Annotated in this window: 45 protein-coding genes and 1 tRNA gene (2 of these 46 running past the window's edge); 18 read left to right on the plus strand and 28 right to left on the minus strand. The window is 27.6% G+C overall.

The genetic code is table 11. From position 1 onward, the window contains the following. From J0H68_01415 to J0H68_01435, 5 genes are all read right to left on the minus strand, one after another. On the minus strand, positions 1 to 1,655 hold the 5' portion of the coding sequence (locus J0H68_01415) for an ankyrin repeat domain-containing protein (GenBank protein MBN8827347.1). The gene continues 892 nt to the left of window position 1, outside the view; the window shows 1,655 of its 2,547 coding nt (coding positions 1–1,655); the start codon lies at positions 1,653 to 1,655; the stop codon falls past the left edge of the window. A 3-nt stretch (positions 1,656 to 1,658) separates the two neighbouring features. Beyond that, a complete protein-coding gene (locus tag J0H68_01420) occupies positions 1,659 to 4,076 on the minus strand; it encodes an ankyrin repeat domain-containing protein (protein ID MBN8827348.1) in 2,418 nt (805 codons plus the stop codon). After that, the gene (locus tag J0H68_01425) at positions 4,073 to 6,499 is read right to left on the minus strand and encodes an ankyrin repeat domain-containing protein (GenBank protein MBN8827349.1); all 2,427 of its coding nucleotides are present in this window, start codon (positions 6,497 to 6,499) and stop codon (positions 4,073 to 4,075) included. Before J0H68_01425 ends, J0H68_01420 begins: the two co-directional genes overlap by 4 nt. A gap of 158 nt (positions 6,500 to 6,657) precedes the next feature. Next, on the minus strand, positions 6,658 to 7,464 hold the full coding sequence (locus tag J0H68_01430) for a DsbA family protein (protein MBN8827350.1): 807 nt from the start codon (positions 7,462 to 7,464) through the stop codon (positions 6,658 to 6,660). Between the two features lie 47 nt (positions 7,465 to 7,511). Then, positions 7,512 to 8,039 carry a DNA-3-methyladenine glycosylase gene (locus J0H68_01435; GenBank protein MBN8827351.1) on the minus strand — a complete coding sequence of 176 codons (528 nt, stop codon included), beginning with the start codon at positions 8,037 to 8,039 and terminating at the stop codon, positions 7,512 to 7,514. Between the two features lie 209 nt (positions 8,040 to 8,248). On the opposite strand from J0H68_01435, the gene J0H68_01440 reads away from it, so the two are divergent. Then, the gene (locus J0H68_01440) at positions 8,249 to 8,698 is read left to right on the plus strand and encodes a hypothetical protein (GenBank protein ID MBN8827352.1); all 450 of its coding nucleotides are present in this window, start codon (positions 8,249 to 8,251) and stop codon (positions 8,696 to 8,698) included. Positions 8,699 to 8,807: 109 nt separating this feature from the next. On the opposite strand, the gene J0H68_01445 is transcribed toward J0H68_01440, so the two are convergent. The 4 genes from J0H68_01445 to J0H68_01460 all read right to left on the minus strand — a co-directional run bounded on the left by J0H68_01445 (position 8,808) and on the right by J0H68_01460 (position 13,348). Beyond that, complete coding sequence (locus tag J0H68_01445) at positions 8,808 to 10,685, minus strand: DUF3857 domain-containing protein (GenBank protein MBN8827353.1); 1,878 nt, start codon at positions 10,683 to 10,685, stop codon at positions 8,808 to 8,810. 106 nt (positions 10,686 to 10,791) lie between these two features. Beyond that, positions 10,792 to 11,757: an aminoglycoside phosphotransferase family protein gene (locus J0H68_01450; protein ID MBN8827354.1), complete on the minus strand. Its 966-nt coding sequence runs from the start codon at positions 11,755 to 11,757 to the stop codon at positions 10,792 to 10,794. A gap of 60 nt (positions 11,758 to 11,817) precedes the next feature. Beyond that, entirely contained in the window at positions 11,818 to 12,459 is a 642-nt protein-coding gene (locus J0H68_01455) for a GNAT family N-acetyltransferase (GenBank protein ID MBN8827355.1), read from the minus strand. 106 nt (positions 12,460 to 12,565) lie between these two features. After that, complete coding sequence (locus J0H68_01460) at positions 12,566 to 13,348, minus strand: GNAT family N-acetyltransferase (GenBank protein MBN8827356.1); 783 nt, start codon at positions 13,346 to 13,348, stop codon at positions 12,566 to 12,568. 160 nt (positions 13,349 to 13,508) lie between these two features. Between J0H68_01460 and J0H68_01465 the strand changes: the two genes are divergently transcribed. Next, positions 13,509 to 14,063 carry a GNAT family N-acetyltransferase gene (locus J0H68_01465; protein MBN8827357.1) on the plus strand — a complete coding sequence of 185 codons (555 nt, stop codon included), beginning with the start codon at positions 13,509 to 13,511 and terminating at the stop codon, positions 14,061 to 14,063. Here the strand turns inward: J0H68_01465 and J0H68_01470 are convergent. Both J0H68_01470 and J0H68_01475 read right to left on the minus strand, forming a co-directional pair. After that, on the minus strand, positions 14,060 to 15,415 hold the full coding sequence (locus J0H68_01470) for a hypothetical protein (protein MBN8827358.1): 1,356 nt from the start codon (positions 15,413 to 15,415) through the stop codon (positions 14,060 to 14,062). The two genes, J0H68_01465 and J0H68_01470, sit on opposite strands and share 4 nt — an antisense overlap. Positions 15,416 to 15,439: 24 nt before the next feature. Further along, on the minus strand, positions 15,440 to 16,828 hold the full coding sequence (locus tag J0H68_01475) for a HAMP domain-containing histidine kinase (protein ID MBN8827359.1): 1,389 nt from the start codon (positions 16,826 to 16,828) through the stop codon (positions 15,440 to 15,442). Between the two features lie 377 nt (positions 16,829 to 17,205). Between J0H68_01475 and J0H68_01480 the strand changes: the two genes are divergently transcribed. Then, complete coding sequence (locus J0H68_01480; GenBank protein ID MBN8827360.1) at positions 17,206 to 19,038, plus strand: ankyrin repeat domain-containing protein; 1,833 nt, start codon at positions 17,206 to 17,208, stop codon at positions 19,036 to 19,038. Positions 19,039 to 19,096: 58 nt separating this feature from the next. Here the strand turns inward: J0H68_01480 and J0H68_01485 are convergent, their stop codons facing one another. The 5 genes from J0H68_01485 to J0H68_01505 form a co-directional block, all read right to left on the minus strand. Next, the gene (locus J0H68_01485; protein ID MBN8827361.1) at positions 19,097 to 19,852 is read right to left on the minus strand and encodes a hypothetical protein; all 756 of its coding nucleotides are present in this window, start codon (positions 19,850 to 19,852) and stop codon (positions 19,097 to 19,099) included. Positions 19,853 to 19,926: 74 nt separating this feature from the next. Further along, complete coding sequence (locus tag J0H68_01490; protein MBN8827362.1) at positions 19,927 to 21,477, minus strand: hypothetical protein; 1,551 nt, start codon at positions 21,475 to 21,477, stop codon at positions 19,927 to 19,929. A gap of 39 nt (positions 21,478 to 21,516) precedes the next feature. Further along, positions 21,517 to 23,067: a hypothetical protein gene (locus tag J0H68_01495; protein MBN8827363.1), complete on the minus strand. Its 1,551-nt coding sequence runs from the start codon at positions 23,065 to 23,067 to the stop codon at positions 21,517 to 21,519. Positions 23,068 to 23,191: 124 nt separating this feature from the next. Continuing rightward, on the minus strand, positions 23,192 to 24,622 hold the full coding sequence (gene terL, locus J0H68_01500; GenBank protein ID MBN8827364.1) for a phage terminase large subunit: 1,431 nt from the start codon (positions 24,620 to 24,622) through the stop codon (positions 23,192 to 23,194). After that, complete coding sequence (locus tag J0H68_01505) at positions 24,567 to 24,923, minus strand: hypothetical protein (GenBank protein ID MBN8827365.1); 357 nt, start codon at positions 24,921 to 24,923, stop codon at positions 24,567 to 24,569. Before J0H68_01505 ends, terL begins: the two co-directional genes overlap by 56 nt. 171 nt (positions 24,924 to 25,094) lie before the next feature. Here J0H68_01505 and J0H68_01510 point away from each other — a divergent pair, with 171 nt between their 5' ends. Next, the gene (locus J0H68_01510) at positions 25,095 to 26,393 is read left to right on the plus strand and encodes a hypothetical protein (protein MBN8827366.1); all 1,299 of its coding nucleotides are present in this window, start codon (positions 25,095 to 25,097) and stop codon (positions 26,391 to 26,393) included. Between the two features lie 18 nt (positions 26,394 to 26,411). On the opposite strand, the gene J0H68_01515 is transcribed toward J0H68_01510, so the two are convergent. Further along, entirely contained in the window at positions 26,412 to 26,606 is a 195-nt protein-coding gene (locus J0H68_01515; GenBank protein MBN8827367.1) for a twin transmembrane helix small protein, read from the minus strand. A gap of 165 nt (positions 26,607 to 26,771) precedes the next feature. Here J0H68_01515 and J0H68_01520 point away from each other — a divergent pair, with 165 nt between their 5' ends. The 4 genes from J0H68_01520 (at position 26,772) to J0H68_01535 (ending at position 29,880) form a co-directional block, all read left to right on the plus strand. After that, positions 26,772 to 27,524, plus strand: coding sequence for a tetratricopeptide repeat protein (locus J0H68_01520; protein MBN8827368.1), 753 nt, complete (start codon positions 26,772 to 26,774; stop codon positions 27,522 to 27,524). Positions 27,525 to 27,649: 125 nt separating this feature from the next. Continuing rightward, entirely contained in the window at positions 27,650 to 28,306 is a 657-nt protein-coding gene (locus tag J0H68_01525; GenBank protein MBN8827369.1) for a hypothetical protein, read from the plus strand. 86 nt (positions 28,307 to 28,392) lie between these two features. After that, complete coding sequence (locus J0H68_01530) at positions 28,393 to 29,103, plus strand: hypothetical protein (GenBank protein ID MBN8827370.1); 711 nt, start codon at positions 28,393 to 28,395, stop codon at positions 29,101 to 29,103. A 27-nt stretch (positions 29,104 to 29,130) separates the two neighbouring features. Next, the gene (locus tag J0H68_01535; GenBank protein ID MBN8827371.1) at positions 29,131 to 29,880 is read left to right on the plus strand and encodes a hypothetical protein; all 750 of its coding nucleotides are present in this window, start codon (positions 29,131 to 29,133) and stop codon (positions 29,878 to 29,880) included. A 44-nt stretch (positions 29,881 to 29,924) separates the two neighbouring features. Here J0H68_01535 and J0H68_01540 read toward each other — a convergent pair whose 3' ends face one another. The 4 genes from J0H68_01540 to J0H68_01555 form a co-directional block, all read right to left on the minus strand. Then, complete coding sequence (locus J0H68_01540) at positions 29,925 to 31,634, minus strand: hypothetical protein (protein ID MBN8827372.1); 1,710 nt, start codon at positions 31,632 to 31,634, stop codon at positions 29,925 to 29,927. 11 nt (positions 31,635 to 31,645) lie between these two features. Beyond that, positions 31,646 to 33,217, minus strand: coding sequence for a tetratricopeptide repeat protein (locus J0H68_01545; protein ID MBN8827373.1), 1,572 nt, complete (start codon positions 33,215 to 33,217; stop codon positions 31,646 to 31,648). A gap of 141 nt (positions 33,218 to 33,358) precedes the next feature. Continuing rightward, positions 33,359 to 33,433 (minus strand) — tRNA-Gly (locus J0H68_01550). A gap of 107 nt (positions 33,434 to 33,540) precedes the next feature. Next, positions 33,541 to 34,965: an ankyrin repeat domain-containing protein gene (locus J0H68_01555; protein MBN8827374.1), complete on the minus strand. Its 1,425-nt coding sequence runs from the start codon at positions 34,963 to 34,965 to the stop codon at positions 33,541 to 33,543. Positions 34,966 to 35,146: 181 nt separating this feature from the next. Here J0H68_01555 and J0H68_01560 point away from each other — a divergent pair, with 181 nt between their 5' ends. Further along, positions 35,147 to 35,881 carry a class I SAM-dependent methyltransferase gene (locus J0H68_01560; protein MBN8827375.1) on the plus strand — a complete coding sequence of 245 codons (735 nt, stop codon included), beginning with the start codon at positions 35,147 to 35,149 and terminating at the stop codon, positions 35,879 to 35,881. A gap of 31 nt (positions 35,882 to 35,912) precedes the next feature. Here J0H68_01560 and J0H68_01565 read toward each other — a convergent pair whose 3' ends face one another. The 3 genes from J0H68_01565 to J0H68_01575 form a co-directional block, all read right to left on the minus strand. Beyond that, positions 35,913 to 36,596, minus strand: a complete 684-nt coding sequence (locus J0H68_01565) for a hypothetical protein (GenBank protein ID MBN8827376.1) — start codon at positions 36,594 to 36,596, stop codon at positions 35,913 to 35,915. 2 nt (positions 36,597 to 36,598) lie between these two features. Further along, positions 36,599 to 37,315, minus strand: coding sequence for a hypothetical protein (locus tag J0H68_01570; GenBank protein MBN8827377.1), 717 nt, complete (start codon positions 37,313 to 37,315; stop codon positions 36,599 to 36,601). Between the two features lie 497 nt (positions 37,316 to 37,812). Beyond that, positions 37,813 to 42,021, minus strand: a complete 4,209-nt coding sequence (locus J0H68_01575) for an ankyrin repeat domain-containing protein (protein MBN8827378.1) — start codon at positions 42,019 to 42,021, stop codon at positions 37,813 to 37,815. A gap of 228 nt (positions 42,022 to 42,249) precedes the next feature. On the opposite strand from J0H68_01575, the gene J0H68_01580 reads away from it, so the two are divergent. After that, positions 42,250 to 43,128: a 4-hydroxy-tetrahydrodipicolinate synthase gene (locus J0H68_01580; GenBank protein ID MBN8827379.1), complete on the plus strand. Its 879-nt coding sequence runs from the start codon at positions 42,250 to 42,252 to the stop codon at positions 43,126 to 43,128. Next, positions 43,118 to 43,633, plus strand: a complete 516-nt coding sequence (smpB, locus tag J0H68_01585) for an SsrA-binding protein SmpB (GenBank protein ID MBN8827380.1) — start codon at positions 43,118 to 43,120, stop codon at positions 43,631 to 43,633. The genes J0H68_01580 and smpB overlap by 11 nt, the downstream gene beginning before the upstream one ends. A 28-nt stretch (positions 43,634 to 43,661) precedes the next feature. Here smpB and J0H68_01590 read toward each other — a convergent pair whose 3' ends face one another. Further along, positions 43,662 to 44,819, minus strand: coding sequence for a hypothetical protein (locus J0H68_01590; GenBank protein ID MBN8827381.1), 1,158 nt, complete (start codon positions 44,817 to 44,819; stop codon positions 43,662 to 43,664). Positions 44,820 to 44,915: 96 nt separating this feature from the next. After that, complete coding sequence (locus J0H68_01595) at positions 44,916 to 46,559, minus strand: hypothetical protein (GenBank protein ID MBN8827382.1); 1,644 nt, start codon at positions 46,557 to 46,559, stop codon at positions 44,916 to 44,918. Between the two features lie 195 nt (positions 46,560 to 46,754). Here J0H68_01595 and J0H68_01600 point away from each other — a divergent pair, with 195 nt between their 5' ends. Together J0H68_01600 and J0H68_01605 are read left to right on the plus strand one after the other, a co-directional pair. Then, positions 46,755 to 48,476: a hypothetical protein gene (locus J0H68_01600; GenBank protein MBN8827383.1), complete on the plus strand. Its 1,722-nt coding sequence runs from the start codon at positions 46,755 to 46,757 to the stop codon at positions 48,474 to 48,476. A gap of 113 nt (positions 48,477 to 48,589) precedes the next feature. Continuing rightward, positions 48,590 to 50,482: a hypothetical protein gene (locus tag J0H68_01605; protein MBN8827384.1), complete on the plus strand. Its 1,893-nt coding sequence runs from the start codon at positions 48,590 to 48,592 to the stop codon at positions 50,480 to 50,482. Positions 50,483 to 50,525: 43 nt separating this feature from the next. Here the strand turns inward: J0H68_01605 and J0H68_01610 are convergent, their stop codons facing one another. Continuing rightward, positions 50,526 to 52,052 carry an AMP-binding protein gene (locus tag J0H68_01610; protein ID MBN8827385.1) on the minus strand — a complete coding sequence of 509 codons (1,527 nt, stop codon included), beginning with the start codon at positions 52,050 to 52,052 and terminating at the stop codon, positions 50,526 to 50,528. Positions 52,053 to 52,219: 167 nt separating this feature from the next. On the opposite strand from J0H68_01610, the gene J0H68_01615 reads away from it, so the two are divergent. Continuing rightward, entirely contained in the window at positions 52,220 to 53,368 is a 1,149-nt protein-coding gene (locus tag J0H68_01615; GenBank protein ID MBN8827386.1) for a hypothetical protein, read from the plus strand. 44 nt (positions 53,369 to 53,412) lie between these two features. On the opposite strand, the gene J0H68_01620 is transcribed toward J0H68_01615, so the two are convergent. Further along, positions 53,413 to 54,387, minus strand: a complete 975-nt coding sequence (locus J0H68_01620; GenBank protein MBN8827387.1) for a sodium-dependent bicarbonate transport family permease — start codon at positions 54,385 to 54,387, stop codon at positions 53,413 to 53,415. A gap of 294 nt (positions 54,388 to 54,681) precedes the next feature. On the opposite strand from J0H68_01620, the gene J0H68_01625 reads away from it, so the two are divergent. From J0H68_01625 to J0H68_01640, 4 genes are all read left to right on the plus strand, one after another. Further along, the gene (locus tag J0H68_01625) at positions 54,682 to 55,506 is read left to right on the plus strand and encodes a hypothetical protein (protein ID MBN8827388.1); all 825 of its coding nucleotides are present in this window, start codon (positions 54,682 to 54,684) and stop codon (positions 55,504 to 55,506) included. A 75-nt stretch (positions 55,507 to 55,581) separates the two neighbouring features. Continuing rightward, positions 55,582 to 56,403, plus strand: coding sequence for a hypothetical protein (locus J0H68_01630; protein ID MBN8827389.1), 822 nt, complete (start codon positions 55,582 to 55,584; stop codon positions 56,401 to 56,403). Positions 56,404 to 56,506: 103 nt separating this feature from the next. Beyond that, positions 56,507 to 57,364, plus strand: a complete 858-nt coding sequence (locus J0H68_01635; GenBank protein ID MBN8827390.1) for a hypothetical protein — start codon at positions 56,507 to 56,509, stop codon at positions 57,362 to 57,364. Between the two features lie 11 nt (positions 57,365 to 57,375). Continuing rightward, positions 57,376 to 57,671, plus strand: partial view of a hypothetical protein gene (locus tag J0H68_01640; protein MBN8827391.1) — the start only. The gene runs 568 nt beyond the window's last position; 296 of the gene's 864 nt are visible here — the first part of the coding sequence; the start codon lies at positions 57,376 to 57,378; its stop codon lies off the right edge, out of view.

The following is a 57,671-nucleotide window of genomic DNA, read 5'->3' on the forward strand; positions in this document are numbered from 1 at the left end:
TCGTTATCTTGCGCGTTTACATCAACACCAAGTTCAATAAGAATAGGTAATAGCGGTTTTAATTTTTCATCATAAAATTTGCGTAATCCATGTTGAAAAATTGCTTGGTACATTTTATGTATAAAAGTTCTTCCTTTACTATCTTTGATATTAAAATCAAAACCAAATTCTTTAAGTTTATTTAATAAGAATTTTTTAGAGTCCATTGGATCATAAGAAAAACAAATTTGATCTAAAAGGCTTCTTTCATCTATTTTAAACTCACTTCCGTCAATACTCATGATGCAGTTTTTAGAAAAAATATTCATGCTGGCACCATAATCTATTAATATACTGGTAATATTTAACGACTGGCTGAAGGTATTTGAGTCTAATGCCTGGTGAAGAGGAGTTATAGGCGTATAAGTGTAATTGTAGTTTTTATAATCATTGTAATAATAGTAAAAATTATTACCGTTAATATCTGCTCCATTTTCAATAAATAATGGAATTAATTCCTTAAGAACATCAGTAGAATTCGTAAACAAAAATTGTAATTGCGTGGCTGCATGAATTATATTTATATATTGCTTAATACCATCTTCAGCAGATCTTTCAGAAGATTTAAAATATGCTTTGCAATTAAATCCATTTGTAATCAATTCCTTAAGCGCTTCAATATTCATATTCATAGGATTTAAATAGGATAAAGGGTTACCAATAGCGTTAGGGTTTAAACCACTTTCTAATAAATTTTGTAAGGTTTCTAATCCAAATCCATTTTGGTTTTTAAGAATTTTAATAGCTTGATTTATAAGTTCTTGATAGGTTAACAAAACTTCTTTTACTTCGTTAGAAGCGACACTTATATTTCCTTTTGTAAATAATGTTTTTCTATCTTTAATTAGAACATGTAATTTTTTGACATGTTCTTCTGTTACTTGGGTATCATCTAGTGCTAGAATATCACGAAGCTGAATTTGGTTAGCAATCGTACCAAAAGGTGTTACTCCACTTACTCCTTCATAAAGTCTTAATGTTTGCAATTCTTCTTCAGTAAAAACTTCTTCATAATTATTTTCCACAGGAAGAGCAGAAGGTTCAACTGCTTGATTTACTTGGCCAAATATAGGAAATAATGGAGCTGCATTAACTGGGAGTCCTTGAAAAAAATTACCTGGAAAACCTTGAAAGAGATTACCTGGAAACCCTTGTAATAAATTAGGTGCATTTTGCTGTTCTTGTATTTCTACATTATCTGAAAAGTTATGAGGAAATGACAATTCTTGTTGAAGTTTTACGTTTTCATTTACAAAAGCCCATATAACAAGGTTAGTAAATGGATGCCTTTGATATTTTTTATGAAGTAAATCAATTACCTTAATATGCATTGGCAGCTTAAGAAGAGTTGTAATATCTCTAGTTTCAAAAGCTTTTTCGTATAATCTATAAAGAGCTATAATTTCAATAGGTGAACCTTTAAAATTACCTTCTTTAATCCTCTTCTTTAATCCCTCGATAAATTTCGTGTAAAGCTTTTGATTATATTTAGAGCTAGATATAAAAGCATTAACATCCTTTAAAGAAAAATCTTTAATTATCTCCCATATAATTTCCTCAGGAAGGTTGTCTAATAGGTTTGGGTTATTTAATTCAGGTAATTGCTCTTTACTCATTTTTTATCCTCTATAATTATAATTATTTTGTTCTTGTTCAATCTTTGCTCTTTTAGGCGATCTATCGTTATCGTTATCATCTTCATCATCGTATCTGTTTCTTTTTTCATTCCATTTTACAGGTTTAATAAATTGGATAGGAGGAGTAGCGCGTATAGTTAATTGTTGTAATTCAAGCTGTATACGTTTAAGCTCATTTTCAAGCACTACTGCTTTTTTATATAGCTCTACTGCATTTGAAACGAGTTTTAATAAATCTGAAAAATCATAAACATATTCTGGCGTAGCAAGATCTGTGAGACTTTGTTCTGAATTATTGGTAATAGATTTTATACTTTCGTTGATATCCACTAAAAATAAATGGTTTCCTGAGTTAGAATAAAGGTTATGTCTAAATCTACATAATTCACTGATAATCGAAATGTTAGGTTTATTGAACTGGTAATCAAACGGTGCTTTTGCACCTAATGCATAATGAAGAGGGGTATTACCAAAGTTATCTTTATAGTCAATAAATGCCCCTAAGCTTAGCAAACGTTGCACTTCCTTTAAGTCATTATTAATAACGGCAAAATGAAGAAGAGTTAAACCATGCTGATTTATTTTATAAATTTCTGAATTTTGTGATTTACTTGATGATTGAATATTATTCATTACAGAACTTGGTAATAAATAATTTCCCGAAATTTGGGTAATTCTTTGACTATGTGAATGAATTATTGATTCAGCCATTGCAGCTTGTAAACATACATCTAATATATTATTAAATTCTATAGTAACTTCTTTGTCAGCAATATCGAAAACAGTTTTACCTTCATTATTTTTAATGGAAGTGTCAATTCCATTTTGAAGTAATGTTTGAATTGCGAATAAAGATGGTTTTTCTTTTTTAATTAAATAATGAAGCGCAGTGTTACCTTCATTATCCTGGCTATTCACATCCCCACCTGATTTAATAAATAATTCTAAGGTTTCAAAGGAATAAATGTTATTAAAATCAGGGTCTAGGAAAGATTCAAAGAATTTATGTATAAAAGTTCTTCCTTTACTGTCTTTAATATTAAAATCAAATTTCCTTAAAGTTAAAGCTTGAAGTAAAGGTGTAATTTTTTTTTGGTCATCTATGCTAAGTATCATATCCAAAATAGTCATTTCGTAATTTTTAACTCTATAAAAATCTGCATAGAAAATACTATTTAAATTTGCGCCATTTTTAATTAAGGCATAAGCAAGATTAATTTTTTTGATGTTTATAGCATTTTGTAATGGAGTAATTGGATACTGTTCATCTTTTAAATAGAAGTTTGGAGTATCAATATCAATTCCATGTTCAACAAACATTTTAATTAAGCTTGTGTAGTCAGAATATAAATCAGTCTCAGCTTCAACTAGCATATGGAAAATGTTTTGATAATAATACGCATATTCATCAATAAAACATACAGAGTAAATTTTAGGATTAGAGGTCTTATCAAGCAAAAATTTTATAACTTCAAGCGAAGCGCCTTTTCTTAATAAATCTTCTAATGGATTAGAATTATCATGATTATAATTAGGATTAGCTCCTTTATCTAATAAATCGGTAAGATTAGTAATAAAAATATCATCATCTTTATTAGATTTACTTTCATAATGTTCAAAATCAGCTGCATATTGTATATTTAATTCCATATAATCAGTTAGAATGTCATTTATTTCTTCAACTGAAATTTCTATATTTTCATCTGTAAAAAGTGTTTTTTTATCTTTAATTAAAACGTGTAATTTTTGAATATCTTCTTCAGTAACTGTCTTAGCCTCTAAAATATCGCGTAACTGAATTTGGTTAGCAATTGTTGCAAATGGAGTAACGTCACTTACGCCATCATAAAGCCTTAATATTTTTAATTCTTCATTAGTAAAAATTTCATTTGAGGGTTTTTCAAAAGTTAAGCTTACCATTCTTGGTACCATAAGCTCCTGTGCTTCAAAAGCAAATTCATCATTTGGGAACCACGGGTGATTTTCAGTATATTGAGCGTAACATTTGAAATTTAAACTTTCCTGAAGGCCTTTAATATGATTAAAATAACTTGATATAATTAAGTTTGTAAAAGGGTGATACGTATAACTTTTACGTAAAAATTGAATTGTTTTAATGTGTATTGGTAATTTAAGTAAGGTTTCAATATCTCTGCTTTCTAAAGCCTCAACGTAAAGCTTAGTAAGTGTGAATACTTCAACGGGTGTGCCCTTAAACTTCTTTCCAGCTAAAATATTTTTTTTAGTTTGTTCAATAACAGAGCTAACTAAATTATTGTAATGTTTTGTAGTTAAAGAAAATGGTCTAATATCTTTTTCAGATAAATATTCAAAAAACATTAATAAAATTTCATCAGGTATATGGTTTATGTTTATTTGTGTTAACTGTTCTTTACTCATTTTGTATACTCTCTAAAATTATTATTATTTTGCTCTTGTTCAAACTTCCCTCTTTTAGCTAAAGGGTAATTATCTTCTTCATCATCTCTTTTTCTTTTATTATTTTTAAGATTAATAGATGTTGATAAAGCTTCTATTTGGGAATGAAGGCGTGATATTTTTTTATTTAATCTTTCAATTCGTTGGTTTACTGCTTTTTCAAGCTCTAAAGCTAAATTTATAGTAGCTATAATATTTAAACTATTTTCGTCTTTTAAATTAGATTTTAAGATTCCATTAAATATTTCTATTGCAGCGCCATTTTCTATTAATTTAATAATTAAATTAATGTTATAGTCTTTATAAAGTAAATTATAATATGATGGAGCTTTTACTTTTAACGCATAGTGAAGTGCTGTATTACCAAAACTATCGAATGCGTTTATATCAATTTTGTAATTTGTTACCAACCTTTCTACATAATTCTCGCCATTTTCTGCAAATACAATATGATGAATTGGTGTCATTCCAAATTCATCTCTTGGCGTAGATATGTTAGTTAAATCATTAATATTAAGTGGATATGAGTGATCGTGTGGTTTTTTTATATATTCTAACTTTTGTTGTAAAAGTTTAAATTCTGCTCTTCTCAGTCTTAATATTTCAACTTCATTTATTAGAAATTTTTTGCAGCTTATTTCTTTTTCTTTAATTTTATCTATCGGTGTTTGTGAAGGAAAATGTGGAGTTAATGGGTTTGCATTTATATCAACAGCTTCGACTTCCCAACCCTGAAGTAATCGTTTTGGTTTATTTTTAATATCTAATCTTGCACCCCATTTAATTAATTTTAGAATTATGTCAATTTTAGGTGGGTATGAATTTTTTATATATGAATGTAAAGGAGTATTACCCATATCATCCTGTATATTTATATCTGCGCCAAGTTTTATAAGCAATGGAATATTATTAAACGCATATTTGCGTTTTATTTCTGCAAGTTGTTTTGCTTCTACAAGAGTTAGGCCATGAGGTACGCTATAACAGGCATTATGCCTATAAAGTGCAAGATTATGAAGATAAGTTCTGCCTTCGCAACCTTTAACATTTATATTCATGCCTTTTTCTAAAGCTTTTTCTATAATTTTTAATGCGTGCTCATTATTTTGATCCTCAAGAGTTTTAAGTATTTCAAAAGCAATCGGGTCATCTTTTAAGTTTTTTCCTGTTACAAAATTAACATCTGTTCCCATATCAATTAACTTAAGTGCCCATTCATATCTTTCATTACTTAAAGCTGTATATAAAGGTGGATTGTAACAAAAATCTCCTTCTACCCATATGGATGGATCGCCATTTAATTCATTAACATCGGCACCATAAGTAAGTAGTAATGTAATAATATTATCTCGCTCTGTAAGAGTTTCTAATTCTAACGCATGATGAAGAGCTGTACCTTGATAGCCACTCCTTGTATTTTCACTTATTGAATGAACATTTGCACCATTATCAAGTAAGAATTTAATAACTTCACACTCACAATCTTGATATAAAGCATAATGAAGTAACGCTTCATAGTTACTGAAATCTTCATTCTCTTTATTCTCTTGATAGGTATAGTAATTTACGTTTGCGCCTTCTTTAATTAACTCTTCAAGCATTACAAAATTTATCGGCTTTTTTGCAAGTTCTTCAATTAATCTGTGATTCAAGTTTTGATAATACTCAAGTATATTTTGAACTTCCTCGGGCGCATCCTCTATATTATCATCAGTGAAAAGTGTTTTTCTGTCTTTAATTAAAGTATGTAATTTTTTAATATGTACTTCTGTTATTTCTTTTGCTTCAAGAATATCACGTAACTGAATTTGAGTAGCAATAGTTGCGAAAGGTGTAACACCGCTTAAACCTTTGTAGCTTCTTAAAATATTAAGTTCTTTTTCCGTAAAACAAGGTTTAATTGATTCCTTAACTCCATTTACAAAATACTTTGAATAAGTATCAGGTTTTTCCATCACTTCTTGATATAACCTTATACTTTTTTTGAAATTTATTTCATTTTGAAGCTCATCTATAAAATTAATAAAGCTATGAATTATTATTTTACTTAACCTGAGCTTAGAATATTTTAAATCGCTTGCTAAAAAATTGATTACCTCGGTATGCATTGGTAGTTTAAGCAAGGTTTTAATATCTCTTTCTATAATAGCTTTTTTATATAAATTACGTAAAACCTTTATTTCAATAGCATGATTTTCAAACTTCCCATTTAAAATGCGGTTTTTAGCTAAAGTATATGCCGCTTTAAGGTAATCTTTTGCCTTCTTTTCTACAAAATAAAATTCTGCTAATTCTTTTTTCGTAAGATTCTTCAATATTTCAGCTATAATTTCTGTGGGTAATTTTGTAAGGTTATTAAAATCAATATCTTGTAGTTTTGCCATTTTTTTTCCTAATGTTTTTAGACATTATAGTTAAAAAATGGTTAATAAGCAAATAAAAATATATTATTTATTTAAGAAAAAGAAGTGATTGATTATTGATAAAATAAGGGCTTTAAGTATAACTTAAAGCCCTTAAAAAAAACTTTTAAGACTCTGATTTAGCGATTTAAAGCTTGTTTTAAACTTTCTGCGCTTATATTACCATTATAAACTTTGTTATTAACTATAAAGTAAGGGGTTCCTGGTAACTGGAGTTTACGAGCTAAATCTCTATTTTTATTTAAAAATTCACTTACAAATGAGCTTTTTAAAGCTTCATCTAACTCATCTTTGTTAATACCAAGACTAATTGCAATAGCTTTCAAAGTTTCTTTATCTTTTGTAAAGCTATTAAATACTTTAAAGTAATAATCCTTATAAGCCTCAGGTTTTATTTTAAAAACCGCCACGCCAACTTGAGATGCAAATTCAGAGTTTTCACCTAAAATTGGGAGGTCTCTAAAAATAAACACAGTATTTTTATCTTCTTTTGATAACTCTTCTACTGTTTCAGCGGCTTTACGGCAAAAGCTGCAATTATAATCAAAAAATTGTACTACAATATTTTTACCATGTTTAGTACCAGCATATGGAATATTGTTTATTTCATTAATTTCATTAATATTTTTTTCAATTAAATTATTACTTTCACTTGCTCTTTTTTCATATTCTTTTTTTTCATAAGCTTTTAGAGCATCAATTACAATTTCAGGATTTTCTTGAAGAGTAATACGAATTTCGTTTCTAATAATATCTTTTAATTTAGTATCATTTACATTTGTATTAGCTTTTGCTTCATCTGAGCTTAGAGCTTTTGCATTTACATAACTATCTACTTGATCTTGGAAAGTAAAATACATAACTACAGCTGCTAATGTTATTAAAATATATTTTAAATTCCCCTTTTTCTTATTGTTTCTTATCATGCCGAAAGACTCCTAAAATTTATTTATTTACGCCTAAACTATACTACTTAATTTGTTAAAGGAGTATTTTTTAGGTTAGCAACAAAACGCCACATTTTATCTAAACCTGTTTTAATACCTATACGAGAACTAACACTATATTCTAATGTTTGTCCAGTATCAGCAACATAAAAATTTTCAGAGTTTATAATATCCACACCATTTTGTTCTTTTGTTATACCTAAGAGTTTACAAATTTTTCCAGGTCCATCAAGTAATAATTTAACAGGCTCATAAATTAATAAACCTCTGATTAATATTGCGGAGGGAAAATCTTTCTTTTCGGTAACAAAATTTAAGCAATAATACATGCCATATATTAGATAAACATAGGAAAATCCAGCTTCACCAAACATAATTTCAGTTCTTTTAGTTCTTCCTCTAAAAGCATGAGAAGCAGGATCCTCAAATCCCATATATGCTTCTGTCTCAGTAATAATACCTTTATAATTATTGAAAACTAAGGTTTTCCCTAACAAGCTTCTTGCTACTTCCAAAGAATCTTGTTCATAAAAGCTGCGATCTAGTTTTTTCATAAGTTTAATATATTTTATTATCGTATTTTGATTAAATAATTTAAAAACTATCAATTAATAATAGGTAAAACAACCTTTTTGATTTTCTGTAACTTTCTAATATTAATAGAAATATTGTTTTCTTATGGCAAATAAATAAAATTTCGCTTGATAAGTGTTATATGTATTAATAATATCTTATTTAATTTTAACTAAAATAAAGGGCAGTTATGTCTATATTCGATAAAAAATCTTTCCAAACAGTAAAATCAACCGGAATGCTATTTGCACCTTTAATTGCTTATAATTTGGGTTCATTAGTTTTAAAAGGTGCTTTTGAAGTTTTAACAAGCCGAAGGGACGCAAGCGTTGTAATTAAAGAGAACTTAAGGAAAGCTCCATTTAACTTCTTAAAAAATTTAGTAGTCGATGTAGTAACATTACTCGCTACTGTGTTTAATCCAACTTTTGGCAGGATTGTAGGATGTGTTTTACCGGTTGTGATAGATCGAATTTCTCTTTACAAGGATGCTCCTATAAACTCTGGACAGATTAGAAGAGCGCCACAACAACCTATTATTAATTTAAATACAGTTATTCCTGCGGCTAGAGCTAACCTTTTAATAGAAAACTCTCATGGTTTAATTGAAGGAATTAGCCAAGCTTTTAAAGGTAAATAATTACAAGTAAAAATATTATACACAGCTACTTTAACATTATTAATTTCCTACTAATTATAAATAAAAGAGGTAAGTGCAACTTGCCTCTTTTATCATGTTTTTGAAGTATTTACTTATCTAGAATTATTAATGTATTTAAAAAGTTTTTCTTTAATTCATGTTTTAAAGATTTATATTCTCTAGTTTTTAAAGTTTGGCTTGGAATAAAAGTTTGCTTAACGGTAATTACATCATTAATTACCGTATCTTTACCATCAAAATCACATTTTCTTTTTACACTAAGCCAGGGGCTATTTACTTCATAATTTAAAGCACTTATTTGCTTAATTAACTGGTTTTTAATAACAGTAGTTTTGTTTAATGTTAAAGGAAAATCAAGTAACAAATCGCTTACTTGATCGGGTGAGTTATTAATTGCAAACTCTAACCACTTATAATCAAGGGTAATGCCAGGCCCTAGGTTTGTTCTAATAATTTGGTTGTCTTGAAAATACTTAAATTTAAAATCAATATCTTTCACAATTCGTGAACTTAAATCAGGAACTAACAATTCTTTTTTATTTTCTTCTTCAAGATGGATTCCGCTTAATCTATGAAAAATAGCATCTCTAATTCTTTGATCAGAAAGATACATTTTAGCTCCTGCATAATCGGTTGCTTGTTCACCTTTAAGAATTAAATGACCGGAATTTGCAACCTTGCCATTAATTTTTTCTATTTCCTTAATTGAAACAACTTGCGAATGGTTAGGATCAATTGAATTTGTTTTTTCGTAGGAAGGATTTTTAGAATCCAGTACTAAAGCCATTTTTTCTGCCACATCTGCAAACATTCCATCGGCCATACTTATAAAATTAGTTGGGTCAATCCAATATACTTTACCTAATTTTCCAGTCACTTTTAAAAATGCATGGTTAAAATCACTAACGTCAGGTAAGCCACCGTAAAACGACATATTATTAGTGCCTCTAAGAACTGCCGCAGGCTGCACTTTAAAGCCAAGATGTTTTAATATAGAAGCAGTACTTGCTGTAAAGTCTTTGCAATCTCCAATTTGTGAACTTTCAATTAGAGCTAAATTTCTTGGAAAATATCTTCCAGCAATTGATCTCCAATCACCCATATATTGAATTTTGTCATTTAAAAGTGAAGTAACTATATTAATTTGCTCAACTTCTGTTTTTCCTTTAGAAGCCTCATTTAAAATATTTTTAAATGTTTCAGGGAGAGGTTGATTAATAACTTTTTCATATCCTGCACCAAGTCTTTTTCCTAGCTCGTCCCACTCCTTAACGCTTGAAATCGAAACCCAGGTTAAGTGTTTGTTATTAATAACTCCATTTTGTGGTTCATTCACCACATCTCTATAAAAAGGCTTAGTGAGTTTAATAGATAATTTATTTAAATTATCCTTTTTTTGATTGGTAACTCTTAAAACATTTTCTGGATCATTAACCTTTATATGTAAAGGCATTTCAGAAGTTAGGTTTAAGTTATAATTCTTAATGTATCCTCCAATTAAATTTACTTTAGTCGCAAAATAATTGTTAAGGACTGGTTTTAATTCTTTAAATGAATATTTTATATAAACTTCAGATCCAATTTCTACTTTTGGGTAAGCAATTAATATCTGACGTTGTTGATCAAAACCACTTGGTGCGCTTGCTAAAGGTTTATCTTCAATAAGGTCGGCATTAACTTTATATTCCTTACCTTGGTAAATGGTTTTAGCTTCAAGGATAGTGATTTTTGAACTATCCCCATTATAATAAAGAGTGTAATTTGAAGCCCTTGCACGAGCTGATTCTTTAAGGATTTTTTGTTTTATTTCAATAATATTTTCACTTGTACCATCCGCATTTACTTTCATATTTTCGTTATAAACTTGAATTTCAAGTGGAGCATCTTCAATTGTTGCCCATCGAGCTTCAGCAGGGAGTGATAAAGTTAGTAAAATTAAGGTCATCTTTAAAATATTTTTTATCATGATAATTCTCATAATTTTAGTTTTCCAAAATTTTATAGAATAATGCTTTAGCTTGCAAATGTAATGTATTTATAATAATTTTTGATTTCCAATAAATTTAAAACTATTAGCTTAATTTTAAAACAATATCTTTAATAAGTTCACAGACATCTTTACATATTTTAGGTGTATCATCCAAAGGCTTTGTTGCCATAATATCAAGTATTGAAGCTATATTATAAATTGAAGCAATTACATACCAGTTTTCTGGTAATTTAATACCTTGCTCTTCAATACCCTTAATAAAAGATTTTTGAAAAGTATCTGGCATATAATGAGCATATCTTAACATATTTGCAACATCCATAAGCCAATTATCAGAATGAGCAAATTCCCAATCTAAAATTCCGCTCACATACCATTTATCATTTATTTTATCTACTAATATATTGGAAGGATCAAAATCACCATGCACAAGATAAGGAGAAAAATTTTTTAAGAGATCATTATAATTATTTAAAATTTGCTTAATTGCAACTATATCTTCTTTTTCAAGACATTTTGTTACTTCCTTATTTTTTAAACATTCAAATACAAATTCTTTAATATTAAATAATTCTTCTTTAATCTCTAGATTCTTATTAAATTCTCCGGATTTCGGAAATTTAAATTTTTGGAACGAGGATAAAATTTTTCCAACTTCGACCATAACATTTTCCCATTCTTTTAATGGGTAATTTAATAATAATTCTCTTAAAGTTATTCCTTTAATATATTTTATAATGGCGAAGCGATAATCTTTATAGTTGCCAACAAAATAGACCTCTGGAACAGGAAGTGTTTCTTTAACAAGGTCAGTTATATTTTGTTCAAGATAAGCTGCATTTTTATCTCTAATATATATTCGTAAAACATATTCTTCATCATTTTCTAAATTGATTTTAAAGTTTAGGTTAGCGCATCCGCCTGAAATAAGGGTGTATGAAATAAGTTTTTTTTCAGGGAAAGCTATTGCCACCATTTGGTCAATATAAGATGGAGATGGTATATTAATGTGTTCTTCCGTTTTCTCCCAATCCTTTTTAAAAGTCATTTTGTGCCTCACAAAAATTTTTTATTAAACTACTTAAAAAGGTTATCTTAAATATTAACGTTACTTATTAGCTATAGATGCTACAGTAAAATTTTTGCGATAAAAATTCCTAATGCTACCATGGGCATTAATTTCTTTCTCAAATTTCATTCCGCAATTTTCTAATATTTTTATTGATTTATAATTATTAGGAAGTGCAGTTGCGATTATTTCTCTAAATCCACCACCATTAACCTCAAATTTCATTTCAGATAATTTTTCTGCATAATCAAATACTGCTCGTACAGCTTCACTTCCAAATCCGCACCCTGCAACTTCAGGGTTAACAGTGTAACTAATTTCTGCAGTGCCAGGAATTTTATCTTTAATGCCAGGGCCTAAATTTACTTGTCCGACAAATTTATCATCATCAATACGTGTTACAGTAAGAGAGCTAAATGGGTTATTATTTTTCCATCTTTCTACCCATATTTTAACCGTATTTTGAACTTCAGATAATTCTTGGGTAATTCCGGTAACAAAGCTTTTCATGACTGTACTATTACCGAATAGTTTTTCATGGTAAGGGGTAATGTCTTCTTCTTTTACTGGTTCTAAATATAAATTATCTGTTCTAATTAACACATGAAGTTCATTACTTTCAGTTAGCTCAAAATGAGCTTCAGCGTTAGATAATTTATTAAATTTATATGTTTTTTTCATTGTGAATTTAAAAGAAGGTTTTTAATTAATTTACTACCATACAAATTTACTAACTATTTGTCAATAAAGTTTAAAAGTACTTTATAAATATTGGAATTATTAAAGTTTATAAATTTTTAATACTGCCAGAAGGAGATGTTAAATTTAGATAATTTATAATTCTTTTATAAAAAATTGCATTTGATTTAACATCTTCTCTATTCCTATACCATTTTTTATAATCTTTTTTTATAAGTTTTCTAAAATCTCTTGAATTATCATGAAGCTTAGAATTTACCGATATTTTTTCTTTCATTAATGCCTGCTTATAAGATTCATGTGTAAGTAAAAATTTAGTTACATACTCATCTTTATAATTATCTGGACAATTTTGTTTTCCATTAGGCTCAAAACCAAGTCTTCTTAAAATTAATTGAGAAACTTTGTTATATGATAAGGTTTGAGCATGTATGCAATCAATATTTAAGTCTTTTACAACGAATCTTACTAATTCCTCGCAAATTTCAGAGCAGTAACCTTTCTTATGTGAGCGAACAGGGAAAGCATAATGAATGCTAGTATAAGAAAGCTTAGTTTCAGGATCTATATTAAATTCTCCTAAACCTACTATACCTAACTTTTCTTCTTTTTTACATACTACATAAAATGATAAACCACAATCTTTATAACGGCTAATCACATTATCTATCCATTCAGTTAATTGTTGTTCACTACGGTTCTCATCTCCAACTAATAAAATACGGCATTTAAGATCAGAATAAATTTCTTTAATTAGATCAATATCGTTTGGATTAAAGGGGCGGCAATAAAGTTTTTGTTTTTCGGTTATAATTACATAACCGTTATTATTAAAACGCTCATGTATTAACTTTTTAACGGTTTCTTTCATAAGTAACCTGGTTAATTAAAATTATTAATAAATGGTTAAATAAAAATATTTAAAAGTCAATATTAAAAATTTTGCCCTTAAAAAACTCATTTAATTTGCTTACTTAGTATAAATATTTATATTAAAGATTTATAGATTTGATCATTGTTATAAATAGAAAATGCTTGATATTACCTTTAGAAAACCTACCTTAGATGATAAAGAAATAATCTTTTCTTGGCTTGATAAACCTCATGTTCACGAATTCTGGGATAATAGTATTGATCACCGAAATGATATAAATAACTTTTTAGAAGGACGAGTAACGCCTTCCAATTATTTTAATGGTATTTTTACATATTGGATGGGTTTAATAAATAATGAACCGTTTAGTTTTCTTCTTACTTCTGAAATTATAATCAATGAAGATATTTCTGAAGTTTGGAAAAATCATATGTCAAAATCTGGTAAAACTATTACCATCGATTTCTGCATTGGTAATGAAAAATTTTTAGGGAAAAAACTCGCTTCACCAACCCTTGAAGCTTTTACTAAATTTTATTATGAAGAGGTTGATGAAAAGGCCAATACCTTCTTTATTGACCCTGATGAAAACAACCCAAAAGCAAAACACGTTTATAAAAAAGCAGGTTTTAAAGAAGTGGCTAATTTTGCTTTTGAGAAAGGCGTTTTTGAAGGAAATAAAGCATCACTAATGATGAAAAAACTAAGTTAAAACTTCATGTTTTTTGATATTACATCAATTGTTTTATTAGTAGCTTGCTCTAATGTTTTTCGATTTTCACCTGTTTTAAGTACGTTTGTGCAGTCATTAATAAGTCTTGGAATAATATTAGATTTATTAATGTAACGTCCAGTCAACCAGAGAAGAGCAATGCCAATAATGCCATATAAAACAGATTTTAAATAAAAGTTTCTTCGCTCAGCATTAAGCTTTTCACTTTCTTTATTATTCAAGTCAATATCTTTACTAATTTCATCACTAATTCCATTTACTGTAACATTTTTCTTTTCTAAAAATGCTATTGTAGAAATAAAATTGTTATATTCTAGAGTAATTAATGGCTGTGGATCATCTGAATATTTTGCTGGCAGTGATTCCTTATCAATAGTTAAATTTTTTAAGTTAGGTAAATCTTTAAGTGTTTCCCAATTTATCACTGCAAAATTTAACTTTAATTCTTTTAACTTTTTTAAATTACTAATTTCTTTTAAATCAAAACTTATTTTATTATCAAATTGTATTGTTAATGATTCAAGATTAGAAAATTCATTTAATTTTGCTAAACAATCTACTGAAATTTCCTTACCTAAGTTTAATTTTAATGTTTTTAATTGAGGAATAGGTTCTAATATAAAATTTTCCCAAGAATAAATGGTTAATGAATTTAAATTAGAAAGGTTTCTTAATTTCTGCCAATTAATTGCAGATTCAATATAAGCAAGTGTTAAACTTTCAAGCTTTGGTAAGTTTGGAAATTCTTCAAAATCAATTATTGTGCCCCAAAATGCTAAATTTTTTAAATTTAAAAGTTTTGTTAAGTAAGCAAAATTAGTGATTTCATACTCCCCAATCTTTAAACTTTCTAAATCATTTAAGTTTAAAATATGTTCTAAGTCGATTTGAAATAAAGAGGGATTTCCAAAGCTAATTTCTTGATAGCTTATATCAAGATCTGTAAGTTGTTTAAATTTAGCTATTTCTTTTAGATTATTTATATTATGGCTTAATAAGCGTAATTTTCTCAAAGTGCTAATATTTGGAATATCATTAAAGTCAATTGCTTGAGTATTAAATAATTCTAGCCAAGTAAGATTAGGTAAATTTCCTAATTTAGCTTTGTTTGTAACATTATTCCAAGTAGTTATTAATTCTAATCGCACTAAATTTTTTAATTCTTCAATGTGGGATATATCAAAAATCTCAGTTGATGTATACAAATGTGTAAGCCGTTTTAGTGTATTTAGTTCTTCCCAATTTTCTACAATAACATTGCCTAACGTAAATGTTTTTCTATCATAATATTGAGCAGCAGGAATTCTTATTATTTCTTGTTTTTTTAACATTTTTTACCTATAAATTATTCTATTTTAGCCTTTTTGTGGAATTATAAATGCAAAAGTAGCACCTTTATCCTTATTGTTCACGGCCCAAATTTTTCCTAAATGTGCTTCAATAATTTTACGTGAAACTGATAAACTAAGTCCACGACCACCGGCCATTGATTTTGTTCTGGTACTTTGTGAAAAGGGATCAAATATAAGTTCTAATTCATCGTCGGGAATACCAATTCCTTCATCTTGTACTGAAACCACAATACCTTTAACTTGACTGCCATCTTTCCTGATTTCTTTACCGTTTTTAATAGAAATTATAATATTTCCTTCACTAGTATATTTAAAAGCATTGCTGATTAGATTTCTTATTACTTGTTTAGTTTTAAATCTATCGGCCTCGATTAAAAAAGTTGAAGTTTCTATATTTAACTTGATACTTAAATTCTCTTTAATATTCATATTTCCAGTATCACTAATAATTTCTTCTATAGCCCCTTTAATATCAAATTTTTCAAGTTGTAGGTGCATTTTACCAGTTTCAAATTTGGATAAATCAAAGATATTGTCCACAAAGGTATAAAGCCTATCTACTGAGTTATTTAACCTATTTAATATAACCAATTTTTTTTCTTCATTAAACTCTTTCCAATTATCATATAAACCATTGCAATAACCAATAATACCCATAATTGGTGTACGAATTTCGTGATTTAAATTTGATAAGAATTCTTTTTTGAGAAGTAATGCTTCTTCTAAATCTTTAGTTCTTTCTTTTGCTTTAAGCTCTAGCATATCTACTACTGATTTTTGTAAAATTTCTCTATTTCTTGAAAATAACATACCGATAATTGTCGAGAAAAATGTTACATAGAAAAATAAGTGAATCTTATGTGGGTCGCTAAATATTTGACTAATATTTTCACTACCTAAAAGATAGATATAAAGATTATATCCAAGAGTAGTTCCTATACTTAAAAGTACAGTGAAACTTAACCAATCAGTAAGGACTGCAAGTAAGAAAAGGGATAAGGCAACATTAATTAACCACTCAACCGTACCTTGATTATATAAGAATAAAAAAGTAGTAAAAAATGGTAAGGAATACATTAAAGTCACATGCCAATAAAGAGGTAAGTAAGAAACTAGTTTTCTTGGCCACATGTCATGAATAATCAAACCAAATGCAAGTATTCCTGCAATAAACCTTAAAAAAATTGAAATATCTTGATTTAAAACCATAATATTTCCAGGGTTTGACCACATGTAGTAAGGAATAAAAAAACTTGCAATCGCGAAAGCTCCAAATGACTTATAATGTGCCCCAATATTTGCGACTCTTTTAGCAGAAATCCTACTTATATTACGTAGAGTAGGTAAGAACCTATAATATTGTTTTAAAAGATTTTTTAACTCTAAAGTCATTTTGCTATCATTTTTGAAGTTAATTCTTCATATATTTTATTCAAACCTTACTTTAAACAACCTGTACATTTAGCTAAGGTAATCCACTCTTTCTTTGTAAAAGAATAGTAAGACATAGAGATTATTTTATAAAATTTATTTAACTGATTGATCTCTCAATCATAAGTTTGTCAGATAAAAGGATATTAAAGTACTTTGGTATTTTTATCAATAAATGGTTAATTGTTTTTTAGCTTATAACCCTTAAATCTTTGAAACTCATAGAATATCAATTTTTTTAGTAAAAAGTAGTTAATAATTTAACTTGACTTAAAGATAATTTTCGCTTATATTAACCATTTATTAAATAAATTTAAACATAACAAGGTTATAAAATTATGCAAAATAAAGAATTAAATTTAAAAGAACTTTTTTTGAAAAAAGAATTAACATCAGAAGAAGCTAATTTTATTAGAGCGAAATTTGAGAAAATGGGGTCGGATAAAACTGCTGAAATAGTTATAGATTGGTTTTATAAAGGCATAATTAAAATTATTCAGGATGCTCAGGGAACTCGAATTGCAACTTATTCCCCCGCTCATATGATAGTTCTTCATAGTATTGATAAAGAAAATTTATTAAATGTTAGCACTCCTTTTGAAGAAACAATTAGACCGCTGGTAAATATATTAGATGATTTGAATGAAAAATTAGGAGAAAGTATTATTGATTACGTTAACTCTCCAAGTCATGGAAAATTTTTGAATATTGCAACTTTACTTGCTTGTGGAGCCTCACCTAATACAAATTTTACAACTACGAAAACTGACGCTAATGGTAAAATTACTCAAAAAATAACCCAACCTGCGGTAATTTATGCAATGAATGAAAATTGCTTTAATTTAACAAAATTATTATTACAATTTCACGCAAATCCAAATGAACGTGATAATAGCCACCGTACTGCTTTACACATTTTAGCTAAAAAACCTAATTATGAATTTACAGAATTATTTTTAGCTTATGGTTCAGATCTTGAATTAAGACTTTATAAACACTTACCCAGATCAAGTAACAGGGTTAGAGAAATGCTTCGTTTAATAGGTGAACCTCAAGATTTTCATGAAAATAATCTATCCCCTATTGGTGATAGTTCAATCGATTTAGCACTTTATCATAATAATATTGGAATGATTAAACTTATTCTTAAGCAATTAAATAAGTTACCTGATACAAAATATACTTTACAAGGTTTTTTATTGCTTGCAGTTAAATGCAATAGATACGATATATTTTCACATCTACTATCTACTGAATTAAAACTTGAATTTTCTAACGATCCTCAAACTGAGCTGTATATGGCCGTACAAAAAGGTGATTTGGAGAAAGTAAGAGAATTAATTTCTAAATGTGATATAAATGATCAAATAATTAATGGCAATACCGCATTACACTTAGCTTGTTTCAAAGGTTATGCTGGTATTGTGTCACTTCTTTTAGAAAATGGTGCAAACCCTAACATTAAAAATGATCTTGGTTTTGCTCCAATACATTTAGCAGTTACCTCAAATATTCAAACTATTACTATGCTAAAGACTTTACTTGAAAATGGTGCGGATATTAATATTCAGGATGCTATGGGTTTAACACCATTACATTATGCAGCAAGTAAAGGGCACGTCAATATAGCTGAATTTTTAATTGATAATGATGCGGATTATAATATTAAAACTAATGTAGGTAATTTACCATATGATTTAATTAATAATGAAAAAATGAGAGATTTCTTTAAAAAATTAGAGGTAAATATAGTATCTAATGCTGATATAAATATTGGTAATATAGAAGCTTTTGACTCTAAAGTAGAAAATGTATTTGTTACATTAAATCTAAAAGTTTTCTCATATAAAGTTTTAAAGTTAAAATTAATTACCAATTTTAATCATTTAAAAAATAATGAAAAAGCTACACTTGCTCATACGCTAAATTATAGTGTGCCTATTGATGAAGAGGCTCGTATTGAGGGAGAAAATAACCAAGTAAAATTGTTATTTAAATTTAATTTATTTAAAAATGAAAATGGTCTATTAGAAGTTAAATATTGTGGAGATGAAATTCACACCTTTGCTGTTCCTGAACTTGTTGAAGAAACTAACGAAGTAGAACAAGGCTTTAGAAAAGATTTAGATGAGACTTCTAAAAAAACTTCTGAGCTTTCATTAAATAACTAAAAGATATTTTATAAGTTAAATTCCTGTATTTTCTTATATAGGAATTTAACTTTTCTATTTACCTTTCTTTTTCATTTAAATTTAAAACACCAGATTTCTCTACAGAATTTCGTTTTGAATTGTAAGGTAAACAATCTAATTCTTTTACTTTTTTCATTACATCTTCCATTAAACTTTTTTGCGCATGTAAATCTAATTCCTGGGTTATAACCATTTTTGTAAGAATCATTACAAGATCCTTATATTCTCTAGTTGTTTCATGGGGTAAAGGTACCAAAATATCAAGTTGTTTTAATTTAGTAAGACAAGTCAATTTATACCAATTATCTATGGGAAAGCCTCTATGAATACATAAAGATTCTAAATTAGTTAAGCTTGATAAAAACTTTAAATCAGTGAAATTATCAGCTTTTAAGGTTAGATTTTTAAGTTTAGTAAATTTACCTAATTCATTTATATCTGTAAGTGCAAAATTATTTGTTGAATAAAATAATGATTCAAGATTAGGGAAGGTGTTGGATAATACTGAAAACTCAATTGGGTCAGTAAGAGTTAAATCAAGGTGACAAATGTTGTGATTAAGGTTGTTTAACTTACAATAAGCTAAAAAATTAGCCCAATCTTTTGTAGGATAAAAGGCTACCTGAATAAAAATGGAAGGAAGAACATGGGCATCAAAAAACTGTGTCATTTCTTTAGAAATACTTCTTAAAATCACTAAAGTTTTAAAGTTAATGATGCTAAATTTTTTTAAAATATAGGCCTTTATTTCTGGTAGTAAATCAAGCAATTCAGTGGTTTTTTCTTTACTCATGCATGCTACTTTTAATTATAGGTTTATATATTACACCTTATAAACCTTATTAATTTTAGTAGAAAGTGCAAGTGTTATAAGAATTTACACCATTTTGTTTGGCTTTTTTCCATTTCAGATCTAAAGCCTTTATATCCTTGTTGCTTTAATTCCGCTACTTTTTCATCAATTTCTCTTTCTAAAACTTCTTTATGCATAATTTCACTTAGGTCAATGATGACATTTCCAGTTTTTAGCTTAGCTAAAATGGTTGCAAGAGAAGAAATAAAACTATCGCTTATAAAACTACTTTCTAAATTAATTGTTATAATTTTTAGATTTTTTAAGCTTAATAAAGCGTCACTATCAACATAAGTGTTACTTATGTTAGATAAATCGAGTGATAAATATTCTAGGTTGTTTAAACCTTCAATAGCAAATAATTCTTCCCCAAAAGTAGGGACTTTGTAATTTAAAGAAGTGAGATTTGGAAATTTAAAGCGTAATTTTTGCTCTTTTCTATTATTAAGGGAGTTACTATGGTTATTTGATAATATTAGATTTTTTACTGATGGCATAACAGGGATTTTGTAAAATTTATCGGTAAGATATTTAATAGTTTCTTCAACGCTAAAATTGGAATTTATGCCTTCTATAGCTTGACCCTGATGAACTAAGCCTTGTAAATTCAAGGTAATTAAATTAGGAAATTTTTCTAACAATAAATGTAAATTATTCATATTATGAATATTTGTTAAATGTAATTCTTTAACTCCATTTAAAATAGGTAATGAAGAAACATTTTTTAATTCAGTTTCGTCTAATAGTAGTTTAAGGTTAGTGCATGAAGCTAAAGCTTGCCAGTTGATTCCTCTACATTCATGTAAAATTAGGGTTTCTAACTTACTTAAATTTTCAAATGATAATTTGTCTATTATAACTTCAGATAGGTGTAAGGTTTTAAGATTAGCAAATAAGTTAAGGGTATTGCTTGCATTTTCATCGATTTTCACCCTAGATAATTGTAATTTTTTTAGTTTATGTGGATGGGGTAATTTTTCTAAAGCGAATCTTGAATTTAATAAAAAATATAAAAATTCATTTCTAATATTTAATGATAATTCCTCTAAATCGGTGAATTTTTCAAAATAATTTAACTTGAAGTTTTCATGGAAACTGCTTGTTAGCTCAAGAGTTTTTAATTTTGTTAATGTGCTTAGGCGAGCTGGATTTAAATACCAATCTGCATTATCTATTTTTAAAGTTGTTAAATTATTTAAACCATCAAAATTTAGCTCATTGCAATTTACATTTGTTAACTCAATAGCTTCTAAATCATGTAGAATTTCAAAATCCTCAAATAATGGATATTCATGCTGTATATCTTTAAAGCTTATATATTTAGGCTTAATTTTATTCCGCTCAAGGTACGTTAGGAAAAAACCATAATTTTTAATTGTATTTTCATTAAATTCAATTTTTCCATTTTTAAGCCATTCATTATATAATATATTTAAACGCTTTGAAACATAGGCAGTTGAGGCTATAGTTTCATGATCTACATATTGAAAAATATTCAATAAAGTCTCATTTGGGAGATCGCCTAAGTAATCAATTTTTTGTAATTCAGTATTACTATCTTGCATTTTAGGCCTTTGTTTCAATTAGTGAAGAATATTAGAGTGTTATAGAATCAAACAGGTTTGTTTTTCTTCCTTTTCAATACCGCTTCTAAAACCTTTATTTTCTTGTGGCTTTAGTTCTTCTACTTTTTCATCAATAATTTTTTCCAGTAATTCTTTATATTTACCTGATTTAACTTCGCTTAGGTCGATTATTACATTTTTGATTTTAAGCATTGCTAAAATAACTCCTAGAGATTCTAACTCCCTAGCAGGCATTTTAATATCTTTACTATGCTTACTTAAAATAACCTTAATTTCTTTTAAATTGTCTAATTTAAGTAAAGACTCATTTTGTTTTGAAAGGAAAGTTACATTGCTTAAATCCAGTACCAAGAATTCAAGTTTACTTAAACCTTCAATGGCTTTTAATTGTTTTACACTGGAAGTTACTTCATAATTTAAAGAGGTTAAATTTGGGAATTTAGTTTCTAAAGTTTCTTTTGTATCATTCTCATCATTCATATTATGATTAAACAATATAAGGTTTTTTACTGAAGAAAATGTGGGTAATTTATAAAAATTACTAATCCGTGTTTTTCCTATTCCTGCTGTAAAAGAAGCGTTACGACTTAATAAAGGATATTTTACTATTCCATAACCCACCCCTTGTAATGAAAGAGTTGTTAAATTAGGGAATTTTTTTGCAAGTAACTGTAAATTAGAAGTTATCTCATTATCAATTAAATGTAATTCTTTGACCTTATTCATAACCGGTAATTGAGAAATGTCATTAAGTTTTGTTCCATCTAAAACTAATTTTTTGAGATTAATGCAACTTCCTAAAGCTTGCCAATTTGAAAATTTACATTTATGTAAGGTTAGCGTTTTTAAATTGCTTAAATTTTCAAACGATAATTCTCTAATTTCAACGTTAGAAAAGTGTAAGTCTTTAAGGTTATTAAATAAATTAAGCGTTACACTGGCTTTTTCTTCGATTATAACATTAGATAGTTGTAATTTTCTTAGTTTAAATGGATTTGGTAATTGGTTTAAGGTAAACCTTGTAGCAAGGAAAAATGAATAAATATTTTTAATATTTATTGTTAATTCTTCTAAGTCTGGGAATTCTTTAAAACTCTCAAATCTTAACTCCCTTGAAAATTTACCAGTAAGCTCTAAGACTTTTAATGTTGTTAATTTTTCTAAATTATCAATAGAGATATTTTCGCTATCAATCATTAAGGAAGTTAAATTTACTAACTCAGCAAATTGTGGAGACTCATAATTTGTGTGAATTAATTTAAGCGATTTTAAGCTTTTTAAATGAGCTAACTGAACCGGTTGATTTTTAATTTGTTTAAAGCTTATATGTTTAGGCTCAATTTCATTATTTTTAATGTAGTCATTAAATGAATTAATATCTGTTTTTTGATTAAATTCAATTTTCCCATTTTTAAGCCATTCATTATATATGGCTATTACACGTTTTGAAACATGGAGATTGGAAGTTATTGTTTTGTGATCAAGATATTTTGCTACATATACTAATAATTCCAGTGGTGTAGCTTCAATATAATTAGTTTTTTCTAAATTGTTATTACTGTCTTGCATTTTAAATACCTTTTACTTTCTTTTAATTAAACATCTAATAAAAAATATGTCAAGATAATTACGATTTAGTTAGTTAAGTGTAAAGGTTTAACATTCGTTTATTGAAATAGATGCTTTTCAAACTTTATGCACTTCTGAGGCCAATAATTGTTTTACCATTTTTCTTAATATATTCTAAAGCTTGGCTTGTTGAATCAACTTGGTCATCATGAATTACATTTGGAAACTGGGTGAGTTCATTAATGTAATCAGGCATGAAATGAGCACCTTCTGGGAAATATATTTTTCCTGCTTCAAAAAATGTGCTAACACTTACAAGCCGAGTTTCTTTGTCACGACGCGGGGTTATTGGAATTGCTGTTATTAATTGGCGGTCAAGTTCTTGTAATAGCGAAGTTCCACTTGCTTTATCTTCAATTAATACAATGTCGGGTAGCCATTTTTCATGAATAGCTTTAACATTTACAAGCAATTTTGGAAAATTAACCTTATCACGCCATACATCAAGTAAATATATGTTACCTTCACAAATTCCCCATGTGGTGCAAACACTATAATCATTATTTGAGCCGGTTTTAAGCCCACAATCCCAGCTTTGAATGATTTTATCAAAATTTGTTGGCTTATTTATATAAAACTTTAGCCATTGCTTTTGAATAACGTTACCACTCCCTATAACTGGGCTTTGCTGGTATTGGGCTAAAAATGTATAAGTGCCAAGTTCAGCTTTAAGGCGATTTAATTCTTTTTCACCTTCGTATTCAGGACATAAAATTTCATTAGCTTTACGAAAATGTTTAAAGTCGTTAACTGAATATTCTTGATCTTTTTCTGCTATTGCTGGAATTACTAAATGCTCCCAACCTAAATTTTTACTCAATATATAACCCGTTAAATCTTCAGGGTGAAGGCGCTGCATGATTAAAACAATTGAGCCAGTTTTTTTATCATCAAGTCTTGTTATAAAGCTTTGTTCAAACCAATCGATTGTATTTTTTCTTTCAATGGGAGAATTGATTTCTTTAGGGTTATGAGGATCATCAAGAATTAATATATCCCCACCTTCGCCAAGCAAAGTTCCCTTAATTGAAGTTGCTAAGCGAAATCCCCGATTCGTTGTAACGAATTTATGTTTTTCGTTTTGATCAGTAGAAAATTTTACTTTCGGAAAAATGGTTTTATACCATCTATCATTTAATATTAACCTTGTATCTTGTGAAAATTTATTGCTGAGCTTTTGCGAGTAGCTTGCGCAAATAATTTTTTTACTGGGGTCTTTTCCAATTAACCATGCAGGCCAAGCAACGTTTACAATTTGTGATTTTAAAGAGCGAGGAGGGACGTTAATTATAAGCCTTGTAATTTCCTTATTCTCGATTTTTTCAAGATAATTGCAGATAAGCTCATGGTGCCAATTCCATTTAAGAGATTTATTTGGATTTGTTACTGTAAAAGCTTGGGTAAAAAAATTAGAGAAGGTTTGATTATAAGGAAGCGTTTTAAGAGTTTTTATTATTGCTAAATTTTTGCTGTTCTTTTCTTTTGATGACTTCATCTAATTGTCCTTTGAGGAAATATAATTCAGCATCGCTGAAGCTTTCCGGTTCGTAATAAATTGGGGTGTTAGGATCTTTTTTTGCTTCATTCGTTTTTTCATTCATTTCTATAACCTTTTGATTTATATGAGAAAGTTTCTTAGAAATATTTGTTATCTCCAAAAATTTCTTAGCTTTCTGGTCTTTACTCAGCGATTTATCATTAATTATTTCTTTGGTTAAATTTTGTAATTCCTTAGCGATTAGTAACGTTATGTCGCTAAGTATCTGATTTATATGTTTATTTATGTCAATTGTCATTTTGAATTTCATTTGAAAATTAATTTATAAAGGAATTTGAAAAATAGGAAAATATATATTATAATTAATATATTAACCAAATTAATTAGAGTTTAAAATTTTAATTTAATTGCGGGTAAGGTAACTTATTCGCAATTTTTTGTCAACTTACCATAAAATCAGTGAGGCTTGATGGCTACAGAAGTAAATGAAGAAAACCGTGATGATGAAAGTTCTAAAAAAGCGAGTGTCCCCTCATTTTTTAGAAAAGCTTTTAAGTTTATTAAAAGCGATACTTTCTTACGTGGTGTATTTATTCTCGCCGCCATCGGATTTTTAATGTTTGGAATTTTAACAGCCTCACCTATAATCGTTCCCCTTGCAATAGGAGTAGGAACTTCTGTAATTGCAGCGGCCGTTGGTTCATATATTGGATATAGAAAATACGAAAAATTGCGTGGCTTAGATAAAGTTATTAAAGGTGGAGAAAAGATTAAAGATACAATTGAATTAGAAAAAATTGTTAATGAACCACTTAAAGAAAACAATCCAACTAAATTTAATAATTTTTTAAAAAATACAACAAACAAGCATTTAAAAGATCTTTCAGGTAAAGTTAATAAAACAACTATGCAAAAATTGTTGTTTACTGATAAAGAAATAGGTGATGTTAGAAGTAAATTTCCACCTAGAAGGTTTGATGATATTTTTGACAAAATTATAAAAAGATTAAAATTAGATAAAGATAAAAAAGATGATTTTGGCTACCATATGAGCAAGGTGGCTAAAAAAGACTTAAAAGAATATTATATTAATTTAGTTCCTTTAGTCGCAGAAAGTTTTATTCATGCTTTAAACCCTGGAACTTTAATTCTTAAAGCAGCAACTTGTGCATATACGGTTCACAGTACTACTCAAGCTAGATATGATTATTATAATGCAAAAACTTCAGCTTCATATCTAAGCGCTCAGATGGTTGAAAAGCAATTAAAGGAATATTTTGAAGGTAAGGCGCTAACCGAGGATGAAAAAAGTGCTATAGCTGAAAAATTCGAGCATGGTTATTTAAAAACTGCGCTTAATAAAAGAATGTTTATCTTAGTGAAAGAAAGATTAGAAGAAATTAAACAGGAAACACTTAAGAGTAATCCAAACATTAGTGAAAGTGATCTTGAAGCTAAAGTTAATAAACAATTTGAAGATGAGATGAAGAAAGAAGGTGTCGCTCAAGCTTTAAAACAAAAAGCTGTAGAGAAATATATTGATTATCTAAAAAATGTTAAAGCTAGAAAAATAAATAGCTTCTTTAAACATGATATGATTGAAGGTAATCAAGTAAATGATCAATATTTTGAAAATATGAAGAAGAAAGTACAAGCTGAAAATCAATCCTTATCATCTTTACAAAATAGCCAGGCTAATTGGGCTAATAAGGGTGATATTAGACACCAAAGATCGCAGCACAGGGGTGGTGGAATAAGTACAAGTTAATTTTGTTAAAATATATTTTTATTTCTTCATCAGAAAATATATCAAAGCTACTGCTACAATTGTTAATGCTTGAAATACTACACGTAAAGACATTAACTTATTGCTATACATTCTATTTAATTTACCGCCTCTGGCCATAACTATAACCCCAGTCACTAAAACAATTAAAGTTATAACCATTAATACAAGTATGACAATACCAGGTTGACCCATAAGCTTTCTCCATTATTTTATTGGAGTTTATTAAATTAAATAGTGAATGTAAATCCAAATATTATAAACGTTTGCTTTTATGAAAATTTTTAAAAATTAAAGCTTAAATTGATTTTTAAAAAACTTCTAATTACAATCAATAATAAATTTAATGAACGAGTAAACATGGCAAATATTATTAATTTTATAATGAATAAATTATCACCTAAAAAAGACGAAGATTCTAATGAGGCTAAAAATAACGTTAGATATTTACCGAGAAGCTTAGAAGTTGAGTCAATTTTAGAAGAATTGAGCATGAATGAAGATTACGAAGGAATGGTTAAATATTGTGAAGAAAGGCTTAAAACTAACGAAACTTGTGTATTAACTTGGCTAGATAAGGGTTTTGCATTGTTAGAATTAGACCGCCTCAAAGAAGCAATTGATGCTTTTAATGAAGCTATTAAATTAAACCCTAGTAATCCAAGTGGATATTTATGTAAGGGAACAGTTCTTTTAAATCTAGATAAAATAGAAGAAGCGATTGAGCATTTTGATAAAGCATTAAAAATTGATGATACATATATAAATGCATGGGTTAATAAAGGTAATGCATTAATAAGAGCAAAATATTTTTTAGAAGCTATTCATTGTTTCGATAAAGCATTAGAATTAGAAAGTGGTTTAATTGAAGCAAGGCTTAGCAAAGGTTTTGCACTAATAAACATTAATCTACAAGCCGAAGCTGTTCAATGCTTTGATCAAGTACTTAAAATAGATGATTCAATAGAAGAAGCCTGGACTAATAAAGGTCTTGCACTTTTAAATTTAAGTAACTTTAGTGAAGCGCTCTATTGCTTTAATCAAGCTTTAAAAATTGACCCTGATTCTCAAATGGCGCAAATTGGTAAAGAGAAAGCTGAAGAAAGCCTTTAATTAATAAGAAAAATATCGATTACAGTAATAATATTATGGCATTCAATTTTCAACTAAAAGTTGAAATATGTTGACTTGGTTTATTGCAAGACATATAGCTTGAATATAATATTTAGGAGCTGAAAATGGCTAAGACACGCATTTCTTACTATGGAATTTATGAAGATATAATTAGAGAATTGATTAGTGATTTAGTAAAACATCCGCTTCTTAAATTGAAAGGGAAGTTTGAAATAGAAGAAGTAATTTATAGTGATGGAGCACATGCATATTTAAACGGAAGAAATAAAATTGCTAAAGAGTCAGTGAATTTAATGGAACAAGTAAGAATTATCGATAATTTAGAAAGTTTTTTTCATGCAATCAATATATTTCCATTTCAGCAATTACAATCAAGCGTTGAAAAAGCTTTAAATATACAAAAAAATTCTTTAGATGATGTATTTGAAAAATTTATGGAAAAAATTAAAAATCGTTCTAATGAATTTATAGAACTACGCTTAAATACTTTAACAAGGTTAACGCTAGAATCTTATCGCTTAACAGTAAAGGAGTTAGAATCGTGTAACGAACAAGATATTATAAATGATAAATATATAATTCAAATAGCTTCAAATCCTCTGCTTAAACTTGCGGTATGGAGAGCAAAAGATAATATATTTCAAAAACAATTATTTAATCTTAAAATTGATTCGGTTAATTTAAATAATTCTAATATTAGTTCCTCAACTCGTTACCAAGAAGAACAAAAACAAAACCAAAAGATGATGCAATATCTATAAGTATCAACTTAGAATTAAATCCTTATTTGACTTCCAAAACATTCATTAATATCCTGAAATAACATTTTTTTAGGAGGCTATGGTTTATGTCTAAAACACGCGTTTCACACTTTGGTGCATTTGATGATATTTTTAAAGAGCTAATTCAGGATCTAACCCAACATTCAAATTTAAAAAGTAATGTAAAAGCAGAAATTGAGCAGATAATATATGGTGATGCAGTACATGAATATAGAGCTGCATATAAAGATATAGCTAGTAAAATACTGGCTACATTTCCGAGTAATGAGGCGCAACAATATAATACAGAACAATTTTATCAGATTGTTCTGTATTCATTTTCTAAAATCCAACCAATTGTTGAAAAAGCTTTTGGTGTAAATCATGGTTTTTTAAATACAATCTTTTTTAGTTTTATAAATAAAATAAATAACCGTGCAAAATTATTAGAACCTTATTTTATTCAAATTGATAATGCAGGACTTGAAGCAAAGTTTAATAAAATAAAAGAGTTAAAGGGCTTGCCACAAAATTTATCACCTGAACAAAATGCAATAATCGGAAAGGCAACTGTCGAGGCTGCATTTGGTAAAGCTGATGAAATTATAAAAAAAATACATAAAGAAAATAAAACACAGTTAGAAGAATTTACAATTAAGCATAAAGAATTTTATAATGAAATTATGCAACTTGCACCACGTATGCCTGCTGTAGTAAATTCGGTTTCTCAAGAAAATGATTCATTACGCAGAAAAGAAGAGACAAAGAAAGCTTGTTGTAATTCCAAACATTTATAAGTGCTTATTTTTGGAGTTTAAAAAATTATGTCTAAAACACGCGTGTCCCATTTTGGTGCTTTTGAAGATATTGTAAGAGAGTTTGTTGGTAAATTAATTTTGCACCCTAGTTTACGAAATAAATCAGTAAAAGAAATTGAATACGTTATTTATAGTGATGCTGTATATGTATATAATGAGGCTGTTAAACAGTTGTTTCAAGGATTCCTTTGGAGTTATCCAGTTCCTGAAAAACCACATTACCCAAAAGAACGATTCTTACATATACATGGAAGTGCTTTAGTTAATATCCAGCCATATGTTGAAAAAATATTTGTAGTAAGTCCATGTTCACTAAACTCTCTTTTTATCGATTTTGTTAAAAAAATGAATAATCGCTTAAGGGAATTAGAGCCTTATTTAATTCAAATTGATAGAGCATGTATTGAGGCTGTATTTAATAAATTTGGATTATCAGTAGCCCCTTTATTATCCATTCCTTCATATAGTGAAACAACTTCTAATCAATTTGCTTCATTATTTAAATTAACTGACGAAATTGCTTCTAAACAATATGAGAAAATGATAAAAGAGCTACAATTAAAAAATGAAGCGTTATTAGAAACATATTTAATAAGAGATAAGCAATTTAAGGAAGAAATCAGTCAGCTTGCATCTCGAGAAATGAAGTTAGAAGTTTTAAAACTAGTTCCTGAACCATTTTATAATCCAAATGATTCAAGCCGCGGTAAAGAAGAAATAAGGCAAAGTGTTGGTATGCGCTGTGTAATACTATAAAATTTATTAAAAAGGAGGAAAATTTAATTTCCTCCTTTTTTAATTTAATTCATGATTACCTTAGTATTATTTTGTACTTTCGGTTTATCTAAATTGTTTCTAAAATTTTGCTCTGCTTGACTAATAATTTTCTCAGTTACTTCACTTAATTCACTAACTACATGATTTGGATTATTAACAAGGTGTTGAGCCGTGAAAGCATAAAGAGAAGGGGTAAAGCCTTTTATTCTTGCTTCTTCAACAATTAAATTAATTAAAAGCTTTTGAACTTCTGGTGTTTTAAGTTCCGCGTGTTCTTTATAATTTTCTAAGCAAATGCTTTTAGCTTTAGCTAAATCAGTTACTTTTAAAGCATTAATGTAATCTAAGAAATTATTAACATTTGTAGGGTCGGTATTAAATAAAACTCTTTTAGCTTTAAGTGGGTCAATTTCTTTTAAAATATTTAAATAATTTTCCAAGAATTCTTTATTTGTTGGCTCAAGAGTGAAAAGTGTTTCATACACCATTAAAGCAAAAATTTTAGTGTCATTTTTAATCAAAGGAATGAATTGTTTTGTAATATTATTAATTAACATTTGAGTAGAATTTGAACTTAGACTTTTCTGACTTATATATAAATTATTATATGAGCTTATAAACTCATTAATTAAATCACATAAAGATATTTCATTGCTATTTAGACTATATTTAATTTCTTTATTTTCTTGAGCATTAAAATAAGTAAAAGCATCATATATAGTAAGGTAATATGGTAATTTATATTGTAAAACCGACCATTTTTGAGGCTGGTCAACAAGTAGCAAGTAATTCTCATAACATTCATCGCCTTCTCTAAGGTATCCGTAAGAAGATAGTAAATTTGCTTTAAAATTCCATAGGACAGGATTTTTAGGGTGGAACATAAGAGCGTTATTAAGGCATTTGAGTTCTTCATTAAAAAGTGAATGGATTTTTTGAGTAATGGACGCATGTTCTGATTGAGGAGATCTAGCTTTAAGTTCTTCAGCTCTACCCCTCTCTTTATTTATGTAAGTTGCTTTATCCAACCAAATTTGAGTATTAAGCGGGGTTAGTTTTAAAGCTTCGTTATAGCATTCAATTATTTTTCCAAAATCGTGTTTCCCTAAATTTTTAAGGATATTAATTTTAAGTAGATAAGCTTCAGCGTTTCTAGCAATAGCAAGGGCTTGATCGACGCATACTAAGGCTTTGCCATATCTTTCATCATCCACACATCCTTCATCGACTGCAAATATTTTAGCTTTAAATAAGTATGGTAAAGGTGATTTTGGACTAATTTTACTGGCTCTATCGCAATATTCTAACCCCTCGAATTCTAAATCTTCGGTTATTCCTAAAGCAATAATAACATCTACATAAGTCAAATAGGCAAAGAATGCATCTAATGGATGAGTAGCGCATTTTATAGCATTTTCAATTACTTCCTGTGCTTCATATTTTTGACCATCACTAATAAAATAACTACCATTTTGTGGTTTTAAAAGTATTTTAGTTTTAAGGATTAAAGCTATGGAATATTTAGGATCAACGCTTAAAGTTTCATTTACTAATTTTAAGGCTTCTTCATATCTCTGACCTAAAAACGAAATCTGCGCCTTAATTAAATAATGATCTTTAGGATCGTTTGCCGATTTTACTAATGCACTATTTGCAAGATTTAAAAATTGATTTTTGTTTTTTAAATTAAGATTTTCTAAAAAGTAGATTGTTTCCCACATTTTTCCTAGCATTTTATTTTCTCCTAACACATTTTTAAGTTAATATTATTCGTTTGTTTAGTTTCGGCTACATGTCTAAATTTTTGCTCTGCTTGATTAATAATTTTCTCTGTAACTTCACTTAATTCACTAACTACTTGATTTGGATCATTAACAAGACGTTGAGCTGCGAAAGCATAAAGTGAGGGGGTGCGTCCTTTTATTCTTGCTTCTTCAACAATTAAATTAATTAAAAGCTTTTGAACTTCTGGTGTTTTAAGTTCCGCGTGTTCTTTATATTTGCTTAAGCAAATTCTTTTAGCTTTAGCTAAATCAGTTACTTTTAAAGCGGTTATATAATCAACAAGATAAAGAGCGTTTGTCGGTTCGTTATTATATAAAACTCTTTTAGCTTTAAGTGGGTCAATTTCTTTTAAAACATTTACATAATTTTCTAAAAATTCTGGGTTTGTTGGCTCAAGAGTGAAAAGCGTTTCGTATATAATAACCGTAGCAATTTTATAATCAGTTTTTAAACGATGAGCAAATTGTTGCTGAATGCTTTCTGTAAGACCTTGATTATTAAATAAACCAATTTGAGGGTAGAGACCTAATAATTGAAAGCTTTTTATTTTTAAATGAGTTGATAATGCTTGTGGAATTTCAAGACATAATAAACTTTCATCAAGGCTTAGTTTTTTACCTTCTTGATTTGCGTACATTTTAAGATAGTTTTGAATTTTTTGGCTTAAAAATTTAATTTTTTCATCTGCATTTGATAATAATATTAAATTTTCAAAACATTCATCAGCTTTTTGGTAATTTTCTTTATTAGATAATATTTTAGCTCTAGACTCCCAAACGTGACTTTTTGTAGGATTATGTTTGATTGCTTTATCAAAACACTCAAGTGCATTATCAAGAAATTTAGTTTCTAATTCACCTTTTTGTTCATAATAATTGCCTTTTGCAGACCAAACTTCAAAGCTTTTTGGTGCAAGTGCTGCGGCTTCTGAATAACATTCTAATATTTGTATTTCTGAATAACCAAGATTTTCAAAAATTTTTGCTTTAAGTAAATAAGCTTCTAGAGAAATTTCTTTTTCAAGTGATTTATTTATTATTTGTAGTGCTTGAAGTTGTGTTTCTCTTTCATTAGGATTTAAAGCATAAATTTGAGCTTTATAAAAATAACCTAAGTAAGATTCAGGGTTAATTGCAATAGCCCTATCACAATATTCTAAAGCCTCTTCTCCACTAATAAGTATACCGGCATATGTGAGATATGCATAAAATTTATCAATTGGTTCTTCTACCACTAGTAATAATTGCTGTATAACTTCTTTAGCTTCATTAAATTTATAAAGCTCACTAAGAATTTCTGCTTTAAATTGTAACGAAATGGGACAAGAAGGATCATGTTTTAAGGCTTCTTCGATAAATTTTAAGGCTATTTCAGTATTTGATTGGGAATTAATAAAAGCTTTTATTAAACAAATATTTTTAGGGTCGGTTTCCGATTTTATTGCATCGAACGCATAATCGAAGAATTCTTCTCTATTTTTTAAGCTAAGCTCTTCTAGTTTTTTAAAAATTTCTCTAATATTTCCTGACATTTTGTTACCATATGTTAATTTTTACGAAATATTAATTAATTTTAGGTTAAAAGGCAAGGTGAAAGAAAGGGTAATAAATAATTAGTTTAATTATCAATAGGTTATTGCTAATTAAATATTTTAAAGAATAATTGGAAAAATTGGAGCGGGTAATGAGATTCGAACTCACGACTTCAACCTTGGCAAGGTTGCGCTCTACCCCTGAGCTATACCCGCATAAATATGCTTTGTGTTTGATATGTATACAAAACTATAAAAAACATTGCAAGAGGTTTTTTTATAGTTTTTTAAATCCTGTAAAACTCTTGAAAATAATAGATTAATTATAATTTAGGAATTTTTGATATAACGCTTTTAATAGCCTCAGCATTTGAGCGATGAGCGCTAGAGCTTATAAAATTATTTATAGGTTCAGAGGGCCTTATAAAATCTGCTGCTTTTAAAAGTAAAGAAGCGCAAATATTTCTCACAAGCCTTGTTCTAAGTACTAAAGCAATAGGAATGGATGCTAATAGAATACGAAGTATAGGAACTATAGACCATGGAAGAAGTTTTTTTATTTCTTTATTTTCTGTAAGCTCGCGAGCATTTGCGCCAAGCCAAGGAAGAAACCTTTTGTTTCTGAGATAAGGATCAGCTCCACAATTTAGTAATATATTTACCATTTCTTTATTACCTTCAGATGCGGCATAATGTAATGGGGTAAAACCTTTCTTACATAAAATATTAGGAATAGCTCCAAATTTTAATAGTTCTTTAACTTCTAAAACTTTCCCTTCTTTGACAGCGTTATGTAGAGATGTCATTCCCAACCCATTTCTATGATCTGGATCAGCGCCATTATTAACTAAAGTTTCAATCATATTTATATTTTTAAATGTTGCGATCTGTAAAGGTGTCGCTCTTTGATAGTTAAGTGCATTTGGATTAGCGCCAAATTTAATAAATATTTGAATTAAATTGGTTTTTGTATTTTCTATAAGAAGATGATGTAAAATTGTTTCAAGAGTAAAACATAAAAAATTAGGATTGGCACCTTCATTAATTAACCTGATTATTTCTTCTGTTTTTCTCGCCTTACGTAATTCTATACTTTTATCTTGATAATGATCTAATATTGCAAATAATTTATTAGAGGCTAACTTTAAATTAAAAGATGTAAATACCGTTTGCCTCTCTTTAATTAAGATATGTAATTTTTTCTCATCTTCTCTGGATAAAGCTTCAATTAACTGAAGTTGATTTGCAATTATTGTGAATGGTTTTTTGTAATCACATTTACCTTCAAATTGCATTAATTTCAATATTTGGACTTTAGTAAAGGGGTTTTTGTTTTTTAGAATCTTTTGAATTTCTTCAATATCGTTATAAAAAGCTGCATTAATTAATTTAATAATATTATTTTTATAAATAGCTTGAAGTGAATTTATAACTTTATAATTTATAGGCCAATTAATAGCTAATAACAAATCTAGGTTTTTATTTTTAATAGCATCAGTATATTTTTCCCCAATAAATTTGTCTTCTATTTTACTACCGTAATAATGACCTTGTTGTAGGGAATTTCCTACCGCTTGAATAGCTAGGTTTCTAAATGTTTTATTGCTTAATAAGAGACTAGGAATTGTCTTATCGTAATCTTTAGGGTCAAGAAAGGAAAATATACGCTCTATGATTTCAGGAGGTAAATCACTAAGAGTAATATCCTGATTTTTACCACTTTCTTCTGTCATATTTGAGTTTTTCATTAGTAATTCCTTTTTATTTGCAAATACTATACCAATTTATTAATAAAATGTAAATAACTTAATTTAATATAACTTTAAGTTAACTATTAAGTTATTGAATTATAGAATTTTTTGTTTAGGATATAATTAACAATATATATAATAAAAATTTTCAGTTAACTATCTTTTAACAAGAGGTGGTATGTATTACGGATCATTATGTACTGAAGTTTATGACCTGACTAAAGGTTTTGCAAGTGATGAGGAAGTTTCATTTTATACTTCTATTTTTTCACCACGCGATAAATTACTTGAACCTATGTGCGGTTCCGGAAGGTTATTAATCCCATTACTCAAAGAAGGGTTAGATGTGGAAGGGTTAGATAATTCCGAAGATATGCTTGCTTCTTGCAAAAGAAGAGCTAATGAATTTGGCATTACTCCTGTGTTATATTATGGTTCGATTAGAAAATTAAATTTACCTATTTCTTATAATGGAATTATAATTTCATTTGGCTCTTTTCAGTTAATTCATCCACGCGAAGAGGCTTGTAAAGTACTTGAAATTTTAAATCATCATTTACTTCCTAAAGGGAAATTAGTAATGGATTTATTTGTTCCTTGGGAATCATTATATGAAAATGCTGAAGAAAGCAAGTCAGATAGCGAATATAAAACTTTTGATGGGGAGTCTATAAAACTCTCATGGCATAATAAAGTAAATAAATATGAACAATATTTTATTTCTGAATGTACTTATACTAAACTTCTTCATGGTACTTTAATTAAGGAAGAAAAAGAAGAATATACAATTAATTGGTATTATCTTTATGAAATGGAACTTTTATTAGAAAAGCACGGTTTCACAAATATTGCCGTTAAAGGCAGATTTATGAATGGACAGCATCAAATGACATTCATAGCTGAAAAAGCTTAACAAATGTATATTTAGCTTATAGTAATGATTTTTATTTTCTCCCGTGCGTTAGAGCATTATTTACTAAAGAGAAACTTGTACGTTCTACAAAAGAGCCATTAGTAACATTACCAGGAAAGAAATTATTATTACTTGCAATTACTTTTGCTTTAGAATCGTCATTTATCTTACCACCTTTAAAGTAGTAAAAAGCGCCAATTGCAATTACAGTTCCAACACCTACTAAAACATTTTTATGTTTTGCATATTGATCTTTCAAATGCTCGAAAATTGATTTTTCAGCAATTGGAAATTCCACTTCGGAATAAATTTTTAAATTCTCAGGATTTTTTTTACGATAATTTAAGTAAAATTCCATACGATCAATTTCAGTAAATTCCTTCCCCTTTCGAGTTTTATATGGTGCCTTAAGTTTAATGTCTATTTCTTTAGTTTCGACACCATATGAGCTTAAATCACGATTAATTATTTCGCCTAAAAGCTCAACTTGTTCTTCGATATTTTTATAATGAGCCTTACAATTTTTTAAAGCTTCTTCTGCTTTTTCAAAATTAGATTTTTCATAAAGGCTCTTTAAAAAGTTTTGAAATTCTTTTATAAATGTTTCTTGTTTTTCTTTTATATCATTTTGTTTATTTGAAATGCTTTTGCACGCATCTTCACTTAAATAAATTTCAGGTAAATTATATTTAAACTCGGGATCTTTGTCTAACATGACTATACTCCTCTAAATAATTTTTCTAAATTGTGTTTTTCACTTTCTAAAAAACTTCTATATACTTCATAGCCTTTTTGAGAGTTAAAATCAAAATGACTTAGTATTTCTTCGAGAAGTTGGAATGATCGGTCAGGTTTTTCAAAATATCTTTTTATTAATGAACTACCTATAATTGTCATGGTAAATATAAAAAATCGAAATATATATTTATCATAATCAATTTTAGTATTTTGTTTAAAAAATTCTTCTAATTCTTTACATGATTCATCGTTACGTCTTTGTGTCTTTAAAACATTAAAAGTGTTCCTAAGCCGTTTTATTCCATTATCGAAGTCATAGTTTCCTTTTTTTACAAAAGTTATATTTAACTTTATAAAATGTATTGCTTGTTTTAAGTAGAAAAATCTCTCTTCTTCCGATGAGAAATCTGTATAAGTATAGATTAAATGATAATATGATTCTAACAATACACCTTTATGGAAACCGATGCCGTCGCCTGGTACTAATTTAACCAACTTTTTAAGACATTCATATACTATCCTGCGATCATTGCCACGATTACGTATTGATAGAATTTGTTGTAAGTACCAAAGAGGTTCATAATTTAATGGCTCTAATTGAGCTGCTTTTGCGTAATCAATAATTGCTTCGTCTAAACGATAATTAATACAATGTTGTTTAGCTCTAATCATATAAAATTTAGCGGTGTCTGCCATAATAATTACCTATAATTATTATTTTTTTATATTAATAATAAGTGTGTAATCAGCTTTTGAAGGTATTGTTGAGTAGCTATTTTTTATTAAAATATTACTACCTAAAATAGAAGAATTTCTATGAATTATTACATATCATACAACCATAAGTATTAAAAAGCAATAAAAGAATAGCGCTTAAATTAATTTATTTTTAAGATAATTAAATGATAGTATTTTTAAAGTGAAATAAGCAGTAAATGCGTACTTTTTTCTATCAATAACACACATTAATATTTTCAAATATTATATTACTTATAGTAATTTTATTTTTAAATTTATGTTCGGTAGTTGGAATTTCGGTAGAAAGGAATAAGTCTTTTTTGAGATTTGATTTTGAAGTAAATAAGCTTAGTTTTTAGGAATTTGTTCATTGCCCCTCCTAGTTTGATTAAGCCTTAAATTAAGTTTATTACATAAAACTTAAAACGACAATAAGTTTTATGTAATAAAGTCTGTTACTTATGTAATGATGGTAGGCTTTGATTTAAACTATCCTGGGCTTTTCTAAATCCGAGTATGTTTTTAATATTATTTAAACAAGTATTAAATGCTTTGTGAGTTATGTTAGTTTTAAATAAAACACGATCACAGAAGTAAAATAAACCAAATAAAGCAATTGATGTTGCGATTATTTTAAGGCGATTTGAGAAGGGCTTTGGATTATTAGCTTTATCATTTTGTTCGATAGAATTTGCTGTTGAATTATTTTTAGCAGGATCTATAACATTATTATTACCTGAATTTTCTTCTGTTTTAGCTGAGACAGTAACCGTTTTCTTAAAGCCATTTTGTACTTCTGAGTCTTCAGAAGAGGTAGTAATATGATTAGTATTATTGGATCCAGGGGTATTAATTGATGCCTTACGTTGTTCTAAAAATTCTTCTGTTTCACGTATATCCTCTCTAGCTCGTGCTAAAATTTTTGTAGTTTCTTCAGCAAATGTTGTTACATAATGTGGAGATTGCGGTGGTAATATTTTTTCTTCCTTTTTTACTATTAAAGGTTCAAAGAGCGCTAATATTTCTGGAGCGTTATGAGATTTAGCATATTCATAAATGGTTTGATTATATTTAGGACTTTCATAATTAATATTAATATCATTCATCGTTAATAGGGATTTTACCGCTTCAATATTATTAAATTCAATTGCTATATAAAATAAATCATAATGTAAGTTTGATGGATTGATTCCTGCAATAAAATGTAAAAGTGTATTTTCGTTACATTGTATGGCTAATGCGTATATCTTTATATAATCAAATGTATTAAATTCAAAAACTTGAAATAAGCTTTTTAAAATTTTAAAGCTAGTAGCACGCTCTTCAGTACTCTTATTAATTGAATCTTTAATATTATTAATTGCTGTGTCAAAAAGGATAAAGTCACTAGTAAGTTTTAATTTATAAAGTTCAACTATGCTTATTATAGGTTCCACTTGGTTAAAATTATTATTCTCAATAGCTTTTAGTAATAATCCTCTATAATTTTTACCAAATTTTTCAAGTGAAATAGCTAAATTATCGTTTAATAACTGGTTGTTAGGATTTGGTGAAAGTAATTCGGCTATTTCCTCATAACCTTGCTCTACAGCGTATTCATAAGGAGTTAAGCCTTGTTCATTCCTTGAAAGAATAGGGATGCCATATTTTAGTAAGGTTTCCACCATCTCTTTATTGTTATTTTTAATAGCTAAATAAATAAGGCTATTATTACAGTTTTTTATTAGAAATTCTTGATAATATTTGTTAATATCATTAAGTATTTCTAATTTGTTATATTTAACAATAAAGGGCAGAAACGATTCTATATTAATATTAGTAAGGTTTGTCATATTTTTTATAAAAAGATGGCAAATCTTTAATCTAATCTCTGATTCTTCTAAGGTTAAATTTTCTGTAATAATTGCAATTTGAAAGTTAAAAAACTCATTGTAATGTAAATTATTTTCTTTAAAAAAAGTTATTAGCGATTCGCATAATAAGTAATTATTATTATAAATCCCATGCATTAATAATGAGTCACATATATTAGAAGAATGTTCTTTTAATGAAGGTGATAAAATTAAAGGTAAAAGGTTTATTAATTTTTCTTCATCTTTTACTTTATAGAAAAAATCTTTAATAAGTTTTACATCTTCATCATCTAAAATTACTTCATAACTTAAGAATAAGTTTAACCACTCTTCAAGTTGGCTTATGTCTTTCGAATTATTATATTTTTTAAGTAATTTAAAAATATGTATATTTTCGTATTTATTATATTTTGTATATACCTTAGAAATTACATTGGGATTGGCTTTATTCTCTAAAAGGAATTTAACCATTTCTATACGTTCATAAATTGTTGCAGTATAAAGTGGTGTTAGACCATCATTAAATTGAGTGTTTACATTAACTTTGTTTTTTATGACTATTAACTTTAAAAGGTCTTGATTATTAGATTTAATTGCACGTTTTGTAATTTCTGCTGCAATATTTTTATTAGGAATTAACCCATTTTCAAGTAATAATTTAATAACTTGTCCACCCGGATGGGAAATTGTTTTGCGTAAATCAGCTTCACATAATGAGTTAGGATTAGCTCCTTTATTTAGCAGCTCTTTAATAATTTCAATATCAAGGTTATGTATGCTTGCTATAGCAAGTGGAGTGTCATTACGATTATTATTAACGTTAGTTTTAGCGCCATGTTCTAATAATAAATTTAGTAATTGTTTTTTATTAACATCAAATTTTAGTTCACATTCCCAAGAGTTTAAATATTTTTCTTTAAATAATGCAAAAATTGGCTTATCGGTTTCAGTTTCAGTAAAATTCGGATCAGCTTTATATTTTAAAAGTAATTCAACGGCTTCTTTATTGCCATTTTCTAAGGCTATATATAAAAGTGACTGATTTTTTTGATGTAAAATTCTATTAGGATCTACATTATATTTTGTAAAAAGTATTTCTAAAAGCTTTTCGCTTTTTTCAGTAATTGCAATATCAATTATATAATCTAACTGAACTTGAGAAGGAACAATTCCTTTATTTAATAATAAAAATATAGCTTCAATATTGGCTGAATTAATAGCAGTTTCTAAAGTTAAAGAAGGTATATTTGGACTGTGACTTAACAATTTTTCAATTATAGAAATATTAAGTTTGTGCTTTATTGCTAAGGTGAGGGGTTTTTTGTTATCATAATATTGGCTAATAGGATCGGCGCCGTATTTCAATAATAAATTTAATAGTTTTTCTTTGTGTTCGTTAAAATCAATTTTACCTTCTTTATTTACTTCAAATAACTTAAGTAAGGGAGATGAAACATGGCGTGATGAAATGTTAGGATTAGCACCGTTTTTTAATAAAGTTTCACAAATTTGTAAATATTCTTCAAATTTAGCGTCATATTCCTCTTTTTTTTCCTTATAATTTTTAAAATCTTTTATAGAAATAGCTTTACTAACTGCTCCATATAATGGATTTTTGTCTAAAGACATTGCGTTAGTTTCAGCACCATAATGAAGAAGAGAAATAACTATTTCATGTTTTCTATGCGATGCTGCCAAAAATAGTGAGTTGTTATAAGATATATTACTTGGGTTTATTATAAAAAATACATGATTTGGGTCTCCACCTCTTTCTAATATATTCTGAAGTGAATTCTCATCATATAAAGTTCCATTATACAAACTTTTACAAGCTACTCTTATATCTTCGTTCAAATTTTTAATGGTGCTTTCAATTAAAACAGTAGTTTTTGCAGAAGGTTTATCTGATAAAAGTTTTTTTACTCTAGAATATAAGTCGTAATCATCAATTAAATGTAATATCAAAAGTTGGCCTGGAGTTTCAGTTTTAATATATTTTTGTAAATTAGTGCCTATGAGTTTAGATTCAATCTGGATTTTGTTATTCTTAAGCAAATCTGCAAATATTGTTGTAAGTAATTCTTTATTATCTTTCTTGAAATAAGTGCGAATAACTGAACGCTCAGCTAGGGTAAGTTCTTTTGCATTAATTAACTTTTCTATTGCTTCATTTATGTTTTTATGTTTTGAGCAAAAAATAACTAATTGATAAAAATTATGATCCTTTGGGTTTAATTTTAAGTGTGAGCTAATATCGTATACGCCAATATCCTCATTTTTTCTAATTAAGTTGTCAAGGTGTTCTTTAAACCCTGTTACCATCCCGTATTCGTGACTTAAAATTGCGTTTCCTAAATCTTCTATTTCTTTTACGAAGTCAAAAGCTGCTCCATTAATCTCAAACTTAATATTATTTGTTCTGGCATACATTAAAGGGGTTTGGCCTGAGGCATTGAACGAACTAAAATAATCTTGAATTAACTTGCTTTGTTTTTCAGTATTGGCTTTTTTTAGATTTTGTACAATTTCATATAATACTTTTTGAGCAGCTTTTATGTGTTTTGTTTGTTCAAATTGGTGATTAATAGAAAGAAAAATTAATGAATGAAGTAAAGAATGACCTTCATCAAGAAACGGATGTTTTAATGAAGCTTTTTCTTCATCAGAAAATACTGCATCAAAATTTACACTTAAAATTCCCGGGCGCTTATTTATGTTTTCAATTAAGGATTCGGCATCAAATTCTTTTTCATTACTTAATAATTCCTTAAAGAAAATTTTAGCAATTTCATTAATATCTGAACTAAGCATAATAGCTCCCTATTATAACAAATTTTAAGGAATTATAATAAAGAGTTAATAAATTGTCAATAATTATTACATTTTAGTGGTATTTATAAACTATTGAAAATTAAGGTATTTTGCTTAATTAAAATAAAAAGCTTTATTTAAATAAAATTATCTAAACCCCATTGATTTATTGAAGATATTAGGGTAATTTTAACCAAATCACAAAATATTTATAGGAATTACCTAAAGATGAATGCATTTAAAGGCGTATTTACTGCCCTTATAACACCTTTTGAAGATGATTTAACGCTTGATGTTAAAGCGCTTGCCCGCCTTGCCAATTGGCAGGTTGAAAATGGGGTTAGTGGAATAGTTGTTTCAGGAACAACTGGGGAAGCGCCTAATTTAACCGATGATGAGTTTATCGAAATTATTCAAACAGTTAAAAGATACACTAAAGGAAATATACCGGTAATTGCAGGCGTTGGCTCAAATTCTACTGAGAAAACAATTAAACAAGCAAAACTTGCTGAAAAAAGTGGTGCAGATGCGTTAATGGTAGTGGCGCCTTATTATAATAAACCTATGCAGCAAGGTTTGATTGAGCATTTTAAATTAATTTCAATTAGCACTCATTTACCTATAATTGTTTATAACATTCCAGGTAGATCAGTTATTAATATGGAAATTTCAACTATTACTGCATTACTTAATTTTAGAAATATTGTTGCGATTAAAGAATCAACTGCAAATATTCTTCGTTTTACAGAACTTTGCGATTTAAGTGATAGACTTTCTGTACTTTGTGGAGATGATTTGATGGCATTACCTGCAAGAGCGCTTGGTGCGCAGGGTGTAGTGTCGGTTATTTCTAATTTTCTACCAGATTTAGTTGTTCAAATGCATAACGCTTGTGACAGAGGGAATTTTGATGAAGCTAAAAAAATCCATAATAACCTTTACAGGTTGACTCAATTAATGTTTATTGAAACAAATCCAATACCAACTAAATATGCAATGAGTTTACTTAGTCTTTGTAAGAATAATCTAAGGCTACCTTTAACCCCGCTTTCAGAAGAGCATAAAAGTAAAGTTGAATATGAACTTAGGAGCTTTTATGACTTCTAAAACAAATAAAGGGAAAAGCGGTAAGCAAACTAAAGGGGCTAAAACTTCAACCATAAACAGACAGCTCGCTCAAAATAGAAAAGCAAGATTTGAATATCATATTCTTGAAACAATGGAAGCTGGTATTTCTCTTTTAGGAAGTGAAATTAAATCCGCCCGCGCCGGCAAAATTAACATTAATGATTCTTATGCACTTGAAAAGCATGGTGAAATATATCTGGTAAACTCTCACATAGCTGAGTATAAAGGTGCAAATCGTTTTAATCATGAGCCAACTCGCATGAGAAAACTTCTTCTTCATAGAAAAGAAGTAAATAAGCTTATGGGGAAAATTAAAATTAAGGGCTACAGTTTAGTGCCCCTTTCAGCTTATATTAATTCTCGTAATTTTCTTAAAATAGAACTTGCTTTAGTTCAAGGAAAACAAATGCATGATAAGCGCCAAACTATTAAAGAAAGAGAATGGAATAGAGATAAGCAAAGAATTCTAAAAAATAAAAGATAAGGAAATAAACTTCTATATCTTTATAACACTAAAACCCTATTTTAGCTCTTTTACTTTCTTTATATTCAGGGTCTTTATCTTCTTCTCTCTTACGTTTAGAGGCAGGATCTGGGCCTTCGTTTAAATTATTTTGTTCGCGCTGAAGTTTTTCTTTTTCAAGTTCTGCAATTGCTTTTCTACGGATATCATTCATTAGTTCTTGGAGATCATTTGAGCAAAATATTTTAATTGTAAGCTCATTCATTAATCTACCAGCAAAAATTAAAAAGTTTTCATATATTTTATTAAATGCTGGAAGAGTTTTTATAGATGATATGTCAATATTATCCGTAATCAAAACTATGTTTTTAAGATTTGGCAGGTTTTGGATATATTTTAAATCTTCTTCTTCCAAAATAAGAAAATTATCAATTCTAAGTGTTTTAATATTTGATAAAGCGCTTACTTCACTTAATTTACATAAGAGATTAGGAGAAAGGCGTAATTCTTTCAGATTTCCAAGATTTGTAAGTGTTGAAGAATGTATTAATTTTTCACAAGCAGAAATATCCAAATATTCTAAATTATGTAAATCAGAAATTGTTTGAGCAAAGTCAATTTCATTCACAGAAATTATAAGTTTTTTAAGTTCAGTAAAGCTATTTAAAAGGTTTAAATGTTTAAAACCAAACTCACGGTTAATGTGTAATGATTCTAATTGAGTAAGTTTTCTTATGTATTTGAAATTTGCTATATTACTATCGCTAAGTTTTAAATGTTTTAAAGTTGTAAGTGTATTTAATATTTCAGGGTTTTCAAGCTCAACTGAATCAATTTCTAAATCTATCAAAGACTTTAAATTAGCAATATTTATAAGGTCAAAATCTGCTTCTAAATTACTTAGGTTTAGTGACCTAAGGTTAACTAACTTAGTTAATCCCTGCCAGTTATCAGTAATTGTACAACTTTCTAAACTTAAAGATTTTAGGTTTGTTAAATTAGAGAGAACTTCAAATTCAAATTCTAAACCTTCTATTTTTAAATGTTTTGGTAATGCTAAAGGAGGGTTAGGTTTGCTATAAAAAGCAATAAATTTCTCAAGCATTTCGTGAGAATCAATAGTTACATCTTTAAGTTTTAAAGGAAATAGTGGAGAGTCATGATCAAGGCTATAAGATTCTTCAAATTCTATTTTATTCTTTTTCATTTTATACTCTCAATTAATTGCAAGGTTGCATTATAATTAACAGGTGGTTAAATGTAAATAATATTTAGATGATTTATGAACACTTAAGTTATTGAATTAATTAGAAATATTTGCTTCAATTTCTTTTTCAGCCTTACGCTTGTTTTCAATTACTTCCCTAAAATCATTATTCTCACTCTTTGCAATTAAATGAGAGATTAATCCAGATGTAACAGTTCCACCTAACACATATCTCTTAGGTTTTGATAATAAAGTATCTAAAAATTTATTACTAATCATAAAAACTGGTGGAACATTATTAACTGGATTTAAGGCAAATAATATCCACGAAATACATTGGAATACTGCAACACTTAATATTAAAGTCATAAGCGCAGCTATAGGAAAAGTTGCAATAAATGTTAAAATATAATTTACCTTACAAAATTTTTCAGCAACCAATTCATTTTGATAAATGAAATTAAAAAGTTTAGGTTTTAAATTCCTAATTTTATTTCTGCATTTATCTTTTTCTTGAGGTGGAGTAAAAGGACTATCAATTGAAAATTGAAGTTTTATTATTTCTTTCCATGTCTCTAAAGGTGTAATGCTATTCGCTCGATTTACATCTTCTTTATATTTATAAAAAAGTTCATTATCTTCTTGGTTTATATAAGAATGTTGTGGATTTGAACTCATGCTTTGAGTAAAACGCTCAAATTGATTTAATTTATATTGTCTATGTGAAATATTTTCTTGTAAAGATGCTGCAAGTAATAATATTTTAAAATTAAGGCTATAATTTGATGCTAAGATAACAGGTTTTGTTTTGATTCCGTTCTGTGAAACAGGTTTAAATATATGGTAGTAGTTTATCAAATATTCTAAATCTCTTAACTTATCAAGTCCATCACTGACTGATGTATTCCTTCTATCAATTAAATAAGTATTTAAAGGATCAAGAGGGTTAAGTCTCTTTAATATTTGAAGCTTTTCTTCATCATCTAATTGGTCGTCATTCATTATTTTAATAATATAATCTGCAATTAATTTTCTTTGCATGCCTTTATAACGAAATAAATACTGAGCTTTAATGGGAGGGTTTTCAGAGTTAAAATTTTCTTCAAGTGTATGTTCATATTTTTTAATAACGTAATTTGTGATTTGGGTTATAAATTCTAATTTTCTGAATTCAAATTCACTAATGTTATGAATGCAAGTAGCTCGTTGCATAAATTCAATAAAGTTCACGTAACCGAAATTATCTATAATTTTTGTGATAATTTCTAAATAAGATTCAATCTCTTCAAAGTTTTCAAGTGCAAGGAAACCAGATAATAAATCGTCTCTTATAATTATAAAATCCTGTTTCGTTTTAAGCTTGTTTAAGCAGTGTTCAATTAAAGATATTTCTTTGTTATTAACATAAAATTTTTCTGTAAGTAGTTTAGTAAAAAAATCTTTATCATGGTCAATCAAAAAATTAAGCAAAGGGATTTTGTTTTCATCGAGAGAAGAAAGTGAATATGAGGTAAGTAGCCAACTTAAATTATTAAACTTAATAATTGGAATAATTCCATTTTCATCAACTTCTTCTACTAAATAACCTTCTTCTTTTATGAAACTATACCAATTAGAGTTAATGGTTAAAGGTAAATTTATAATAGAAATTTCATTGTAAGGAATGGTATATGAATTTAATTGCCCTTCTAAATCATAATATTTAACTAATCTATCAAATATAAAACCAACTATTTTCATTTATAATCTCATTAAAATTACCCGCATATTAATACATTGTTAACTATTTGTCAATAAATTTACTATTGCAATGTCAGGCATATTGTTAAAAAATAAATATTCATAAATATCAATAACTTAGTCGATAAAAATAACAAAATTATTACCGCTATTTGATTTAATGATACTGCCATTTATATGGTTTTTAGAGGTTATATGAAAAGAAAAGCTAACAGTATCGATGAAAAATTTAAAAAAAAGTTTTGGGGAGATATTTTAAGATATCTAGTTGGTGATTATGAAGATGAAGTAAATTTAAGTTATGTAATTTGTAATGTGAAGCCACTTAAAAACTTACCATCCTATGTCAAAGTATTGTTTAGTAATTACAGTTTCAAATATAATATTAGTAATTATTGTCCATTATATGAAAATCCTGGATCTAACTTATTTACGCATTTACTAACCCAAGTTCCTTTATCAAATTTTATAAAAATACTCGAATTATTAAAGATAATTGGTAAAGATCAAGAGATTATAAAAGATGTTTTTCTTTATAACTTTCTAATAAAACCTCAATTTGATAATCCACACGATAGATTTATAGTAGCTATGTTTTTCTGGAATTTAGCTAACGATGATACGAAATATGCAATAATTATGCATGAAGAAGGTGAGATTTTTAAAAAAATATTTTTTCATGCTTTCATTAAAAATAATGAAATTTATATGAAAGGAATTTATTTTTCTGATGAAGCGATAATTAAACAACTTGTATTTCCTTTTATTTGCCAAAAGAAAAACAACGCTAATTTAATGAATTTTTTAGGCGACAGATATTACGAATTTATTTCATCTTATGTATCATTAAATATTCGCGGAAGTTTTCTAGAAACGTTTTTGAGGAAAAATATTCCTTTAGAATTACAAAGAAATGCTTTTTTGAAAGCTTTTAAAAGTATGTTTAATAATTATTTAATGCATGAATGGGGAATGTATAAGCTAAAGGAAATATGGATTTATGCTTTAAAAAACTTAAATATTAATAAACAAGAGGTGCTAAAAGACTTGTTTATGTCTCCTGAGTTTTTAGAAGCTATAAAACATCTGCATCAAAATAAGTTTGAATGTTATGAAGTAAGTAAGCTTTTTACTAAAGACAGAAAAGAATACAAAACTTACTTAATAAACCATGCCATATATAAACAGGTTAAAATGACAAATATTTATTTTAGAGGGAGTAAGTTTATATATAGCTTATGGAATGAGTTAGATATTCCTATAAAAAAACTAATTAAAAAATTTTATAAATATAAATTTTCACAAGAAGAATATCAACAACTTGATTATGATAGTAAGTATTTCATAGCTGCCCTAATTCATACAACTGAGAAATTAACAGAAAATCAAATTGAGGAGGATTTAAATAAAGTTTGTGAGAAAGCATTAACTAGTTTTAATTATTTAATCACAATTTGGGAATTTAATGTTGAAAAAGTTCAATTAGATACGAGAATAGATTTGAAAGAAAAAAATAAGTTGAAACAAGACGCGCTAGAGGAATTATTTACTTCTGATGAATTATTTATAGTCTTAACATATTTTTATACCTTCAAAAACGAATTTAAAAATAGTGAAACTGTAGACAAAAAATACAAGGAATCATTTGATTTACATAGTTTGTATGAAAAAATATTTACTGCTATTTTTAATATAGGAAAGCATTTAAAAAATATTACAAAAGTAAAAATAAGGAATAACATAAGATTCATTAATTTTATCAGTAAAGTATATATATCTTCTGATTGCCCTTTTTTAAAAACTTTTGAAATTACGGACAAAAATGAATTAAGTAATAGAGAGATTGCAGAAGAAGAATTTAGAAATATTTTAGCATCTTCTCAAAACACCGATCCCGTACCCGTATGTATGAAGTAATTATTTTCTATATAAAACAGTATTTTAGTTTTAATTATTAAAAATTTTGTTAATATTAATAAATATAAATTTGCTGATAAGTTTAATAATCTAATCTTACTTCTGGAAAATATATGAGAAGGAAAAGTGAATCCTCAAAGGATGAAATCGAAAGTATTGAAAGTAAAATTAAAAATAAGAAGAGTAATTTAATTGTAGACGAAAAATTTAAAGAAGAGTTTTGGAAAGCAATTTTTATATATTTTCTTAGCGATTTTAATCCTAAAAGCGGTAAAATTAGTCAAGAAACTCATGAAAAGTTTAATTTAGATTTTATTAAAAAAAGATATTTGTCAAAGTTAACTTCAGCATCACTAACCAAAGATGCATTAGAAAATAATATAAATATATTATTCAATTCAAATGGAGCGGAATTTGAGCATTATGTATCATTTTTTGATAACCATTTATCAAATGTTTTTATAATGTTTTTATATAAGGCACAAATTTATTCTTTTAATCAAGGAATAAGTGAAAATAATAAGGAACGTGAAACCCCTTTAAATGAAACTATCCTTTTTGCAAGATTTATTGAGTTTATTCCTTTATTAAAGCTTATAAATAAAGATCAAGAAGTAATTAGAGACATTTTGATATACAATATTATGTTTAAAGTCGAATATAAAGATTTTGATTTTAGATATATGTTACTGCGCATTTTATGGGATAAGTTAGAAATTACTACATTCTATGAAATAATTGAATATAAAGATGCAAGCGTTTTAAAATTTATAGAACATGATTTTAAACTTCTCGAACTACCAGGTAGATTTCAAAATATTTTATTAGAAAAACAAGCGGAAGATAAGGAAAATATTGACCTTCAAGCTCAAGGTGAAAATTATCATTTTTCAATGTTAGAGAGAACTAAATCTAAAAAAGATATATTAGAAAATCTTGTTAGTCCTAAATTGAAAAGATCTTTAAATGCTTCACATGATGAAGATAGTGTAGATAATTTATTTAAACCTTCTAAAGAAGATTTAGAGTTTTTAAATATACCTACCTCACCAGAAAACAGTATTGAACAAGAAGAATATAAGCGAAATAAAGTTAAAAGAACATTAGCTAAGAATTTCTTTGATTTTTTTAACCCTTCTTTTGAAGAGGTTTTTAATAAAAACGAATGGTTGCCTGACATTTTAAAAGAAATAGCACTTGATGGGAATATATATAAAGATTTAAGTAAGCAATTTAATCAGATATTTGCTGAGAATTTAACTACTACTGAAGGAATTAAAATATTAGCTAAAACATGGAGTAATGTAGTTAAAATTCCAACCTTTAATGTACAAAAAATTTTATATAATTTCTTTACCTCTAAAGAGCTTTTTAAATGTATTGAAACTATATGCAGCAATAAGGATAGAGGCAGATTATCAAAAAACGGTAAACGTACGTCAGGAGAAATTTATTTAGAAATAACAAAATTTGTTAACCGTTTATGGGATCAGGTTGACGCGTTAATGAAAGAGGAAATAATCCAAACAAGCCATATGTTCTATAAATTTCAAGAGAAATTTATAAGAGATCATATGTTTTCTGAATTAAGATTTATAAATAGTTTGTTTAGGAAAAATTCAACATCAAGCCTACCTACATCTCCACTAATGAAAAGAATTATAGATGTAAATAAAAAGGGGGGAGAGGTGAAGTTTGTGAGGCAAGATTCAGGTGAGGATATTATTAAGCTAAGATTATCAGGCTCAGAAGAAAAAATTGAGATAAAGCGTAAAGTAAGTACTGAAAGTCCGCCACCTTCACTTAAACTTAAAAGCAAGGAAGAAGCTAAAAGTAAGCGTGAAGAAATAGATGGAAAGTCGAAAAAAGGCGTAATAAAAGTAAGCCCGCCATCAACAGTGCTACTAAAAGAAAAGGAAGAAGTGAGCAAACGAAATAATATTGAAACAGTGTTACAAAAAGTTTTTAGGACCGAAGAGAGTTTAGAAATCGAAAGAAAAAAGTAAATAAACTGATTTCTTTCTTATAAACTATATAAATTAAGGCTATTTAAACTTTGGATAAAGCAGAATTGTTTGTTGAAAATATATCCTTATATAAGTCCCTTAAAATATTTTTCTGAACTTTCCCCATTGTATTTTTTGGTAATTGGTCGATGAAAATAACTTTTTTTGGAGCTTTAAATGGGGCGTGATGCTTTTTAACTTCAAGAACTATCAATTCTTCAGTTAACTTGCTTTTATCACCTTCTAGAACAGCAATTACAGCTTCTCCAAAATCTTCATGTGGTATTCCTATAATCGCAGATTCGATAACGCCTTCTATTGCATTAATTGAAGTTTCAATTTCAATTGGATAAATATTTAAGCCCCCAGAAATAATCATATCTTTTGAACGACCTGAAATGCTAAGATATCCATCTTCATCAACTGAACCTAAATCGCCTGTGTTAAAGAAACCGTCATTAGTCATGTCCTCTTTAGTTTTTATTGGGTTTTGCCAATAGCCTAAAAATAAATTAGGGCCTTTAACTTGTATGCTGCCAATTTCATTTATTGAGACTGGCTTATTATCTTCATCCACAATTCTAATATTTACATTTGGAAGAGGTAAACCAACTGAACCAATTTTTCTTTCACCATTTAATGGGTTACTTGTATTTATTCCTGTTTCAGTCATGCCATAACGTTCTAAAATCTTATGATTAGTTTTACTATTAAACTCATTGAAGGTTGAGGGTAAAAGGGGAGCGGAGCCTGAAATAAACAAACGTATATGTTTTGTATTTTCAATATTTAACCTTAGATCTTTTAATAACCTAATGTAATAGGTTGGAACGCCCATAAAAATAGTAGAATATGAGAGATATTTAAAAAATAATTCGTTATCAAATTTTGGTAATAATAAAAGACTTGCACCGCTTAATAATGCAGTATGAGTTGCAAAAAACAAACCATGCACATGAAATAAGGGTAACATATGAAGAATAGTGTCATTAGTACTTATTCCCCAGGTTTTATTCAAATCAAGCGCATTAATATATAAGCCTTGATGCGTTAACATTGCGCCCTTTGGTTTACCTGTTGTGCCTGAAGTATAGAGTATTACAGCAATATCATTTGGTTTAGAATTATATATAATATCGCTTCCATTAATTTTATGAAGCTCACTTAGAAGCGTACCATTGCCTAAATTATCTAATGTTTTTACATGTAGGTTACTAGCGCTTTTAATATTTGAAATTTCCTTTTCTTTTTTGGGATCGCATATAATAACTTTTGGCTTAGCGTCATTAAAAAAATAATCGAGTTCATCATTGGTGTAAGTAGAATTAAGTGGAAGGTAAATGAATCCACTTCTTAAACATGCAAGGTAAAGAAATAAATTATATTCTGATTTTTTAATTTGAACAGCTAGCCTATCTTCTGGTTTCATACCAAGGTTTAAAAGAATAGTAGCAATTTGACCTGTTATTGTATCAATTTCTTGAAAGCTATATTTCTTATTTTCTGTAATAACAATAGGTTTTGAAGTAGATTCTAAAGCTTCTTTAAATAGACCATATAAATTGCGCATAGCTAAAAATTTTCAAATTAATTCAATCAAAAATTGTAGGATAATTTAAATTGCCGCTCAAGTGGTTTGTTAAAGTAATAAAAATTAAATCAATTAATATAATTGACTCTACTTATTTATTAATTAAACTGTCTACTAACTAAACATTAACCTTTAAGTAAAATTATATGCAAAGTCAGGAAAAGAGTTTTAGAAACTCAATGGAAATTGAGCCTATGGAAATCGAGGCTAAAGAAGGGCCAATCAATGATTCTCCAAATGATATTTTATTTAGCATTTTTAATAAATTAGGCGACCGTAAGGAATTACTCAATCTTAGCACTTTATCAAGGAAATTTAATATAATCGTCAAAGAATTATTATTATGTACAAATATTATTTTTAATGAAGAGAAATTTTTAAAATTTGTAAGAGAAATGGGAAAATATGAGTTAAATAATAAAGTTACAAACCTTACTTTGCTTGGCATTTCTTTCGATAATTTAAAATTTATAGAAAATTTTGAAAATATAGTTTATTTAGAGTTAAATTATAACAAAGCAATTAATTTAAATTTTGTGAGTAAACTTAATAAACTCAAAAGTTTATATTTAAGTTTTAATGCTTTGACTCAACAAGAAATAGAAAAATTAAATAACACATCCTTAGAAAGTTTAGACTTATCTTATATAGATATAACTAATTTAGATTTTATTAAAAACTTACCTAAATTAAAAGCGGTTAGATTAAGTAACTGTCAAAATTTGACTCAAAGTGAACTTGAAAAACTTGAAAAATATGAATTGCTAGAAGAATTAGATTTAAGTTATACAAATTTGTCAGATATTAGTTTTATAGGTAGTTTGAAAAATTTAAAAAGGCTTACAATTACTAATTTAACAAATTTAAAACAAATTTCAGAAGATGCCTTTATAAATAATCAATTGCTAAAGGAGTTAAATATACCATCGTATTGTCAGAATCTAACCTTTCTCAAGCATTTGCCGAACTTAAAAGTTTTTAGCGCAATGTATTGTCAAAAACTTACGCAAAATGAAATTGAAAAGCTTAAAAATAATAAATTGTTAGAAGAATTAAATGTATCATATACTTTTATAACTAATATTGATTTTATAAAAGAATTACCTAATTTACAACGAATTTGGATATTTTATTGTATAAAATTAGATATTGAAGCATTGGCTAAAACCTTTAGTGAATTAAAAAATACTAGACCTAATTTAGTAATTAAAATGGATAACATTATTGAAAGAAAAGTGAAAGCTTATCTCTCTAAAATGTCTAAAGAAAATAATAACGCAATGCAAATATGTTAATCCTTACTCATAGTAATTATACTTAATTCAGAATTACTATATTATCAAAACATTTTATAAAGCTTTTCTGCTAAATAGTAGTAAAGGGTTATTCCTATTACAATATTAAATGGTACGTTAATTCCAAGGGTTGAAATTAAAGGTAGTGATGGGTTAGCTTCAGGAAGTGAGGCTTTCATTGCTGCAGGAACTGCAATATAGGATGAGCTTGCAGCCATAACACCAAGTAATGTAGCGCCACCTAATGAAAGACCGGCAAATTTACCAAACATAATTCCAATTAGAGCAAATGGAATTGGAATTAGAAGGTTAAATAACACTAAAAATATACCAACATTTTTTAATTCACCCCAGTTTTTCGCAGTATTTATTCCCATTTGAAGTAGGAATAAACATAAAACGCCTTTAAATGGTAACTCAAAAAAGACTTTTAAATCATACGAATGAGCTTCTCTTACAATCATTCCAATTACAAGGCCACCAACAAGTAAAAGAATGCTTTTTGTAAATAATGTGCGAATGATAATACTTGGAATACGTTTAAAACCAGTTCTATGTCTTAAATGCACAATTGTAAGCGCAATTATAATTGATGGTATTTCTAAAATTGCCACAAGGGCTGTCATAAATGGTTCATAATCTTCGTTAAAAGTTGCCAAATATGAAGTGGCCGCCATAAAAGTTACGACTGAAACTGATCCATGATGTGCAGCAATGGAAGCAGCATTTATAAAGTCAATTTTACCAATAAACCGTAAAAAGGAATAAGCAATTAATGTTGTTGCAAAAGCAATGCTTATGGTTGCAATTACCGGCAATAATAAATCATAGGCATTTGTATGCGAAATTTTCATCCCACCTTTAATACCAATCGCCAGAAGAAGGTAAATAGCAATAGTATCAAAAATTTTGTTTTCAATTTGTAAATTGCTATGGGTGATTGCGGCAATTATACCTAAAATAAAGCACATTATTCCTGGGTTAAGCAGATTAGTAAGGACAAAATCTACAATTGTCATACAGCCTCATAAATGTGTTTATTATATTATCTCAAAGTATCAGCATTTTATAGATTATCTTAGGAAAAGCAAGGTTTTTTCTGTTAAAAATCATGTAAAAGCCTTAAAGCTATTAATACTTTTATATTATTTCTTGTTAGCAACTTTTAAAATCTACTGTCACTTTAAAGTAAAAATCAAAAGCAAGTTAATAAAAACTTAATTTATTAACTAATTATTTTGACAAGGAATTTTCTCTATTTTACAATTAAATTAATATTGAAATATTTATTTAATTTTGGATGGAGCTTAAAGATGAGTTTAAGAGATTTACCATGGTTTAAGTTTATTCCAGATGATATTATTTATGCACAAGGGCATTTATGCATAAATGGTAAAATGAATGTACGAGGTGTGTGTTTTGGCTTAACAACTGATTGGATAAAATATAGTTTTTCAAACCCTAATGATAATTATTTTATAGATAAATATTATGCAAAATATACAATCGATGACCCTTCTACTAATGTACCGGTCTCTAAATCTTATAAATATAGCCATAAATTATTTTCAGAAAATTATTATAATCGAATAAATTATTATCAAGCTTCACAATATAACGATTCGTTAGATCCTTTATTTAATAATTTTACTAAAGATTTTTATAGTGCAAATAATAATGAATTACCTGATATTGCCTATATTTACTATGAAAGAATAATGAATGGGAAATATGAATATGGCCATGCCTGTTCATATAAAATTACTAATGCACCAAATCAAACTTATAGTTTTTTATTTTTTGATCCCAATTTTGGCGAAATAAAAGGTGGTAATTATAGAAATAAAGAAGAAGTAGTAACTGCGCTAAAACAGCATATAAAAGATCATAATATCTATAAATATGATAATGATTATAACAAAACACTTTATGTAGTTAATTCTACGAACTTAGTATCTAAAATAAATGCTCTTTGGAAAAAAGATAAGTTATACATAGCTTCTAAAGGAATAGGTGAGAATTCTCTGCATTATAACGATATCAAAAGTTTTATTAAGAATGAATATTCTCCACACACTTATTATGGTAATGATATTAGTAACATTGCTAATGAAATAAACGGTGATTATTTTTCATAAATATTATTTAAAAACCCTTTGCAAAATAAATGATTAATATATAAATAGTCTTAATCATTTATTAAGGTTTATTATATGCATTGCGGCGATTATATTGTTTATTTACTTTCAGGAACCAAAGCATTTTTTCCACAAGCTTTAGCTGGTAATTCTAAAATGCCACTAACCGGATCATGTTATGGGTTATCAATCGACTGGTTAAATTATACCTCTAATAACCCTCAAAAAAATTACTTAACTGATAAATATAATATTAAATCTGAAATTAAAGTGAAATTTAAATTCCCAGAGGGTTTATGCTTTTATCATAAGATTAATTCAGATAATTTCTATAATAGAATAAATTTTTATCAAGCTTTAAAATACAAGCTACTAGATGAAAAATATGAGGTAAAGTCAAACTTTCCATTTCTTAATAACAAAGAAATACCCGATGCTTCAAATATACTATTTTGGAATGATTCAAAATTAATTTTTAAGCCTAACACTTCAATTGGTCATATGACAGCTTATAGAATAGCTAATACTGAAGATGGATTTAAATATATATATTTTGATCCTAATGCAGGGGAATATGAAGGAAAAATTTTTAAAACTAAAGAAGAGGCAAAATCTGAGCTTCAAAGTTTTGTAGCTAAGCAAATGGATAAATGTCTAGGTTTTAAGGCTAAAGGATGTTTTGTTGTAAACAACCCTGAATCATTTATTAAAGATGCTAAGTATTTATGGAAATTAAATAAACCTGGAATAACTAATAAAGGAATCGGTGAAAATTCGTTAAATTCAAAAGAGATTGAGGGATTTATACTTGAAAAATATAATATAAATGTTTCCACATTATATGATGTCGAGCATGTTAATAATCCTGAAAATATAGATTTCGACTATATTCAATAAATTTCCTTAAATATCAATTGTTAATAAAAGGTTAATTATTTATTGACTTTTAGTTAATTTTGTATTAGAATTCTTCTAAATAATTAATATTTAGAGATGTTTTATGGATATAGCACAACATTACACGTTTAAACAAAGTAATTTAGTTAAAAATGGTTATATGGATAAAGAAGGATCTTGCTTTGGATTAAGTGTTGATTGGCTAAGATTTAATAACAAATACCAAAATAAAAATTATCTTCAAGATAAATATTATAAAAAAGCATTTACAGTTGAAAAACAGGTAAATGGAATAAAAGTTTCTTTTGACGAGTTTAATTCTAATAATTTTTATAATAGAATTAATTATTATAGTGAAATGCAGCAAAACTTTTATAACAACAAATATGGTTTAAAAGCATCATATAATTTTCTTTTTAATAAAGAAGCTATTGCAGACAGTGGAATTATTTTATTAAGTTCAAGCTATTGTTTTACTTATAGAGATGATTTATTTAAAAGCAAAGTGAAAGCTCATGCTTGCGCATACAAAATTAATAAAACCGGACAAGGTTTTAATTATAAATATTTTGACCCAAATTTTGGAGAATCAGTTAGCATTAACTATCCAACAAGGGAAATGGCAATTACTAATTTACATTATAAAATTTCTACTGATATGTCTTCTAATTATTTTTCAATATATAAAGATTTTATATTTTCAAAAAATTCTGACCAATTTATTAATGATATGCACTCCTGGTGGAAAAAGGATAAACCTTCTATTTCTTCAAAAGGTACAGGTAAAAATTCTTTAACTCACAAAGAAATAAAAGAATTTGTTGAGGGTAAATTAACCAATTTAATTAGTGACTATAAAAATGTTTTTTTCCTAAAAATAGGAAGTTGTTTGGACCAAGTTCAACCAAATGAAGTTCATGTTTCTGAAGCTATAGATCATGCGCTTGACTATTATAATTAAGGAAAGGCTATATGAATTTTGAGATAGCAAAGCATTATGAATTTAGTCAATATAAGTTGACCTATAATGGATTTATGAATCCTAAAGGTAATTGCTTTGGTTTATCTGTAGACTGGTTAAGGTATAATAAACAATACCCAGAAAAAAATTATTTAAAGGATAAATATTATAAAAAAACTTCCGAAGGTTTCTTTAAGGATATATTTAAAGTAATCACAGGAACTAAATTTGATGAGGTGCATTCAGAGAATTTTTATAACAGAATAAATTATTATCAGGCCTCTCAATATAAATTTTATGATAATCA

The sequence above is a fragment of the Sphingobacteriia bacterium genome (assembly GCA_017304685.1).
In the GTDB taxonomy this organism is placed as follows: Bacteria; Pseudomonadota; Alphaproteobacteria; order Rickettsiales; family 33-17; genus JAFKLR01.

Bases quoted from the DNA above. Each gene is read 5' to 3' on its own strand.
- J0H68_01420 (MBN8827348.1), bottom strand. From the start codon at position 4,076: ATGAGTAAAGAACAGTTAACACAAATAAACATAAACCATATACCTGAT.
- J0H68_01425 (MBN8827349.1), bottom strand. From the start codon at position 6,499: ATGGCAAAACTACAAGATATTGATTTTAATAACCTTACAAAATTACCC.
- J0H68_01430 (MBN8827350.1), bottom strand. From the start codon at position 7,464: ATGATAAGAAACAATAAGAAAAAGGGGAATTTAAAATATATTTTAATA.
- J0H68_01435 (MBN8827351.1), bottom strand. From the start codon at position 8,039: ATGAAAAAACTAGATCGCAGCTTTTATGAACAAGATTCTTTGGAAGTA.
- J0H68_01440 (MBN8827352.1), top strand. From the start codon at position 8,249: ATGTCTATATTCGATAAAAAATCTTTCCAAACAGTAAAATCAACCGGA.
- J0H68_01445 (MBN8827353.1), bottom strand. From the start codon at position 10,685: ATGATAAAAAATATTTTAAAGATGACCTTAATTTTACTAACTTTATCA.
- J0H68_01450 (MBN8827354.1), bottom strand. From the start codon at position 11,757: ATGACTTTTAAAAAGGATTGGGAGAAAACGGAAGAACACATTAATATA.
- J0H68_01455 (MBN8827355.1), bottom strand. From the start codon at position 12,459: ATGAAAAAAACATATAAATTTAATAAATTATCTAACGCTGAAGCTCAT.
- J0H68_01460 (MBN8827356.1), bottom strand. From the start codon at position 13,348: ATGAAAGAAACCGTTAAAAAGTTAATACATGAGCGTTTTAATAATAAC.
- J0H68_01465 (MBN8827357.1), top strand. From the start codon at position 13,509: ATGCTTGATATTACCTTTAGAAAACCTACCTTAGATGATAAAGAAATA.
- J0H68_01470 (MBN8827358.1), bottom strand. From the start codon at position 15,415: ATGTTAAAAAAACAAGAAATAATAAGAATTCCTGCTGCTCAATATTAT.
- J0H68_01475 (MBN8827359.1), bottom strand. From the start codon at position 16,828: ATGACTTTAGAGTTAAAAAATCTTTTAAAACAATATTATAGGTTCTTA.
- J0H68_01480 (MBN8827360.1), top strand. From the start codon at position 17,206: ATGCAAAATAAAGAATTAAATTTAAAAGAACTTTTTTTGAAAAAAGAA.
- J0H68_01485 (MBN8827361.1), bottom strand. From the start codon at position 19,852: ATGAGTAAAGAAAAAACCACTGAATTGCTTGATTTACTACCAGAAATA.
- J0H68_01490 (MBN8827362.1), bottom strand. From the start codon at position 21,477: ATGCAAGATAGTAATACTGAATTACAAAAAATTGATTACTTAGGCGAT.
- J0H68_01495 (MBN8827363.1), bottom strand. From the start codon at position 23,067: ATGCAAGACAGTAATAACAATTTAGAAAAAACTAATTATATTGAAGCT.
- terL (MBN8827364.1), bottom strand. From the start codon at position 24,622: ATGAAGTCATCAAAAGAAAAGAACAGCAAAAATTTAGCAATAATAAAA.
- J0H68_01505 (MBN8827365.1), bottom strand. From the start codon at position 24,923: ATGACAATTGACATAAATAAACATATAAATCAGATACTTAGCGACATA.
- J0H68_01510 (MBN8827366.1), top strand. From the start codon at position 25,095: ATGGCTACAGAAGTAAATGAAGAAAACCGTGATGATGAAAGTTCTAAA.
- J0H68_01515 (MBN8827367.1), bottom strand. From the start codon at position 26,606: ATGGGTCAACCTGGTATTGTCATACTTGTATTAATGGTTATAACTTTA.
- J0H68_01520 (MBN8827368.1), top strand. From the start codon at position 26,772: ATGGCAAATATTATTAATTTTATAATGAATAAATTATCACCTAAAAAA.
- J0H68_01525 (MBN8827369.1), top strand. From the start codon at position 27,650: ATGGCTAAGACACGCATTTCTTACTATGGAATTTATGAAGATATAATT.
- J0H68_01530 (MBN8827370.1), top strand. From the start codon at position 28,393: ATGTCTAAAACACGCGTTTCACACTTTGGTGCATTTGATGATATTTTT.
- J0H68_01535 (MBN8827371.1), top strand. From the start codon at position 29,131: ATGTCTAAAACACGCGTGTCCCATTTTGGTGCTTTTGAAGATATTGTA.
- J0H68_01540 (MBN8827372.1), bottom strand. From the start codon at position 31,634: ATGCTAGGAAAAATGTGGGAAACAATCTACTTTTTAGAAAATCTTAAT.
- J0H68_01545 (MBN8827373.1), bottom strand. From the start codon at position 33,217: ATGTCAGGAAATATTAGAGAAATTTTTAAAAAACTAGAAGAGCTTAGC.
- J0H68_01555 (MBN8827374.1), bottom strand. From the start codon at position 34,965: ATGAAAAACTCAAATATGACAGAAGAAAGTGGTAAAAATCAGGATATT.
- J0H68_01560 (MBN8827375.1), top strand. From the start codon at position 35,147: ATGTATTACGGATCATTATGTACTGAAGTTTATGACCTGACTAAAGGT.
- J0H68_01565 (MBN8827376.1), bottom strand. From the start codon at position 36,596: ATGTTAGACAAAGATCCCGAGTTTAAATATAATTTACCTGAAATTTAT.
- J0H68_01570 (MBN8827377.1), bottom strand. From the start codon at position 37,315: ATGGCAGACACCGCTAAATTTTATATGATTAGAGCTAAACAACATTGT.
- J0H68_01575 (MBN8827378.1), bottom strand. From the start codon at position 42,021: ATGCTTAGTTCAGATATTAATGAAATTGCTAAAATTTTCTTTAAGGAA.
- J0H68_01580 (MBN8827379.1), top strand. From the start codon at position 42,250: ATGAATGCATTTAAAGGCGTATTTACTGCCCTTATAACACCTTTTGAA.
- smpB (MBN8827380.1), top strand. From the start codon at position 43,118: ATGACTTCTAAAACAAATAAAGGGAAAAGCGGTAAGCAAACTAAAGGG.
- J0H68_01590 (MBN8827381.1), bottom strand. From the start codon at position 44,819: ATGAAAAAGAATAAAATAGAATTTGAAGAATCTTATAGCCTTGATCAT.
- J0H68_01595 (MBN8827382.1), bottom strand. From the start codon at position 46,559: ATGAAAATAGTTGGTTTTATATTTGATAGATTAGTTAAATATTATGAT.
- J0H68_01600 (MBN8827383.1), top strand. From the start codon at position 46,755: ATGAAAAGAAAAGCTAACAGTATCGATGAAAAATTTAAAAAAAAGTTT.
- J0H68_01605 (MBN8827384.1), top strand. From the start codon at position 48,590: ATGAGAAGGAAAAGTGAATCCTCAAAGGATGAAATCGAAAGTATTGAA.
- J0H68_01610 (MBN8827385.1), bottom strand. From the start codon at position 52,052: ATGCGCAATTTATATGGTCTATTTAAAGAAGCTTTAGAATCTACTTCA.
- J0H68_01615 (MBN8827386.1), top strand. From the start codon at position 52,220: ATGCAAAGTCAGGAAAAGAGTTTTAGAAACTCAATGGAAATTGAGCCT.
- J0H68_01620 (MBN8827387.1), bottom strand. From the start codon at position 54,387: ATGACAATTGTAGATTTTGTCCTTACTAATCTGCTTAACCCAGGAATA.
- J0H68_01625 (MBN8827388.1), top strand. From the start codon at position 54,682: ATGAGTTTAAGAGATTTACCATGGTTTAAGTTTATTCCAGATGATATT.
- J0H68_01630 (MBN8827389.1), top strand. From the start codon at position 55,582: ATGCATTGCGGCGATTATATTGTTTATTTACTTTCAGGAACCAAAGCA.
- J0H68_01635 (MBN8827390.1), top strand. From the start codon at position 56,507: ATGGATATAGCACAACATTACACGTTTAAACAAAGTAATTTAGTTAAA.